Below are 56,632 nucleotides of genomic sequence, written 5' to 3' on the forward strand. Positions count from 1 at the left end.
CAACCGCGCCTCAGCGCCGCCGGTGAAGGGGGTTCTAGTACCACCACCCAAAACCCGCAAGCAGTTTTTTGAAGAAATCAAAAGATTTCTGAAAATCTCAAAATTACATATATATTTCAATAGCTTACACGCCAACTTCCCATGAATTTTGGCCCAAAGCACCGCGACAGCCAAGAAGCGACGAGAGAATCTGGCACAATCCCTCCCACGGCACCGAAACGAAACCAGTGGTCAAATTTCGGCGTTGGAAGCCTTGGCCTAGGCCCCGAACACCACATGTAGCAGTTGGGACGCTTTTGAGCGCAGATTATGCCCTGATCCGTCTCAGGACTCTATACGTACTTCGGCCTTCGCCCAGACCGTCATTGGGATGAATCGGGCGATTCCATGATCAATAGCTCGAAGGTCACGCAGACCGGCGACAATCCGGGGAGCAGGCTGCCACTGAATTGACCGTCCTTGGGGTCAACGCAGTACATCGGCAAGCTCAATGCACCGTCCCATTGCGCCCCGGGCAGGATCAGCACCTCTGAGATCGGCGAGGCCATCGGCTCCCCCGTCTCGAACTGCGCGCCGATCAGGCTGCCGATCCCGACCACTATGGCGCGGCTGAATGCGGCCTGCGCAATCATTGCACTGATGGCGTCCGAGATATCGTGATGCGGGTTCACCTTGGCGATCAGCGCATTACCCCCATCCGCACCGCCTGTTGGATGGAAGATCGGAAACTGTGTCTCGGGGTTCATCGATACATCGAACAGTCCGCCGTCAAAGGCGTAAAGCGTCACCTCGGCATCCTTTGGCAAAGTCACATCGTCCGGCAGAAGGTGCCCGCATTTCGATTTGCCATCTTCGTCCCACACTGCATGACAGTGCAGCCACCACGCCCCTTCGCGCCGCCCCACAATGGCGCTGCCGTGACGAATACGGCCGAGGCTGCCGCTGTGGGTCTTGCTGTACCACGCCGCGTGAATGCCGTCGTGTGACGGTCCCGGCATGACATAATCATAGGGGCCGATCGTCAGACCATCCAAGGTCATCACGCCGCTGTCGCATCCGGCTTTGTCCATGGCTCCGGCAACCGCCTGCATCAGCGACTGACCGCCGCCAAGCACCACCCGAACCCGGCGCGCCTGTCCCCGCGCCATTTGGAACGGGTGTTCCGCTGCAGGTCCGGGGTGGCGAATGATCTCGCAGGTCATGCGCCTTCTCCCGGCCAGAGGCCGCGCGCCTCGAGCTCCTCGCGCACCAGTTTCTTGGTGATTTTGCCGTAACCGGTCTTGGGCATTTCATCGAGAAAGATATAGCGGTGAGGCAGCTTGTATTTCGCCAGCTTCGCCTCCAGCATCTGCGCCAGTTCCGCAGGCTCAACGCTTTGACCCGGCTCGCAGGTGCAAACGGCGATGCCGACCTCGCCCCAACGCGGATGCGGCGCGCCGAGAATGGCCACCTCGGACAGCGCCGGATGGGTCAGCATCAGCTCTTCTATCTCGCGCGGGTACACGTTGGAGCCACCCGAGATGTACATGTCCGAAGACCGCCCCGTAATATAAAGGTATCTCTGCGCATCCAGATGGCCCAGATCGCCGGTGCGGAACCAGCCATCGCGGAACGCCTTTTCGTTCGCCCCGTCGTCCATATAATAGCCCGCGCAAACCGCAGGGCCCGCAACGCAGATCTCGCCCGTCTGATCCGGGCCAAGCTCGTTGCCCGCATCGTCCTGAATCGAGACATGCAGCCCGGTGCGCTCAATCCCGCAGGTTCCGATACGTGCCTCTGGTCCGTCGTCAATGTGGTGATCCTGAGGCGGCAGATAGGTGATGCATCCCGTTACTTCGCCCAAACCAAAATACTGCACCAGAACCGGCCCGAGCTTGCGCAGTGCGTGTTTCTGATCCTCTCGGTACATCGGGGCGCCCGCGTAGATCACATAGCGCAGGCTGGAATGGTCGTAATCATCCACCGCCGGATGTTCCGTCAGCATTTTGACGATGGTCGGCACAGTGAACATGTTCGTCACGCGATAGCGCTGCACCAGTTCCCAAGCCTGCGCCGGATCGAACTTGCCGGACGGCAGCAGCACCGAACAAACCCCACCCGCGATCATCATCAGTTGGTGCATGCCCGCGCCGTGGCTCAGCGGCGCGACGACAAGGCTCATGTCGTCCGGCGTGGTGCCGGGCGTCAGATCATGCAGATGGTTGAGCGCGGTAAAGGTCAGCTGGCCGTGGGTCAGAACAACCGCCTTGGGCCGCCCGGTCGACCCTGACGTGAAGAACAGCCAGCACGGAGCATCCCGATCCACCGCAACGTTGGGAACCTGCGTGCCCATATACCGCGCGATCAGGTCATTATAGGCCGTGCCGAACCCCCGCCCGATACATATCACCTGCGAAAGCTTTGGCGCAGCCTCGACGCAGGCACTTGCATGCTCGGGGAAGCCATCTTCGCAGAACATCAGCGACACGTCGGACTTTTCGGCCAGATAGGCGACCTCGTCAGGGCGCTGGCGAAAATTCGACGGCACCCAGACCGCGCCGATGCGCCAGCAGGCCAGCATGATTTCAGTGATTTGGTTGTTGTTCGGGCTTTGCACCAGCACCCGGTCGCCGGGCATAACACCATAGTCACCCTGCATCGCAGCCGCCAGCGCACTGACCCGCGCATCCAGATCGCGCCATGTCAGGGTCTGCTCGCCCCAGATGATCGCAGGCCGGTCGCCCAAGCGCGCCGCGTTCTTTGTCAGGAAATGCGCCAGGTTATGGCTGCGCGTTGACCAAGGCAGTTTCGGGTCGCGGTTTGCGATCATTTCACGCGCTCCAGAATCGAGACGTAATTGGCCACCGCCGCCCCGCCCATATTGAAGACACCCGCGATCTGCACGTCGGGCAGTTGCATCTCGCCTGCCTCGCCTGCCAGTTGCATCGCCGCCATCACATGTTGCGAAACACCCGTCGCGCCCAGCGGGTGGCCGCGCGATTTCAGCCCGCCCGAAGGGTTCACCGGCAGCTTGCCGTCGCGGGTGGTGATGCCTTCGCGGATCACCCGGCCGCCCTGTCCGCGTTCAGCCAGCCCCATGGCCTCGTATTCCAAAAGCTCGGCGATGGTGAAACAGTCATGGGTTTCCACCATGTCCAGATCGTCCAGCGTCAGACCAGCCTGCGCCAGCGACTTGGCCCAGACCGCCCGTGGCCCGGCGAATTCCGTCGGATCGCGCCGCGACAGGGCAAGAATGTCGTTGACCTGATTGCGGGCCCGGAAAGCGATCGCGCGCTTAAGATCAGCGGCTACATCCGGATGCGCGATCACCAGCGCCGCGGCCCCATCCGAGACAAGCGAACAATCGGTGCGCCGCAAGGGCCCGGCGACCAAGGGGTTCTTGTCCGTGACAGTGTTGCAGAACTCAGCAGTGAACGGTTTGCGCATATGCGCATAGGGGTTCAGCATCCCGTGGGCGTGGTTCTTGGCTGCAATCATCGCCAGTTCCATCGAATGATCACCGTGTTTCTGGAAATAGCTGTTCGCGATCTGGCCAAAGACCCCGGCAAAGCCGCCCTCGCCTTCGCCTTCTTCGGCGCGATACGATGCCGTCAACAGGATATCTCCGATCTGCGCGCCCGGTGTCGCCGTCATCTTTTCCGCACCGACCACAAGCGCCACCTTGCCACGGCCCGCGGCGATGAAATCCATCGCGGCATAAAGCGCGGCAGACCCGGTGGCGCAGGCATTCTCAAGATGGGTCGCGGGCACATGCGCCAGTTCCGGAACTGCCATACCGACAAGCGCGCCCTCGAAGGCCTGTTTGGAAAACCCGTTGTTGTAGACGCCAACGAAAATCCCATCGACGGCCTCGGCGCCGACCCCGGCATGGTCCAAGGCATCGGGCACCACGCTACCGATCAGCTCGATCAGGGTTTCTTCGGGCGCCTTGCCAAACTTGGAGTGAGCCCAGCCCACGATTTGCGGTTGTTCGACCATCTGTTTTCCTCCCTACAGTCCCGGATCAGGCCGGGTGCATTCTTTTGCTCAGGCGCGCTTCGACCTGCGCCACCTCGCGCCGCAACATCGCGGCCAATTCCAATTGTCGGGTTTCCTGCATCCGGGTGTCGATCGCGGCGATCGACAGGGCGCCAAGCACCTCTCCATCCGGGCCGTGTATCGCCATGCCGATGGCCCATGAATTCGGCAGGTACAGCCCCGGGTTCAACGCCCACCCCCTGTCTTGCGACCGCGCGATGCTGTGCGCGACCACCTCGGGCGTGTAGCCGGGATAGCCCTGCGCCAGCAGCGGCGTGATCGTTTCGAGCACCTCTGCGCGTTCAGGTTCCGGCAGTGCGGCGAGCATCGCCATGGCCCCCGCCCCCACGCCAAGGGGATGACAGTCGCCGGTGCGCAGCGCCTGGCTTCGGATCGGGTAAGTACCCTCTTCGCGATGCGCGCAGACCGCGTAAGATCCGCGCCGCACTGACAGATAGGTGTTGTCTTCACTCTCCGCCGCCAGTCGCAAAAGGCTATCAGAGGCCGCCTCGAGAACATCGACCCGCTTGCGCGCCATCAGGCCCAGCAAATAGATCTCGGGTCCCAGCACATAATGGCGGCTGCTGGCATCTTGTTCGACCATGCCAGCCCGCATCAGCGCCAGCATCAGGCGTCGCACGGTTGGACGACTCAGCCCCGTGGCATCAGTCAATGCCGTCATCGACACTGGCCTTCCGCCGCCCTGCCCGACAAGCGACAGCAAAGACAACGCGCGATCAACGCTTTGCGCGCCTCCGGCCTCTTTGCTCTCAGCGCCACCAGACATGTCCATATTATGGATACCTTTTCGCAGATTTTCCTCCATGCTGCTTCAAACTTTGCCATCAAACAAGGAAAATGCGAAAGCTATTTACACATCCGCCTTATGGCGCTTAGTCTGACGGTGATTTGATGTCCACATTATGAACCGCATCGCCACGGAGGAGGTCTCGTGGCGGGGCATCGACAACCCGGGAGGAAACCAAATGAAAACACTCACCACAGTCGTGGCGGCTGCAACGCTTGTCGCCGGTGCCGCGCAGGCGGAAACGCTGGTCATGCAGTCGATCTATCCGTCGTCACTGCCGCTTTTGGGCGACAGCGGGGTTCGTCTGACCGAACAGGTCAGCAAACTGACCGGCGGCGAACTGGAAATCGAGTTCAACGAACCCGGCGCCATCGTCGGCGGCAATGAGATGTGGGATGCCATCTCGACCGGGGCGGTGGACGCTGGCTGGTATTCGCCGGGCTTCGCGCAGGGGATCATACCCTCGGCCGCGATCTTCACCGCCGTGCCCTTTGGTCCCGACGTACGTGAGTATACCGCATGGTGGTACGAAGGCGGCGGCAAGGAAATCTGGGCCGACATCACCAAGCCCTATAACATCCACACCGAACTTTGCACGATCCTCGTCCCCGAGGCCTCGGGCTGGTTCGCCAAGGAAATCAACACGCCGTCCGACCTTGATGGCGTCAAGATGCGGATCTTTGGGCTGGGCGCATCGGTCATGCAAAAGCTGGGCGTCGAAGCGCAGTCCATGCCCGTTGCCGACACGCTGACCGGCCTGCGCCTTGGCACCATCGACGCCGCCGAGGTGTCCTTCCCGCTGATCGACAAAGCGGTGTCGATGAACGACTACGCCAGCAACTATTACTTCCCCGGCTGGCACCAGCAGACCTCGCTGATCACATTCATCATCAACCAGGACGCATGGGACGGACTGAGCGATCAGCAGCGTTTCTCGATCGAGACAGCCTGCGCCGCCAACGTCGCCTATACCTCGGCTGAAGGCGAGGCCAAGCAGCTTCAACCGCTGGCCGACCTTGAGGCGGCGGGCGTCACTGTCCACAAATGGAACGATGAAATGATGGCCGCCTTCCGCGGTGCCTGGAACGACGTGGTGACCGAACAAAGCGCTGCCGATCCCGACTTCAAGCGCGCTTGGGAAAGCCTTTCCAACTTCCGCGCCGATTTTGCCAAGTGGTCCGATCTGGCCTACCTCAAGTAACCCACTCCGGGTGGCGGAATATCCTTCCGCCGCCCGCTTTCCCGAAGGTATCCCATGGACTCCCTGCTGATCTGGTCGAACAGGCTGGCTCTGCCATGCCGTGCGGTGGCCAAGCTATGCGGCTGGCTGCTGCTGATCCTGATGGCCGTCATCCTTTATGACGTGGTTGGACGCCGATTCTTTTCCACCGGATCGTTCAAGCTGCAAGAGCTTGAGTGGCATCTGCATGGCGCGATTGCGGTGCTTTGCTTTGGGTATGCCTACATCGAAAACGCCCATGTGCGCATTGATCTCGTCTCACAGCACCTGCGGCGCAACACCCGGCTTTGGATCGAGATTTTTGCGATCCTCGCTTTCCTAATCCCTTTCATGCTTTTGCTGAGCTGGTACGGCTTTGACTTTACCCTGCGATCCTTCCAACGCGGCGAAGGCAGCTCCGGCGGGATCGGCCTGCCAAATCGCTGGATCATCAAATCAGCCATCCCGCTGGGCGCATTGCTGACCATCATCGGCGGGCTTTCCGTGCTGCTGCGCTCGGTCGTTGCCCTCAAACGACCTGATCTGGCAGAGGAAAACCTATGATCGAGATGATCTCAGCCGCCCTGCCCGGCACGATGTTTCTGGCTCTGGTGGTGGCGCTGTTCTCTGGTGCGCCCGTGGCCATCATGCTGATGGGGATCAGCCTTGTCTTTGGTCTGCTGGCGGTCTGGACCGGCGACATGCGGCTGGTCCATGCGACCCTGCTGCCCAATCGGATCTTTACCGGCACCATCGACAACGCAGTTCTGGTGGCGGCCCCCATGTTCATCTTCATGGGTCTGATCATGGAAAAGACCCGCATCGCCGAAGACCTTCTGGTCACTCTGCAACGCCTGATGCGCGTGATCCCGGGCGGGCTGGCGCTGGCCGTTGTGCTGATGGGCACCATTCTGGCCGCCGCCACCGGAATCATCGGCGCCTCGGTCGTGATGCTGACCATGCTGGCGGTGCCAACGATGATCGACCGCGGTTATAACAAAGGGCTTGCGGCCGGAACGGTTGCCAGCGCGGGTACGCTGGGCATTCTGATCCCGCCTTCGGTGATGCTGGTCTTCATGGGCGACCTGCTGAGCATTTCTCTGGGGCATCTCTTTGTCGCCGCGTTGCTTCCCGGGCTACTGCTGGCCCTGTCCTATGTCGTCTATATCGTCGTGCGCAGCGCGCTCCAGCCGTCGATTGCGCCCAAAGCACCACCGCCCAGCGAAGAGGAGCGCCGCGGCCTTTGGCTTGAGACCCTGAAATCCGTTCTGGCGCCACTGGTCATGATCATCGCCGTTCTCGGCTCGATCCTTGGCGGCATTGCCACCCCGACCGAGGCCTCAGGCGTTGGCGTTTTCGCCGCGCTGCTGCTGGGCGCCTTGCGCGGCCGTCTGACCCGCACAACCCTGAACGAAAGCATGGATGGCTCGGTCAAGACGCTGGGCATGCTGTTCTTTATCTTTGTTGGCGCGACGGCCTTTTCCTACATCTTCCGCAAGGTTGGTGGCGAGCATTTCATCATCGACAGCGCCAATGCCCTGCCCTTTGGCAACTGGGGGCTTTTGATGGCGATCATGGCGATGATCTTTGTCATGGGTTTCTTCTTCGACTGGATCGAGATTACTCTGATCATGCTGCCGATCTTTGCGCCCATCGTGCAAGCCATGGACCTCGGGGACCATGTGGCGCGCAGCGAAATGATCTACTGGTTCGCCATTCTCGTGTCCCTGAACCTGCAAACGTCCTTTCTCACACCACCCTTCGGCTTTGCGCTGTTCTACCTCAAGGGCGCGGCGGGCAACCTGCTGTCGATGCGTGACATTTATCTGGGGATCATTCCCTTTGTCCTTTTGCAACTGCTGGTGCTGGGTCTGGCCATTGTGTTTCCGGATGTCGCCCTGTGGTTGCCGCGAAAGGTCTTTGATTGATGGGTCGGGTCGCGGGAAAACGGGTTGCCGTCATCGGTGCGGGCTCGGTCGGGGAAGGCTGGGGGAATGGCAAGGCGGCGGCGGTTCTATACGCGCGCGAAGGCGCTTCGGTGCTCTGCGTCGATCGCAACAGCGACGCCGCCGAGCAAACGGCGCAGATCATCCGGCGCGAAGGTGGAACGGCGCATGTCATGGCCGGGGACATGACCGACCCGCAGGCCGCCAATGCGATGGCTGACGCCGCGCGCGCCCAACTGGGCGGGTTGGACATCTTGCATTTCAACATCGGGATCAGCACACCGGGCGGCGTTGAAATCACCGCTTTCAGCGACTGGCAAAAGGTCTTTGCCGTCAATCTCGACGCCGCGTTTCACTGCACGCAGGCCGCCCTGCCCTTGCTGGAACAGGACAGCGGCGGCGCGATCGTCTATATCTCCAGCCTCGCGGGCGAAAGCAACGGGCCTTACCGATACGTCGGCTACGAGGCGTCCAAGGCTGCGCTGCAACGCCTGTCAAAAAGCGTGGCCATCGAATACGCCGCGCGCGGCGTGCGGGCCAATTGCGTTCTGCCCGGCATGATCGACACCCCCCACGCGCAAAGTTTCATCGGGCCGGATACGGACCACGACGCTCTCGCACGGGCCCGCGCCAGCAAGGTCCCGATGAAACGGCAGGGCACAGCTTGGGACGTTGCCGAAGCCGCGCTGTTTCTGGCCTCGGATGCCGCCGGTTTTGTGACCGGGGTCGAGCTGCGCGTCGATGGCGGTATGGGCACCCAGTTCGGCAGCGCCTGAAACCTGCCGGGATGGCAAACCCCGGTCAGGCCCGGAAGGCTTCTGGCGGGCTATCGCTCGGCTCAAGCATGCCTGCATCCTCCAGCATCTCCCGGTCCGGCAGATCACGCAGGCTTTCCAGACCAAAGGCGACAAGGAAGGCGTCAGTTGTCACAAAGGTATAAGGCGCCCCCCGGCGAGGGCTGCGCGGCCCCGTCGCGATCAGGTTTTGGGCATGCAATCGCCCGATCAGATCGCGGCTGATCTCCTTGCCAAAGATGTCCTTGAGCCCATCGCGGGTGATCGGCTGGTGATAGGCAATCCCCGCCAGAACGGCCGTGTCGAACGCACTCAGATCAAGCGACTGTTCCCCCACTTCAGCCGCCGCACGGATCACCGGCCCATAGGCGGGGCGGGTGCGCAACATCCATCCCCCCGCGACCGAAGCCACCTCATAGGGTCGCCCCTCCAGATCGCCCGCAAGGTCTTCGATCAACAGCTCGACCGAAACACCCTGCCCTACAACTCGGCCCAGATCCTCGCGCGGAACAGGCGAGGCGCTGGCGAACAGCACGGCCTCGAGCCGCCGCATCCATTCGCGCCAACGCAGCTCGGGCGGCAGGTCTTCGAGTTCTCGGTCAAGGTCTTCGCTCACCGTCAGACCCCGTAAAGCCGGAAACTCGCCCGGCCCGTCAATTCGCGCACCGCGCCGAGATCCACCAGACGGTCACACAGCCGACGCGCCGCGCGATCCGACATGAGATCGGTGAGGGCAAGCGATGGTGACAGCGCGTCTTTGTTAAGGAACATGTCAACGGCCAACCCGGCGCCTTTGGCGCGTAATTTCGGAGCCACCGCGCGCAACCGTGCCGCCCGCCCTGAAAGGTCGGACGCCATGCGCAGCGCCTCCCCCACCGAGCTGACAATCGCGTGGTGGCAAGCGCGGCGAAGGTCATCACCGCGCAACCGCAGATCGCGGGGCTTCAACCCAAATGCCAGAAGTGGAACAAGATGTCGCCAGCCCAAAGCGCGTGCCAAAACAGCATCCGCCAGGATCAAGGCGACCGCCTCGGCGCGCGGAAGATCCGCCAGAACCGCCTCCAACACTGCCGAACATTGCGCCACCGGGCAGCCCTTGCCAGTCGCCAGCCAAACCGGGATATGCGCGGCCAAGTCGTCGGGCAACGCGCCTTGCAACGCCTCGGCCTTGACCGGCCGGGCAACCGCCCGGCGCCATTGAACAAAGATCGCGCCCGCCGGGCCGGGCAAATCACCAAGCCGCAAAAGATGCACCTCGTCGCGCAGGTCTGGTGCCCGCTCGGGCCGCCCCGTGATCACCACGCAGGATTCGGCGGCACGCAGCGCCAGCCTTTCACGCAGCAAGCCCCCGGGAACCTCGGGATGGCAGACCACACCATCGAGAACCGCCAACGCCGCACCGGATTTAAAGGCCAGATCCTCAATGGATTCACCGCGCGCGGAGCTGATCCACCCCGGCAAAAGCGGCAATCTGGCTGACAGGTCAGACGGGTTGGGAGCGGCAATGTTCATGCCGCCAGAGTAATCCAGCGCGGCGCTTCAATCCAGAAAATAACGGATGAACCGCCGCCAAATTTGGGCCGACGATGGCTGATGAAAACTGCCCGCGGTCTGCCTTTGCAAGCCCGTCAAGCTGCCAAAGGCAGGATCCTCTGGTCGGTCTCGTCAAAATGGAACGCCTTTTCAGGATCGAACCCAAGCCGAACATGTGCGCCCACCGCAGTGTCATTCTGGCCGAAAAGGCGGACAGTCAGGGTTTCGCCTTGCTCGGTTTTGACCAGTAGGTTGGTATCCCCGCCAAGTCGTTCGACATGAGTCACTTCGCCACTGATCTGCCCATCGGCGCGCAGGCCAAGGTGTTCCGGGCGAATGCCAATGGTCTGCCCCGCAGGCTGACCGGGCACCGAGCGTTCGAGGAAGTTCATCGACGGTGAGCCAAGAAAGCCCGCCACAAACCGATTGGCCGGGTTGTTGTACAGCTCCATCGGGCTGCCAACCTGTTCAATCCGGCCATCACGCAGTACCACGATCTTATCGGCGAGGGTCATCGCCTCGATCTGGTCGTGGGTCACATAAATCATAGAAGCCGACAGCGTGCGGTGCAGCGCCGCAATCTCGACCCGGGTGTTCATGCGCAAAGCGGCGTCGAGGTTCGACAGCGGCTCGTCGAAAAGGAACAGTTTCGGGTCACGCACGATGGCCCGGCCAATGGCGACGCGCTGACGTTGTCCGCCGGACAGCTCGGCCGGGCGGCGGGCCAGATAATCGTCGAGGTCCAGCATCTTGCTAGCCTTGCTCACACGCTCTTCAACTACGGATTTCGGCCGGCCTTCCTGCTTCAGACCCAGCCCCATGTTGTCCTTGACGGTCAGATGCGGGTACAGCGCATAGGACTGGAAAACCATGGCGATACCGCGTTTGGCCGGCGGCACATCGTTCACCACATCATCGGCGATCATCACCGTGCCGCTGCTGGCCGTTTCCAACCCGGCGATCACGCGCAGCAAGGTGGACTTTCCGCAGCCCGAGGGGCCAACGAAGACAACAAATTCGCCGTCCTCCACGGTCAGGTTGATATCTTTCAGCACATGGACCGAGCCAAAGGATTTGTTGACGTTTTCGAGTTTCAGCGCGGTCATGCGGTTTCTCCCAGTTGGATGGTTTGGCCTGTGCGAATGCTTTCATCGGCCGCAAGGCAGATGCGCAGCGATTGCACGGCGTCAGTCATATGGCGGCTCAGGTCCATATCGTTCAGGATGGCATCAACCATCCAGGCTTGCTCGGCATCGCACAGTGCCTGATGGCCCGGTTCGTCCGGCAGGTCTATCAGCTGGTCGTTACCTGGTCGGTGGACCAGCAAACCGCCAACGCGGGTATGGCCATCCACGTCGTCCGAGGCACCCTTGTTCGCATCGGTGATCGACACGGCGCCATTCGGGCTGACCACGTCTTTGACAAAGAAAGCGGTCTCGGACATCATCGGGCCCCAGCCGGCCTCGTACCAACCGACCGAGCCATCGTCGAAGATCACCTGAAACTGGCCGTAGTTGTACATATCGGGGGCGATTTCATCAGACAGCCGTAGACCCATGCCGTTTACCCGCAAAGGCATTGCATCGGTGATCTGGCACATGACATCGACATAATGAACGCCGCAGTCGACCAAAGGCGATGTGGTTGCCATCAACGCCTTGTGCGTTTCCCACGTCGGGCCGCTGGACTGCTGGTTCAGGTTCAGCCGGAACACGTAAGGCCCGCCAAGGCCGCGGGCCTCCGCGATCAGGCGTTGCCAACTGGGATGATGGCGAAGGATATAGCCGACACCCAGCTTGCGGTTCCGGCGCTTGGCGGCCTCAACTACACGCGCCGCATCCGCGACATTGCCCGCCAAAGGCTTTTCGACAAAGACATGCGCCCCAGCCTCCATCGCGGCGATGGCATAACCCGCATGGGTATCGGTGTAGGTGGCCACCACGACAAGATCGGGTTTTGTCTGAGCAAGGGCCGCTTCGAAATCGTCGAACAGCGGGTAGTCCGCAAGCGCATCCGGCAAGTCGACGGTCGAGCGGTTGACCAGCCCGACAATCTGCGACCGCGGGTCAGCATGATGGGCCAAGGCGTGGCTGCGCCCCATATTCCCCAGACCGGCAATCAACACTCTCATTTGACGGCTCCCGATGTGATGCCGCGGATCAACTGACGCGAGAAGATGACGTAAAGGATCATCACCGGCAGGATCGCCATGGACAACGCCGAAAGGACCGCGTTCCAGTCCGTCACGAATTGCCCGATAAAGACCTGGCTGCCCAGCGTCAGGGTTTTGACCTCTTCAGCGGGGGCAAGGATCAGCGGGAACCACAGATCGTTCCAGATCGGGATCATGTTGAACACCGCCACTGTCGCCATGGCAGGGCGCACAAGCGGCAGCACCAGCCGGAAGAAGATCTTGTATTCACTCAGCCCGTCGATGCGCCCGGCGTTCTTGAGGTCATCACTGACGCCCTTCATGAACTCGGAGAGGATAAAGACCGCCAAGGGCAAGCCCTGCGCCGTATAGACAAGGATCAGCGCGGCGAGGGTATTCACCAACCCGGTCGAGACCATCATCTCGAGAATGGCCACCGTGCCGATGCGGATCGGGATCATGATCCCAAGCGCCAGATAGAGACCCATCAGCGTATTACCCTTGAACCGGTATTCGGCCAGCGCAAAGGCCGCCATTGCGCCGAACAAGAGGATCAGGGTCAAGGAAACCACGGTCACGATCATCGAGTTCTGGAAATACAGAAAGAAGTCCCCCTGTTTGAACACGGTCTCGTACCCAATCAGGGAAAAACTGTCGGCGGTCGGCAGGGCCAGCGGCTCGCGGAAAATCGCTTTGCGGGTCTTGAAGCTGTTGATCAGGATGACGAAAACCGGGAACAGCGCGATGATCGTATAGGTGATCAGGACGGCATGTGCGGCGATACTGGTGCCGGTTGTGTTGCGAACCTTGCTCATATCCTTGCCCCTCAGAACTGATAGCTGCGCAAACGGCGCTGAATACCGAAGAGGTAGATACAGACCCCCACCAGAATGATCCCGAACATGGCCGAGGCGATGGCCGAACCCATGTGCGGATCGCCCAATTGCAGCTGAAAGCCAAAGAAGGTGCGATACATGAAGGTGCCCAGAATATCCGTGCTGAAGTCCGGCCCCGCCAGTGCACCCTGAGCGGCATAGATCAGGTCGAACGCGTTGAAGTTCGCCACGAATGTCAGGATAGAGATGATCCCGATCGACGGCAGGATCAGCGGAAGCTTGATCTTGAAAAAGGCGCTCATGCCGGTGATGCCGTCACACTCGCCGGCCTCTAGGATCTCGTCCGGGATCGACAGGAGCGCCGCGTAGATCAGCATCATCGGAATGCCGACATACTGCCAGACCGACACAAGGCTCAGCGTGGTCAGGGCGTATTCTTCCTTGCCCAACCATGGCGTGTAAAGGAATTTCAAACCAATGGCGTCCAGCATCCCTGGCGCGATGCCCCAGATCGGCGAAAGGATCAGCTTCCACGCAAAGCCTACGATAACAAAGGACAGGATGGTCGGGATAAAGATCGCCGACCGGTAGAAGGCGGAAAAGCGCAACCGCGGCGAGGACAGGATCGCGGCAAGCGCCACGCCAATGGGATTCTGCACCAGCATATGGATCATGAAGAACCATGTGTTGTTGGCCAGCGCGTTCCAGAATTGATCCGACCAGATGGCATCGCCAAACAAGGTCCGGAAGTTTTGCAGACCAACCCAGATGCGCTCTTGGTCAACTTCGCTGAACAATGACAACCGAAGGGTGTTGAACAGCGGATAGATCATCACGGCCGTATAGACGAGGACGGCGGGTGCCAGAAAAACGGCGATGTGGACTCTGGGTTTCTGTTTGGCAGGCGAAGCCATCTCGCGCCTCCTGTGCAATGTCAGCGACGTTCGGGGGCCCGGGCGGCACAAACCGCCCGGGATATGTGGGAAAACAGGCTTACTGCTGCGGTGCGTACCAGCTGGCCAACCCGTCCTGCAGACGCTTGCCTGCGTCTTCGGGGCTTTCCTTGCCTTTGATTACAGCGGCGCTGGCGTTCCAGGTTTCGTTCTCAAGGTTCGGCGTGCCGCGCGACAGGATCTGGTAGGTCGAGCGGATCGAGCTTTCGCACTTGTCGCGCCAGGAAATGAATTCCTGCGCCAGCGGATCCTCAAGCGTGACCTCGGCGTTGGACAGTGGGAAGAACCCCGGCAGCGCGTTGGCGAAGATGGTCGAGAATTCGGAGGAGGCCACCCAATTGAGGAAGGTCTTGGCCGCTTCCGGGTTTTCCGTCGCCGCGTTCATCCCGATGCCGATGTCGGTATGGTCGGAGATATAGCAGGTGTCGCCCGCGTTCTGGACCGGCGGGTTGAATGCGCCCATTTCGAAATCGGCCTGCGTGTTGAAGCCCGAGATCTCCCAGGACCCGGCCGGGTAAATCGCGGCGCGGCCAAGGGTAAAGATGTTCTGGCTGTCGGGATAGGTCTGCGCCTCGAACCCGTCACCCAGATAGTCACCCCATTTGGCCAACTGCCGATAGGGCGCGACCCATGCTTCATCCGTCAGCTTTTGCTCACCGGCGATCAGCGCGTTGCGGCCTTCTTCGCCCTTCCAGTAGTTCGGGCCAATGTTGTTATAGCCCATCGTGGCGGCTTCCCACTGGTCGTTGGTGCCCATCGCCATCGGGATATAGCTGCCGTCTTCCTTGATCGCGTCCAGCGCGGCAAAGAACTCGGCCTCGGTGGTCGGCACCTCCAGCCCCAGCTCGGCAAAGGCGTCTTTGTTGTAGATAAAGCCATGGATCACCGAGGCCATCGGCACGCAATACGTCACGCTGCCGTCGTCGGTGGACCAGCCCGCTTTGGCGACATCCGAAAAGCTCGACATGCCGTCCAGATCGCTCAGGTCAGCCAGATGGCCCGCATCATACAGCGCAAGCGAGGCGTCGAACGGGCGGCAGGTGATGATGTCGCCTGCAGAGCCTGCGTCCAGCTTCGAGTTCAGGACAGCGTTGTATTCAGCCGGGGCGGACGGCGTGAACTTGATCTTGATGCCGGGGTGCTCGGCTTCGAAGGCCGGAATGATCTTGTCCTGCCAGATGGCCAGATCATCATTGCGCCAGCTCTCGATGGTCAGCGTTGCGTCTTGTGCAGAGGCTGCGGCTGCGGCCAGCAGCGTCGTTGCCAGCAGCGCGCCTTTCATTGAGGTGTGTGTCATTGTTAACTCCCTTGGTTCGTTGGTTCGTTGGACAAGTTGGTTTTGGTTGTTGTTTGCGGCAGACAATCCCTGAGCCGCCCGCCCGCTTGTGCCAGTCGGCCCCGCGCGGTTTCGATATCAAGTCCCGTGGCAATCAAAACCGCAAGCTTTGTATCGTTCCCGGCCCGCTCAAGCGCGCGCTCCGCTTTGGCTTCGTGCACGGCGGCGATCCCTGCCACGATCCTCCGGGCCCGGTGACGCAGCTTGATGTTGTCAGGCACCAGGTTGACCATCTGCCCGCCATGCACATGCCCCAGCAAAATGCCCGCTTGGGTCGACATCATGTTGAGCGCAACCTTTTGTGCTGTCCCGGCCCCCAGCCGCGTTGAACCGTCGACCACCTCGGCGGCGGTCACAAGGGCAATGGCAACATCAGCAAGCCCAAGCAGTGGCGAGTCCGCGACATTCGCAATCGCAACAACGCGCGCGCCCTGCGCCTTGGCCGCCTTGGCAAACGCGATGGCAAAAGGCGTCGTGCCGCTGGCGCTGACAACGATGGCAAGGTCTTGGGGCTGCATGGATTGCGCGGCTTTTGCAGCCTCATCCGTGCCGTCTTCGGTATCGCCCGGCATGACGCCATCGACGGGAACACCGCCCGCCATGCAAATACGAATCTGTTGCGCAGGAACGCCAAAGGTGCCCGGCAATTCGCTGGCGTCAGCAAGGGCCATCAAGCCCGAGCTGCCCGCCGCCGCGTAAAACAACGTCGCCCCCGCCGCGACGGCCGAAGCAACATGGCTCGCGGCCGCATCGATACTGCCTTGCGCATCAGACACCGCGGAAACCGCGGCCAAATGCGAAGCCAGCATCTCGGACAGGGCATCTCCACGCGTCAGCGCGTCAATGGGCAGCCCTACCCCCTCCCCTTTTTCAGCGTGATGCATAGCGAATCCCCCAGATTTCCCTAAACAATACCTATTAAATACCTTTTGTCTACGATTTTCTTTTCCTCCTGTAATTTCGGCCTACAGGAGAAAAAAGTAACGCCTATTTCGCTAATATAGCTTCTATATCTCTTAAAGGTATGTCATAGGTATTACATGATGAGCGGAATCACATACCACATCTGCGCGATCGACGGCGGCGGCACTGGCTGCCGCGCCGCTATTGCGCACCCTGATGGAACCGTCCTTGCCCGGGCCTCGGGCGGCCCGGCCAACTACACGACCAATCCCGCTCAGGCATGTGCAAACGTGCTGAATGCGGTCAGCCAAGCCGTCGAACAGCTCGGCAAAGACGCCCCGCCGCTTGAGGCCATGGTAGCGCACATCGGACTGGCTGGGATCATGAACGCGCAGGACGCCAAAACGATGGCGGCCAACCTGCCTTTCAAGTCCTGCACCGTTTCCGATGACCGCCTCACCTCGGCCATTGGGGCGTTAGGCCGCCGTGATGGTGTGCTTCTTGCCATCGGCACAGGGTCATTCGCGGCCGTACGGCGCAGCGAGGACATCCGCTTTTTCGGCGGATGGGGTCTTAGTGTTGGCGATCAGGCCTCGGGTGCATGGCTGGGCCGCGCAGTTCTGGAACACAGCTTGCTGGCCGAGGAAGGCCTTGTAGCGGCCAGCGATTTGACCCGGCTGATCATGGCGCGCTTTGATGACCTGCCCGCAAATGTCGCCTCTTTTGCTGGCCGCGCCTCTCCGGCGGAATTTGCCACGTTTGCGCCCTTTGTCATTTCTGCCGCCAAAGACGGGGATGTTGTCGGTGTCACGCTGATGACGCGCGGCACTGCATACTTGAATGCAGTTCTTAAGGCCGCGAACATCCGCGATACCGCGCCAATTTGCCTGATCGGCGGCGTCGGCCCGCATTATGAAGCCTTTCTCGCGCCCGAGCATCGCGCCCGGATTCAAGCGCCCGAGGGAACCGCACTGGACGGCGCCTTGCAGCTTGCCCGGAAGACCCTGAAAGATCTGGAGGCCCAGTCATGAACATCGCGGACTTCCTTGCCCCATCAGCTTGGTTTCAACCTGATGCTGGTCCGCGCTACATCCAGCTTCGGCAACGTTTGGCTGACGGGGTCGCGCAGGGCATCCTTGCGCCGGGCAGCCCGCTACCTGCCGAACGTGAGATCGCCGTGATCACTGATTTCTCGCGCGTGACCGTTCGCAAGGCCATCAAATCGCTCGCCGACGAAGGCACGATCATTCAAAAGCAAGGCTCAGGGTCGTTCATATCCTCGAAACCCGCGCGCATCGAACAAAAGCTGTCTCGCCTGACCTCGTTCTCCGAGGATATGGAGCGGCGCGGAAAACATGTCTCTTCCAGATGGCTCGAACGCGGATTGTTCATGCCTTCCGCTGATGAAATGGTCGCGCTGGCCCTATCGCCCGAGGATTCGGTCGCGCGTATCGCCCGTCTGCGGATGGCTGATGGCGAACCCTTGGCGATTGAGCGGGCCTCGTTACCTGCCGACATTCTGCCCAATCCGTTGATCGTAGAAACCTCGCTTTACGAGGTTCTGGAACGCGACGGGCATCGTCCGGTGCGAGCGCTGCAAAAAATCTCGGCAATCAATCTGGCCGAACCCGAGGCCGATCTGCTGGCCGTTCATGCGGGGGACGCGGGTCTGCGGATCGAACGCACCTCCTATCTGGAAAGCGGCCGTGTCGCCGAATTCACGCAATCCCTGTATCGCGGCGACGCCTATAATTTCGTCGCCGAACTCAGCCTTTCGAAGGAGTGACCATGTCATCCACAACCCACATGCGCCGCGAAGTCCTTGAGATTCCGTCTGCGGTCGATGCCCTTTTAACGGGCGGACAATCCGCCATGACCGCAGCTGCGGCCGCCTTGGCCGAGCGCGACCCGGCTTTCATGATCTCGGTTGCGCGCGGGTCTTCGGACCATGCGGCGACCTATTTCAAATACGCGAGCGAGCTGATCGCGGGTGTTCCCGTGGCCTCGGTCGGGCCGTCGGTGGCATCGATTTACGGGCGCCGCTTGAAACTTGCGGGCAGCGCCTGCATCGCCGTTTCGCAATCCGGCAAAAGCCCCGACATTGTCAGCATGGCGGATATGGCCGGGCAAGAAGGCGCGCTGACCTTTGCCCTGACAAATCACACCGAAAGCGATCTGGCGCGGGTCAGCGAACATACCCTTGATCTGCATGCAGGCGAGGAACTCAGCGTCGCTGCCACAAAAACCTTTGTCACCTCGATTGTTTCAGCGGTCTGGCTTCTGGCCGAATGGCAAAAAGACGCCGCGCTGTTGGCTGCAATCCATGCCCTGCCCGAGGTTTTGGCCAAAGCCGCCCAAACCGATTGGGGCGCGCTGGGTGAAAAACTGGCCTCGGCACAGTCCATTTACTGTCTCGGTCGCGGCCCGTCCTTTGCCATTTCGAACGAGGCGGCGCTCAAGTTCAAAGAGACCTGCCAGTTGCACGCTGAATCCTACTCTTCAGCCGAAGTGCTTCACGGACCGGTGTCGATCGTGGGCGCCGGCTTTCCGGTGATTGCGCTCACCGCAGCGGATCAGGCCGAAGACTCGCTGCTTGGCGTGACCGAGCAAATCGCGGCAAAGGGCGCCAGCGTCTTTGTGACTTCGGACAGGGCCACAACAGCGACCCGGCTGCCAACTGCCCGCACGGCGCACCCGCTGACCGACCCGATTTCGCTGATCGTCTCGTTCTACGCGATGGTCGAACAAGCGGCCCGCGCGCGCGGCATAAATCCGGACGAGCCGCGCCACCTGAAGAAAGTGACGGAAACCGTATGAGCACGCGCGCATATCTTGGCGCCGACATCTTTGACGGCAAAGCTCTGCGCAAGGGCAAGGCGCTGATCCTGGACGACGGCCGCTTTGCCGGACTGGCCGAGCCAGACGCCTTGCCAGATGGCGCGGAGATCCAACACCTTGCGGACGGTACGCTGATGCCAGGCTTTGTTGACCTTCAGGTCAATGGCGGCGGCGGCGTGATGTTCAATGACGAAACCACGCCCGAAGGCGTGGCCACGATCGCCCGGGCACATGCCACCACTGGTACGCGCGCCCTGCTGCCAACCCTGATCACCGACACCCCGGACAAGACCCGCGCCGCCGTTGACGCCGTTGAGGCGGCGATTGAAAGTGGCGTGCCGGGTATCCTTGGGGTGCACCTTGAAGGACCGCATTTGTCGATTGCACGCAAAGGCGCGCATGACCCGGCCTTGATCCGGCGCATGGAGGATGAGGACGAAGCCTTTTTGTGCGAAGCCGCCGCCCGCTTGCCAAATGTGATGGTCACGGTGGCCCCCGAAAACGTCACGAATACTCAGATTTCACGGCTTGCCAAGGCGGGCATCATCGTTTCGCTTGGTCACACTGACTGCAGTCTGGCGCAGGCTCAAGCCGCCTTTGCCGCTGGCGCGCGCTGCGTCACACATCTGTTCAACGCGATGAGCCAGATGGGCAACCGCGAACCGGGACTGGTGGGCGCCGCCTTGAACGCGCCGGGTATCTCTGCCGGGTTGATCGCCGACAATATCCATGTCCACGCAACCAGCATGCGCATCGCGCTGGCATCGAAACAGCCGCCCGGCAATATCTTTCTAGTCACCGACGCGATGTCCACCGTAGGGTCGGACATCACCGAATTCCTTCTCAACGGGCGCAAGGTTCTGCGCCGCGACGGGCGCTTGATGCTTGAGAACGGCACCCTTGCCGGTGCGGATCTCGACCTTCCCACAGCCATGTCGGTTCTGATCGACAAGGTCGGAGTGCCCCTAGCCCAGACCTACGGCATGGCGACATCAGCGCCAGCCAAGGTCCTTCGGGACGCGAAAGGGTTTGGTCAATTCACCCAAGGCAGGCCCTGGAACGGGGTTTACCTGGACGGATCCGGCAAATTAGGCAGAATCGATCCCGACTGAACGATAGACACGTCCAACGTGCGGGCCCTTGGTGTCACACCTGGGGCATATCACCGAAAAGCGGCTCTCCCGCTGCGGCATACCAGCCGACAATGCGGTCGCGGATTTCATCGGCCGTCTCGGCATAGCTGAACAGATGCTCATCTTCCGGGTCTATCACGCCTTCCTCCACGAGAAACGGCACATCAACGGCCCTTTCCCAGAACGAACGCCCGACCAGAACAATCGGCAAAGGCGCGATCTTGCGGGTCTGGACCAGCGTCAGAGTCTCGAACAGCTCATCCATCGTGCCGTAGCCACCGGGAAAGGCGACAAGAGCACGGGCCCGGTGCAGAAAATGCATCTTTCGAAGCGCAAAATAGTGAAATTGGAAACACAAACCGGGCGTAAGATAGGGGTTGGGGAACTGTTCATGCGGCAGGGAAATGTTGAGACCGACGGACTTGGCCCCGATATCAAAGGCGCCGCGGTTCGCCGCCTCCATCAACCCCGGTCCGCCGCCGGTCATCATGGCGATCGTTCCACCGTCCTGAGCATCCAAAGACCCGCCCACGCAGGCCGCAAACTTTCGCGCCACAGTGTAGTACCGGCTCTTGTCGACGATCCGTTTCGCGACCGCATGGGCCTGCCGGAGCTTTGGGTTGTCCGGATCGTCCGCCAACCGTTTTCGCGCGATTTCGGCGCGGGCTCGGGCGGCTGAGGGTTCCGGGATACGGGTGCTGCCAAATACAACGATGGTGTGGCGAATGTCGTGCCGCTTCAAACCTTGTTCAGCCTTGAGGAAATCCAGTTCAAGACGCACGGCGCGAAGCGAATCCGAGCGCAGAAACGACAAATCCTCATCCGCCTTCTTGTATTCCGGACTTTCCAGAATGGCCTTGATCCTGCCAGCTGCTTCCGGGTCTTCGACAATCGGCTTCGGGGTTTGCCACGGCAAAGGCATCTCTCGTGGCGGCGCACTCGGGAGACGCACGGCATCGTCGGATGGCGGGTCGGCTGCATCTTCGTCCATTGGTCTCTCCCGATCAAAGCCTTTGCCTGTCCGAGTGTTGATGCAGGAGCATGCAAATTCAACATGCGCTATGATGCGCCCCGCGCAGGTCCCGCCCTCAATATATCGCGTATTCGATGCCTATCTTGGGCGGCCCTTCAAGGCGTTGACCCAAATCAATCCGCGTAACCCGGGGATTTGGGCAGGCAATGGCTTCGGAGTCGGGCCGATTCTGTCGTCCACGGCCCTTCCGCCTTCGTGGTTATGTAATCTGTTGACGCGTCCGCCGGGGCCGGCAGAAAATGGCCCCTTATTTGGGCGCCGGACCTAAAATTCCTAAGCAGTATTCTGCCAACGCGAAACCTCTTCAGGTTGCACTGTGCGACCGCCTTCCAATTAAGGCTTTTCGCCCGGGCCGCCTACGATCACGGGCAAACGGCGCCTGATTTTTCAGCGAAATCCCGCGTATAACTTTCGTTATAAACTTCTAAGCAGCGACTTAGGCGGCGCCGTGTAAACCGTAGACCAATAGATCATTTTCGATGTTGGTCCGTAAGTCCGAGCCGTGACCTGCATGTTGCAGGCACCTCATTCACATGGAGTACCCCCCGATGAAAAAAATCATGATCGCCGCCCTGCTTGCCACTGCCGCAGCCCCGGTTTTCGCCGAACCGTCCTGCAATCCCGGCACCGAGCTGAAGCCGATCTGGGAATCGATGAAGGCGTTCGAGGACGAAGGCGGCGAAGTCATCTCTTTCAAGATCAACAGCGGCGGCTGCTACGAGATCTACGGCAAGGTCGACGGCACCAACATGGAAATCTTCTTTGACCCGAACACCGGCGAAGAGCTGGACCGTATCGAAGCCTGATTGAATTGAAGGAGGCGCATCATGACGCTTTATGACACTACACAATCGTCCGAGCGTGTCCGGGTCTGGGACCTTGGGGTGCGCCTCTTTCACTGGTCCCTGGTGACCATGGTCGCGCTGACCTACATCTTTGATGAGCCGCGCAAACTGCATCGCACCATGGGATATGTGGTGATCGGCCTGATCGCCTTTCGCCTTGTCTGGGGGCTGATCGGCACGCGGCACGCCCGTTTTGTCGACTTCATCCCCGGCCCGATGCAGTTGCTCAGCTACCTGCGCGACATGCTGCGAGGCCGCGAGGACCGCTACCTTGGACACAACCCTGCTGGGGCCGCGATGATCCTGGCGTTGCTGACGACCTTGGCGGCCGTCGGTGTGACAGGGTACATGATGGGCATGGACGCATATTTCGGACAGGATTGGGTGGAAGACACCCACAAAACTCTGGTAAACCTGCTTCTGACATTGGTTGTCTGCCACGTTGGCGGGGTCATCTTTTCAAGTTGGCGCCACCGGGAAAACCTCGTGAAGTCAATGATTACCGGAGAAAAAGAGCTGAATGGCGCAGACGAGTATGACGGGTAAAAACAACCGGTCGTTGCGGCAGAAGATGTTTCTGGCCGCAGCGATCCTACAGGTCGGCTGCGGTCTGGTTTTCACATCTGATGTGATCATCGAACTCAATGAATTCACCCGCCACACATGGATCGAACTTCTGGGCGTGGTCGCTTTGGCCATTGGGGCGGCTGTCACACTCAGGCAGTATCGCCAGTTGTTGCGCCGCAATTCCAAGATCGAAAGCGAGCTGGACGCGGCAAGCGGCGCTTTTCAGAAGGTGATCGAAGACCATTTCCGCCAATGGAACCTGACCGAAGCCGAGCGTGACGTGGCGCTTTTGTCGATCAAGGGCATCCCAGTGGCCGATATTGCCGCCATGCGCCAGACCCGCACCGGTACGATCAAGGCGCAATGCACGGCAATCTACCGAAAATCCGGCGTGTCCAGCCGGGCCGAGCTGGTTTCAGTGGTGATCGAAGAGCTGATTGCCGGGCTGGACCTGACCGCGCAACCGGACACACCAAAGGACGACATCCGCTATTCCCGCGCCTCCTGAAGAGCGCCCGGATATCGCGCATTGCCGCAGCGGGCCATGAACAGCCCAGGCAGTTTTCCCCGAGACCCATTGCAGCCCGCGGCTTCGAGTGTAAAACTTAGCCGGCTTGCAATTGTGGCGTCACAGCGCGCTGTAGATTTTACTCTGCCAAGGTTTCCCGCGTGCCCAAACGACTGCGCCCAATTCCGGATCCGCGATGATCAAGATTCTGCATACGGCTGACATTCACCTCGATTCCCCTTTGAAAACACTGGCATTGCGCGACGAGGCACTGCGGGATCGGGTGCAGACAGCCACCAGAACGGCCCTGATCCGCATCGTGGACACCGCCTTGGCCGAGAATGTGGCCGCGCTGCTGATCGCCGGCGATCTGTTCGACGGCGCCGAACGCAGCGCCAAAACGGCCGCCTTTCTGACTGGCCAGCTTGACCGGCTGCGCGCGGCCGATATCCCGGTGTTTTACATCAAGGGCAATCACGACGCCGAAAACCCGATTACCGGAGAGGTCAGCCTCCCGGACAACGTTCATATCTTCGACGGGCGCGGCGGCAAAGTGCAGATCGAAGGGGCCGACATCTGGATACATGGCGTCAGCTTCAATTCCCGCCATGCGCCCGAAAGCCTGCTGGGCAAATTCACGGCCCCCGTCCCCGGCGCCGTGAACATCGCCATGCTGCACAGCTCGCTCGCCGGGGCGCAGGGGCATGACACCTATGCCCCCTGTTCAGTGGCGGAGCTATCGACCATGGGCTTTGACTACTGGGCGCTTGGCCATATCCATAAACGGCAGATCCATTCCGAAGCCCCGTGGATCGTCATGCCCGGCATCCCGCAGGGCCGCGACATCGGCGAGGCCGGACCAAAAACCGCCACCATGTTGCGGATCGAAGATCAGCGGATCTCGATTTACGAAGTGCCAACTTCGGCCGCTGAATTCCTTGATCTGCGTTTCGACGTCACGGCTTTGGATCACGATGATGATCTGCGGGCGAAACTGCGCGCCACCCTGCGCGATCTGGCATCGGAATTGAGCTCGGACACCGGCCTGCTGCGCCTTACGCTGACAGGCGCCAACGCGCGAACCTGGCAGATCCTGCGCGATCAGGACATGTGGGAAGAAACTGCGAACCAAATGGCCCGCGAAACCGGCACGCTCTGGCTCGAAAAGCTGCGTTTTGATCTGACGCCGCCCACAAGCGCGCCCAACGCCGCCTCGGCGCTGGACGAACTGGCGCGTCTGATGGCGGACATTCAGGAGGAACCCGGGTTTGCAGCCTCACTGACTTCCAGTCTTGACGCCCTTCTTTCAGAACTGCCGACACACCGCCGCGCGCAACTGGTTCCCGACGAAGCCGCCTCCACCGCTTTGCGCCGCGACCTCGCGAGCGCCGGCGCCGCCCAGCTTTTGGCCGCCATGAAGGGGGCGTCGGAATGATCCGGCTGCGGCGGTTTTCGCTCGACCTCTTTGGGCACTTTTCCGGCAAAGGCTTTGACTTTGGCGAAACGCGCGACGATCAGCCTGATTTCCACGTCGTCTATGGCCCAAACGAGGCGGGAAAAACCACGACGATGGAGGGCCTGCTGCGGCTGCTTTATGGCTTTCCGCACCGCGATCCTTACGACTTTCTGCACCAGCGCAAGAACCTCAAAGTCTCGGGGGTGCTTGAGATTGATGGCCAGCCGCACGCCCTGACACGCCTGCCCACGCGCACCGGATCGCTTTTGGATGGCAATGGCACCGCTCTGCCCGAAGCGATCTTGCAGGCCCATCTGGGCGGGCTGTCGGAACCGGACTATCGCCAGCTTCTGTGTCTTGATGACGAAACAATTGAGCGCGGCGGCGAAGAAATTGCCAGCAGCAAGGGCGACATCGGACGTCTGCTGTTTTCAGCGGCCGCCGGGGTAAGCGATTTGACCGAGGTTCTGGATCAGTTGCGCGCCAAGGCCGACAGCCTCTATCGCAAGCGCGCCAGCACCACCGAAATGGCGCGACTCAAAAAAGAGCTTGCCGAGGTCGAAAAACACATCAAGGAACAGGACATCCCGGCCAGCGCCTACCGCAAACTGAAACACGTGCTGGAAACGGCGCAGGCTGACGAAGCTTCGGTTCGGGCGGAAAGGGCGGCGCTGCATCTGCAAAAAGCCGAGATCGACAGCCTGCAATCGGCCCTGCCCAAACTGGCTGCGATTGATGATCTCGACCGCGGCTTGGCGCCGTTTGCCGATTATCCCAAACGGCTGGATTTCAATCCCGAGGATCTGGTCGGCCTGCTGTCACGTCAAACTCAGTTGCACGCAGATGAAACACGGCTTGAGGATGAGATTGTCCGCCTTGAAGGCCAGTTGACCCAGATAAACCGGCACCCGGATTACCTGCCGATTCTGGATGACCTTGACCGCCTTGATGAGTTGAAAAGCCGCTATGCCACCGCCGAACTTGACCTTGGCAAACGCCGCAAAACGCTGCTGGACATACAGGACGACATGACGCGCGCGGCAGCCGATCTTGAGGTGCCCGAGGGCACAGATCTGCACACACTGGTTCTGTCACAGGCTCAGATCGGGCAACTCGAAAGCGCGCGCGACGAGTTGCGCACAGCGACCCGCGAGGCCAGCAGTCAGGAACTTGAGCTGCTGGCTGCAACAACCCGCCTGAAAGAAGCCGAGGCGCAGCTTTCACGGATCGAAGCGCCCAAGGCCCTCATCGGCCCGATCTTGCAGCGCTTTTCGGTGGACGACCTGGCGCCCCGCTTCGCTTCGGCAAGTCAGGCGATCAAAGGCGCCTCAGATCGCCTGTCCAACGCACTGGCTGAACTGAACCTGAAGGGTCAGGTGTTTGACGCGCCTCCAACGCCCACTTTTTCTGCGGACGAGGCTGACGATCTTGCCGAACGGCACAGGGCCGCGCGCGACCGGCTTGAACAGGCAAAGGAAGAACAGGACTCGCGCCTGCTAAAGATTGAAATCCTGATGCAAAAGATCGCGCATCTGAAAGAAGCGACCGGCCTGATCGACGACGATCAAAGCAAGGCCGAAATGGCTGAGCGTGATCTGCTTTGGGAGCATCACAAGGCCAGCTTGTCCGCATCGACCGCTGCCGATTTCGAACAGGCGATGCACACCGTTGACGGAACCGCCGCCGCGCGGCTTACGCAGGCCAGAGAGCTTGGGCAATTGCGCCACGAAGAACAAGCCTTGGTCGAACTGCAAACCCAGCTGACGTTTGACGCTCGAACGATCACCGATCTGCGTCAAGAGATCGCCAATATCGAAGGTACCGTCAGCGATCAGGCTAAAGCTGCTGGCCTGATGGCCGAAATCACGCCCGCCAGCTTTGCCACATGGGTCCAACGCTGCGATGTGGCCTCGCAGGCCAGCCTGACACTGGAACGGGCCAAACAGGAGCACGGCAAGATTCTGGACGCCGCGAGCCGGCTGATTGACGAGTTGCGCAGCCAGCTTGCGCTGGACACGGACGATTTCGAAACCGTCGTGACGCAAGCGCGCAAACGCGAGGCCGACGAGCGGGCAACTGCGGACACGTTCAAAGCGGCCCTGAAGTCCAGAGACGACCAACAGACCGAAGTTGAGCGGCGCGAAGAACGGCTGCTTGCCCTACAGAAAACCGCACAGTCCCGCCGCGAGCACTGGGAAACGCTGGTAGCCGACCTGTTTTCCGAGGCCCTTGATCCGGACATGGTGTTGCTATCGCTTGACCCGCTCAGAATCCTCCGGGAACTGGATGTTCGCCGGCTCAGCGCCGAACGACAGGTCAACGCAATGGCGGACGATCAAGAGGATTTTGGAAGGCAAGTTGCCGCGCTGGCCAAGACCTACAACGCCGAAACCAAACCCGCCCCGCTGGAAACCTTCAAATCCCTGAGCGATCTTGGAAAGGCCGCGCAAGAGGCCGAAACCCAGTTCGAAACCTTGTCGGCTGCCCTGTCTGTGGCCCGCGATAATTTGAAAACCGCGCAGGGCGCTTTGAAAGAAATTGAGCTGCGCGTCTCGAATCTGGCCGCAGTGTTTCCGGCCAATGTTCCTACGCAAACGCTGGTCGAGTTGCGCAGTGCCGTGCGCGATGCTCAGGACGTGATCGAAAAACGCACCCAACGGGCGCAGCTTGGCACCGCAGTCTGCACCGACCTGAACGTGCCGGATCTGGACGAGGCCCGCGCGCGGTTAAGCGGCGCAGCGGCTTCTGATCTGGCGGCGCAGGCCATGACATTGCAGGACGATCTGGACACCGTCGAGAAACGCCTCGAGACCGCCATCGAAGAACGCACATCGGCTCAAAAGGACCTGAACGCCGTGACCGCTGATGCGGATGTCGCCGCCCTGACGGAACGCAGGGCAACGCTGGAGGCGCAGATCGAAGACACGGCGCTGCGCTACCTTCAGACGGATTTTGGGCTTCGCCTGGCCGAAGAAGCGATCCGCCGCTATCGCGACAGCCATCGCAGCAACATGATGGAGGCCACCGAAAAGGCCTTTGCCGAACTGACAAACGGCGCCTACACGCGGCTGACCACCCAACAGTCAGATGTCCTTGTGGCGCTGGATGCGGCGGGCATGGCCAAGCAGGCCCAAGACATGTCAAAGGGCACCCGTTTCCAACTGTATCTGGCCCTTCGCGCCGCCGCTTACGAGCAATTGGCCGGTCAGGGCGTTTGCCTGCCGTTCTTTTGCGACGACATCTTTGAGACTTTCGATGAAGATCGCACAAGGTCCGCCTGCCGGGTTCTTGAACGGATCGGGAAAACCGGGCAGGCGATTTATCTGACACACCATCGACATGTGGTCGAGATCGCACAAGAGGTCTGCCCCAACGGCGTTATGGTGCACGAAATATGAGACCCGTTCACTGGCCTCCAATCAACGCCATGGCCACTTGAGGCATCCGATGGACAACCCCATTCCCAATGTTCGATCTGATATCCCGGTTGTGCAGAATCTGGTGGTTCTGGCCCTGTTCTGGGTGATGGCCGACCTTGCCTATTACTTTGCGCTGCCCGCACTGGGCTACGGTGCCGATTACAACGATTACCCCGTCGAGATCAGCATCTTTTACCTGTTCTGGGTTGGGCTGGCCGGCATCTATTTCTGGCCGCTTTATGCGCGCTGGCCTGAATTTGCGCGTTGGCCGACGCTCTCTGATCGGCGCATAGCGACTGCGCTCTGGACCATCATGTTTGCGGCGGCGATCATTTACATCCGCACTGTCATTCCGAACATGTCCCCCAGCACTTGGCCCGAAGGAAATATCGCCGACGCCCCTGACATCATTGTCGCCACAGCTGACTATTTTCTGCCCAAGTCTATCGAGATTCTGTTCCAGCAACTGTTGGTCCTGGCGTTGGTTCTGACCCTTTCAGCCGCGGGACGACCCTTGTTGCAAGTGGTCATCACCTGCTCTGCCCTGTTTGGGGTCATGCATCTTCTGATGATCCTTGGCGGCACGCCCCTGCGCGGGGTTCTGGTTTTTTCGATTTCGGCGACTGTCTTTGGCGCGCTCATGCCCATGCTGATCCTGCGCGTCCGCTATGGCCTGGCCCTGTCGGTCGTCATGCACTGGAGCTTTTATGCCGTGATCGTGCAAATCGCTCGCACCGCACCGCATCCCGGACTGAATTGACGCGCCACGCAGGCAAGGACATGCCAGCGTGAAAATGGGGCTGAGACAAGCACCGCGCTGCGCGATAGCATAGACCCAAGGTGATTTGTTTGGATGAGGCCCCCATGACGTTGCGCGCCCTTTTGCTTGTGTTGCTTGTTTGCTTGCCGGGACTGAGTTTCGCGCAGGATCGCGGCGCAGTGGAGCGGCAATTTCGGAGCTGGCTGGAACAAGTCGTCTGGCCGCGCGCCAAATCCAAAGGAGTCACCCGCCGCGTCTTTGACGGAGCCTTCAAGGGCGTCACACTGAATTGGGATCTGCCAGATCTTGTGCCCCCCGGCTCCAAACCAACCACGCCGCGCCGTCAGCGACAGGCCGAGTTCGGCTCGCCCGGGAAATATTTCAACCGCGGCTCGATCGACGGGGCCACTCGGGTCGGGCGCCAAATGGCCAAACGCCATGCCAGCGCGCTGGCCGCAACCGAAAAGGCGACCGGTGTTCCCGGGCGCATCATTCTGGGCATTTGGGGGCGCGAAAGCGGCTATGGTCAGGTACCGATCCGCAACAATGTCTTCGAAGTGCTTGGCACCAAGGGGTTCATGAGCACCCGCGCGCCCTATTTCACCGATGAACTGATCGCCGTGCTGCAAATCGCGCAGGCGGGCCATGCGCCGGAAAGCGCCATGAAAAGCAGCTGGGCCGGCGCCTTGGGGCAACCGCAGTTCATGCCGTCGAATTTCCTGAAATACGCCCGTGACGGCAACGGTGACGGCCATGCGGATATCTGGCGCTCGGAGGCGGACACAATTGCCTCGATCGGCAATTATCTGGCAAAACACGGCTGGCAAAACGGGCGCGATTGGGGGTTCGAAATTGTGGTGCCCGCCTCTGTGTCCTGCACCCTTGAAGGGCCGGATCAGGGCAAGCGGATCAGCGATTGGCAGGCCATGGGGATCAACCGCATCAGCGGCAAACCCTTCCCTGCCCACGAGTTGCCGGGTCAGGGTTTTTTGCTGATGCCCGCCGGGCGCCACGGACCAGCCTTTGTTGTCACGCCAAATTTCTACGTGCTGAAAGATTATAACATGAGCGATCTATATGCGCTTTTCGTGGGGCACGTCGGGGACCGAATTCAATACGGCATTGGCGATTTTCAGGCCAATTGGGGCAAGGTCGGCGGGCTTTTGCGGTCAGACGTGGCTGTGATGCAGCGCGCGCTTGAAAGGATGGGCCATGATGTGGGCGGTGCTGACGGATTGCCGGGCTTCAAGACCCGGCGCTCGATCGGCCGCTGGCAAGAGGCCAACGGTCGCGCCGCCACCTGCTTTCCCGAGGCCGGTATGAAAACGGTTCTTCGCTAAGCATTCAAAGCAGCTCGCGTTCTTCCAGCACCTTACGCGCCACGCGAAAGCATTCCAGCGCCTGTGGAACACCGCAGTAAATCCCTACGGCATGAATGATCGCGCGAATTTCCTCTTTGCTGACGCCATTGTTCAGTGCGCCTTTGCAGTGCAGTTCCCATTCGTGCATTTTACCAAGCGCACCGATCATCGACAGGTTCATCATCGAACGGGTCTTGGCATCAATCGCCTCATCGCCCCAGCCAAACCCCCAGCACCATGCGGTCATCGCCTCCTGAAATGGGCGGGTAAAATCATCTGCAGCAGCAAGGTTCTTTTCCACATAGTCCGCCCCCAAGGTGGACTTGCGCTGTTCCAATCCCTTCAGAAAAAGGTCTTCGTCAAACGTGGTCATGTCTGCCCTCCGGTCATGGCGGCGAAAACGCACCGCGTCGGGCATTCTTGATACGCGCCACGGCGCCGCGCAATCACAAAAACCGAGCCGCGCCCGAGGCCGCCGCCCGTAAGCGCAATCGCTGCGCAAACCGGGCGGCGGCAAATTGGCGGGCTAGAAGTCGTTCCAAAGTGCGTCACCACCTCCGGCGACTTTCAGCGGCCGCACCTCTGGCGGTGCGACATCCCACCCATCAGCTTTTACAGCAACCTCCGGCGCCGGTTCCGTGACCTCTGCAAAAGTGGACACCAAAGGCGCAGGCGCGACCGAGCCATCCGTTTTGAACTGCCCGACGATACCCGACAGCTTGGCCGCATTGCCCTGCAATACCCGGCTGGCGGCCGTAGTTTCCTGCACCATCGCCGCGTTTTGCTGGGTCACGCGATCAAGTTGCGCCATTCCAGTGTTGATCTGATCCAAGCCAGTTGATTGCTCAACCGCGACCTGGGCAATCTCGGTCACCAGTTTCGAGATTTGCCCGATCCGATCCAGAATGGCATGCAGCGCAGTTCCCGCCTTGCCGACCAAATCGACCCCGCGCTCCACCTGGAAAGAACTCTTTTCAATCAGGGATTTGATCTCCATCGCGGAATCCGACGATCTTTGCGCCAGCGCCCGCACTTCCGAGGCGACAACAGCAAACCCTTTGCCAGCGTCCCCCGCGCGCGCGGCTTCAACCCCCGCGTTCAAGGCCAGCAGGTTGGTCTGGAAGGCAATGTCGTCAATGACGTTGACGATCTTGGAAATCTCGCTGGAGCTGCCCTCAATCTCGGTCATGGCTTCGACGGCGTTCTTCACAACGCCTTCGCTTGTCTCGGCCTCTTCCTTGGCTTCTTGCACGGTCGTTTCGACATTTCGCGCCCCATCGGCCGCCGTCCGGACACTAGAGGTCAATTCATCCAATGCGGCTGCGGTTTCTTCCAGAGTCGCCGCCTGATTTTCTGTCCTCTGGGACAGATCTTCGGCCGCTTGGCTGATTCCATTGGACCCGTCCGTGATGCTGGAAGTCGCCTGAACAAGTTCAGCCATCGTCGCCGTCAGTGTTTCCAGCGTTGCGTTGAAATCATCGCGCAGCATGGCATAACCTTCGCTCATCTCTGCGTTGATATTTGCCGTCAGATCGCCCTGAGACAATTTCGCGAGTCCCTGACCAAGCGCGGAGACAGCTTTTTCCTGCTCGGCCATACGGGCGCTTCGCTCGGCCTCCACTGTCTTCGAGATTTCCTCTTTCTCGACAAGCCCATCCCGGAAAATAGCCAACGATGTTGCAATGCGGAAAATCTCATCACTTGCGCCGTTAAAGCCTGTGACCGGGCGCAAATCGCCTTTGGCCAAACGCTCCGTAGTGGCGCTGACGGCGCGCAGCGGGTTCAGAATAAAGACTTTGGTCAGCAGCAGAGCGATCAAAAAGACGCCGCCAGTTGCCATCAAGAGAATTTGCATCTGTTGTGCGGAGTCAAACACTTTGGCAGCAATTGATCGCGCCATTGACCCAATTTCCGCCCGGTTGTCTGCCCCTAGGGACCCAGCGTTTTCTGCGATCGCGAGAACGGCATCGGCGGTTTTCCTGGATGCCTCCGAAGCAGCGGAATTGGCCTGCAACGATGCGATCTTAAAGGAGGGCAGACCTGCCTCGGGATCGGCAAGCGCAATCATGTCAGTCAATGTCTGAGACAAGGCGCCATCATCGAAACCAAGATAGGCCCCCATTGCTTCGGCCGATTTCGACAGCGGAACAGCGGCTGTTTTGGTTTCGTCGATGCCCGTGGCAACGACAACTTCCAGTGCAGCAACCTGAAAATTACTGATCCAACTGTTGATCTCAAGCAGGGTGTTGAGGAAGCCAACCTCGTTGTCCATCAGATTCTGGATCGCCTGACCGTTGTCCGTACTGGCCTCATCTGCGGCAATGGTCAGAGTAAACACCATGTCGTCAACTGCCGAGGCCAAGACCATGTCCGCGCCCAAACGTGCTTTCAACACCCCTTGGCGGGTGCCATCCGATTGAATGCGACCAAGGCTGAGCGCATCGGAAAAGACCACAGCGGCGCGCTTTATAGGCGCAACATCAATGACAATTTGGTCACTGGTTTCCAGCGCTCCGACGATCTCGGTCAAATGCCCCTCCGAGGCTTTGGCGAGGTCCGTAAGAATTGACAACATCGAGGGGTCGCTTGTCGTTCCGATGGCCATAGTCAGCCCAGAAAGCAGGTTGATCTCGGAGCGGGCTTCGAGCAGCAGTTGCAGCGAGGCGAATTGTTGCTCGACCAATGTGGTCAGCGTGCCGTCAATTCTCGAAATCGTATCTTCCCCACCGATCACAAGGTTGAAATATGCGGTATCGGCCTTCTCGATCAGCGTCTCTTGAAGACGCCCGCTCAGTTCTTGAAGCTGATTGGTTTGCTCTTTGATCCAAGCCGCGTTTTTGAACGCACTGTTGCGGGCCGCGACCAGCTCGGCCAGTGTCTCTGAAACATGCGCGGCGTTGGCCCGAAATTCGCCCCGGCTGCGTTCAGGAAGCTGGCTGGCAAGCTCGCTCAACCGCGCCGTGGATTGGTCGACCATTCCCTTGCTGACAGCCAAGGCCTCGGCGTTTTCGGCCAGCAAGGCCGATGTCATCGCGTCCTTGGTCCCGTTGGCGGCCTGGATCAAATCGCTGCTGATTTCCAGTTGCGGCAGCTTGTCCTGTGTCAGGTTCTCCATTTCCCGTTCGACACCCTGAAAAACCATGGTGACCATGATGCCGCCGAACGCCGACATTGCGCCCATGGCCATGAGGATCAAAGTGATTTTCGCGCCAATGCTGGAAAACGGGTAGCGTTGGCGCTTTGGTTGAGTGGATTTTTCTACCGGCATTTGAACACCCAGACTGCTCTTTCATGGATAAGTGGAGGCAGCCCGCACAGCGGACTGACCGTAGGCCCTGCAATGGAGCCATTCAACTTCTCAGGATTCCCCACCAGGCGTGACAGGTTGGAATGTTCCATCCTTGGTGATGCGGGTAAGAAAGACATCATCCATGCCCTGATTGTCACCGGGCCCAAAGCTCATGCTGACGCCGCCAAAATCCACCTCGCGCAGACTGGCCAATGCGGCAAGGAAACTGTCACGCGTCAGTGCTTGCCCCGCGTCCTCAAGCGCCTTGATTGCCAAACGACCGGTCAAGTACCCTTCAAGGGTGACAAATCCGAAATCTGCATTTGCATCGACGGCTTTCAGCGCGGCCTGATATTGCGCGACAACGGGGCGCGCGGCATCCCATGGGAAGGGAACAACCTGACTTATGATGACACCCTCGCCGGCATCCCCCAGTTCATGCGCGAGCGCGTCCGAACCGACGAACGAGATGTTCACAAAGGTCGGGTTGAACTTAAGCTTGCGCGACAGCTTGATGAATTCGGCCACCGGTTTGTAGGCCCCAACCATGACCACGGCGTCAGGCTCGGCCTTCCGAATGCCCAGAAGCGCCTTTTTCACGGCAATCGTGTTGCGGGTATAGGTGCCTTCAGCGGAAAGGGTCATACCGCGTTTTTCCAAAGCCGCCGTGACGCCCGCCAAACCGACTCGCCCAAAGCCATCGTCCTGATAAAGCAATGCAATCGACTTCATACCCAGATCATCCACCAGATAGGCAATCCAGGCTTCGGTTTCGGCAAAATAGGTGGCACGGACGTTAAAGATATTGCCGTGGCTGGCGTCCCGAAGGAACCCGGCGCCGGTAAACGGGCCGACAAAAGGCACATGCGCTTCGGTAGCCACCGGCTGGGTTGCCGCCGCGGTTGGCGTGCCAACGGCACCAATGAGACCCAGATGGGCATCCTTTGCGATGACGTTTTTGACATGCGCGACGGAACGGTCAGGTTCATAGCCGTCGTCGAAACTGTCCAGAACGATCTGGCGACCATGCACACCGCCATTGGCGTTCACTTCTTCGAAGGCCGCCAAAAGACCAAGCCGCATCCCTTGACCAAGCGCCCCTGCCGGGCCTTCCAGTGCGGCTACCTGCGCAAAGGTAACCTGAGAGTCCGTAACCCCCTGACCTGCGGATAGGGCGGCGGGCAGAAACGCCATCGCGGCGACCGCCAGAATATTCGTGCCAAACTTCATTCATGCTCTCCATTTACGTCGGATGTTCCGACAAACTGGAGCGCGCCGGTAAACAAGGGGTGTTTCGCCAAACCCCAAATATCGAAGAATCTATTAAACCCCTCCCGGAACCCGCGCCGCCGCCGCTGTTTTTCGCGGCTTCGGGATGACATGCGGCAGGTCGGGGGCTAGGTATCGCAGGACAACGATCAAAGGTATCTTCGTGTCCGAGCCCAGTCCAAATGCGCAGCGCGTCATCATCGTCAGCCATGGTCAGCCTTCCGAGCCAGACATCGGCGAAGTGGAAATCCGGGCGCTGGCCGAGGCGATCGAGCAGGCCTTGCCTGACTGGGACGTGCGCGGCGCGACGTTGGCCGCCCAAGGAGCATTGGAGGCTGCCTTGGCGGGCTCGGAGGGTGCCTTGGTCTATCCCTTCTTCATGGCCGATGGCTGGTTCACCCGTCAGGTGCTGCCGAAACGGCTGACGGACCATGCGGCCCTGCAATTGCCCCCCTTCGGCTTGGACCCCGACCTGCCAGAGTTTACCGGTGCATGGCTCCGCCGGGTGTTGAACGACCAAGGCTGGCAGGCCGAGGAAACCACCTTGTTTCTGGCCGCGCATGGGTCTGGCAAAAGCACAAAACCCGCCGCGGTGACGCGCGCGTTTGCCGAAGCTTTGGGAAAACACATGGCATTCAAGGAAATTCGCTGCGGGTTCGTCGAAGAGCCGCCTTTTCTGGCGCAAGCCGCACAAAATTTGGGCGAGCAGGCGATTTGCCTGCCGTTCTTTGCCTTCAAACGCGGCCATGTACTGGAAGACTTGCCGCAGGCACTGGACGAAGTCGGTTTTGCCGGTGTTCGGCTGGAGCCGTTTGGCTGCCAGCCCGAACTGCCCGCCTTCATCGCCAAACGGCTAAAGCTGTCTTAGTCCAACCGCCGCCCCGGCGCCAACAGCGCCCGGTCCTGGACAACTTCTATCAGGTTGACGCCGCCTCGCGCACGCGCGTCGGCAAGAGCGGTTTTAAAGCTGCCCAGATCCTCGGCCCGGGCGGCCCCTGCCCCAAAGGATTTGGCGAAGGCGACAAAATCCGGGTTGATCATCTCGGTTCCCGACACCCGCCCCGGGAATTCGCGTTCCTGATGCACCCGGATCGTGCCATAACGAGCATTGTTCACCACGATCACCGTCAGGCGCAGATCATGATGCACCGCGGTGGCAAGCTCCTGACAGGTCATCATGAAACAGCCGTCTCCCGCCAGAGCGTATACCTCGCGGTCGGGCGTCGCGACAGCGGCACCGATGGCGGCAGGCAAGCCATAGCCCATCGACCCGGAGGTCGGCGCCAACTGGCCGCCAGGGTGGCGATAGCGGTGGAACCGGTGCAGCCAAGCGGCATAATTGCCCGCCCCATTGGTCATGATCGCATCATCCGGCACGGTTTCGGACAAATGTTTGTAGATCGGCGCCAGCATGTCATTGTTGACCGACGAAACCGCGTTGAAGGCCTCGTATGAGCCGCGCAACGACGCGCGGCGATCGGCAAAGCGCTCTGGCGCGATCGGCGCCCAATCTGCCACCGCTTTGCAAAAGCTCTCAGTATCCGCGATCAGTGTAATCTCGGGCTCATAAACGCGGCCCGGTTCCTCGGGTGCAGGGAACACGTGGGCAAGGCTCTGTTTGGGAACGGGCGGTTCGGGGTTGGTGTAGCCCAGCGTCGTCATTTCACCCAGACGCGGGCCGATGGCGATAAGCAGGTCGGTGTCCTCAAGCGCCTCGGCAAGGTAGGGGGTTTTGCCAACGGCAAAGTGACCGACATAATTGGGGTGGTTGTTGTTCATCAGGGCCTGGCAGCGCAGGCTGACCGAGATCGGAAGCCCCTGAACCTCGGCAAATCGCTGGAGCGCTGCAATCCCTTCCGCGGTCCAGTTGCCGCCGCCGGCCATGACCAAAGGCCGCTCGGCCTTGGCGATCGCGCCCCTCAGCGCCTCAAGCGCATCCGGCGCCGGTTGATAGCGCGGCGCGACAACGCGGCGCGGCGCGGGAGGCACCTCAACCATGTCGTAGAGCATGTCCTCGGGCAAAGCGATGACCACCGGGCCGGGGCGCCCGGACATGGCGACACGGTAGGCCCGGCTGATGTATTCCTGCATCCGCGAGGCATCGTCAATCTGGGTAACCCATTTTGCCATTTGGCCAAACATCCGGCGATAGTCGATCTCCTGAAAGGCTTCGCGTTCGATCATGTCGCGGGCAACCTGCCCGATGAACAGGATCATCGGCGTCGAATCCTGATAGGCCACATGCACCCCGGCGCTGGCATTCGTCGCGCCCGGGCCGCGCGTCACCATGCAGATGCCGGGCCGTCCGGTCATGCGGGCATGGGCATCGGCGGCCATCGCCGCACCGCCCTCTTGCCGGCAAGTGACAAAGCTGATCCCGTCCCGGCCGTGCAACGCATCCAGAACCGGCAGATAGCTTTCACCCGGCACGCCAAAGATATGGCTCGTGCCCTGAGCTTGCAGCAGATCGACAAGATGGTCGGCGGCGCGGCGCATTGTTTCAGGCATGGAATCCTCGTTCAAATTTGCATGACAACATGGGTACGGCGAAAGCGATGCGGCGTCCAGCAGCCCCCTAGCGCCGCACCAAAGCCGAGGTCCATTCATCCAGAAACCTGGCCTTTTTCAGCGGATCCACGTAAATCAACAGCCCGGGATCCAGCCGGATCGGGCGCAGATGCGACGCCGCCGCCAAAGCGGCCTCATCGATGCGGGAAAAGCCGGTCCTTTCGGCGATCAACGCCTGCCCGGTGTCAGAGATCAGGAAATCCAGAAAGCCGCGCCCCAGATCCGGACGCGGCGCGGTGACCGGCACAAAGGCGGTACGAAGCAATACCTGCGTAAAATCGCGCAATTCGACCATCTCGCCGTCGGGCCAGGTCTTGAGCCGATCCGCGAGGTAAGAGCCCAGAACGTTGTAGGCCATGATCAATTTGCCCGATTGCAGATCATCCAGCATGGCCCCGGTCGAACTGTAAAGCCGGGGCGACAGACCGCCCATGACCTCGGACATGCGCCAAAAGGTGTCCGACTGGCGCGCATCCTGCGAGGCAAACAGATACCCGGCCCCGGATTTGGCCGGGTCATAGGTGCCGATCCTGCCGTCGAAGACTTCGGGGTAATCGCGCATCAGGCGGATCAATTCCTGCCGAGTGCGCGGAGTGGCCACGCCCCCCAGCGCCTTGCGCGACAGGGCCATGACCACCGGCTCTTGGGTAAACCCGAACAGCTGGTCACGCCAATGCGCCCAAGCGGGCAGGCGGCGTGTCGCGTCAGACTCGTGAGGCAGGGCCAAGCCGTCATTGGCCAGTTTCATCTGCAGGTCCATCGCCGAGGAAATGACAAGATCGAATGTTGCCTGTTCATCCGCGATGGCATGGAACAGTTCTTGCGTATTGGTGACGACGTAGAACACCGAAACGCCCGGGTTGCGCGCCTGATACGCCTCGATCAGGGGGGCAAACACCTGCGTGTCAGTCGAGGACAGAATACGCAGGTCTCTACCCTCTTCGTTTCCGGGAAAACGCCGCTGCTCCTCCACCTCGAAGGCCTGCGCGGTCAGGGCGTACAGCATCAGGCCAATGGCAATGAGAAACACGCGCATGCGCCGCCTCCTTCACGATCCGTCAAGTCCAAGGTGCCGCCATAGGCCTGTGCCACCTCCGAGACAATCGACAGCCCCAGCCCGGATCCGATCACGTCCCGCACGTTGCCACCTCGTTCAAACCGTTTGCCCAAGGCACCAAGTTCAAGCCCGCCAAGCCCACGCCCCCGGTCCATAACCTCGATCCGCGCTTGGCCATCCAGAGCATTCAGGCGGATGTCCACTTTGCCCAGTTCGTCCGAGTATTTGATGGCATTGTCGATCAGGTTGCGGATCACCGTTTCAATCAAAAGCCTGTCGGCGGCAATGGTCACCGGGCCGGACGGGCGGTGATAGCTCAAGTCGATGTCACGCAACTCGGCCGAGGGGCGAAAGGCCTCGACGATGTCGGCGATCAATTGATCCAACGCGATTTCTTCGTCGCTGCGTTGGTCGGTGCGATAGATCACGGCGGCATGATCCAAAAGTTGACTGGCCGACCGCGCGGTATTGTCTGCAAGGCGGATGATCTTGCGCAGTTGCTCTTTGGTCTCGTCATTTTCAGTCTGGCGCAGGGCAATTTCGGACTGCGCGCGCAGGGTGGCCAAAGGGGTCCGGATGTAATGGGCGGCCTCGGCGATAAAGGTCTCGGTCCGGGAAAGCGCGCCAGATAGACGACCGATAAAGCCGTTCAACGCAGAAACCAACGGACCCAACTCCTCGGGCACCTGGCGTTTTACCGGGCGCAGGTCTTGCGGGCCGCGCCGTGTCACCGCGCCCGCCAGATCGTTGACCGGTTGCAGAACGGACCGCGCCATCGCCACTGCCATCAAGGCCGCCAGCGCGAAAAAGCCCACCCCCAGTATCAACGCCCGATTGGTCAAACCCGCCACAATGCTTTCCTGAACCGAGCGCGTCTGCGCTACGACAATCAGCACCGGCACGGGTTTGGAGGCCACCAGAACCGACCGGCTGACCGCCGCCACGCGCACCGCGTATCCCAGATGCCGCGCGTCATAGAACTCTGGGTCCAGCCCCGAAGGGATCGCCTGCGGCAAAGGCAGATCGGCGTATCCGGTCGCCAGCTCTCCGTTCACTTCGATTCGGTAAAAGATGCGGTCATTTCCCAAGGCCCCCAGCATGGAAAAGGCAGAATAGGGGATGTCGATGTCGATGCCGTCTTCGCCGCCGCGCAGTTCTTCGGCGATGGCAAGGGTCGCGGCGCCAAGAATACGGTCCTGGGTCTGTTCGACAGCGGCATCAGCCACGGTACGGATAGAATAGAACAGCAGAGCGGCCAGCAAAGCTGCCACCACCAAGAGTTGCCATGTCAGACGCCGCCGGATGGAAAAGCTGTGATGGCTGCGCGTCATCCGCATGTCAGCCTGTAACCGACACCGCGCACCGTTTCGATCCGGGCCTTGCTGCCGTCCAACTTTTTGCGAACGCGGCCGACATAGACCTCGATCGCGTTGTCGCTGACGGATTCGCTGACCGAAAACAGCCGGTCATAAAGCTGGGACTTGGAAAAGATCCGGTCCGGCGCCGAGATCAGGATTTCAAACAGCCGCAATTCGCGATTGCGCAACTCGCGCGTTTCGCCATTGAAGCTGATCGAGGCCTGAAGCGGGTTAAAGGTCAGGTCGGCAAAGCTTTGGGTATTCTCGGCCTGCCCGCTTTGACGGCGGAGCACCGCGCGGACCCGCGCCGAAAGTTCAAGGAAATCGAATGGTTTGGTGATGTAATCGTCGGCACCGCTGTCCAGCATCGCCACCCGGTCGGATACCGCCGAGCGGGCGGTCATCACGATGACCGGGGTGCCGCGTTGCGCCCGCCGGTGCGCCGCCAGAAATTCGCGACCGTCACCATCGGGCAGCATGATGTCGAGCAAAATCAGGTCATACTCGGCCACCGCCAAATGATCCTCGGCCTCGGCCAGCGTGCCAGCCCAATCGACCGCATGGCCGTCCATCGACAGGCGCGTTTGCACCGTTTCGGCCAGATCGGCGCTGTCCTCCACCAGCAAAAAACGCATTTCCACCCCTTTTCCGCTGTCAGTGACAGGTTGCTGTCAGGTTGTCCCTCAAATCTGCGCGATGCAAGGCGTCCGAACGACTGGGCGCCCGCGAATTTTGGGAGGACTATCATGAAAACCACTGTGAAGGCGCTTGTTGCAAGCGTCGCATTTACCCTTGTCGGCACCGCGTCTTTCGCGACCGAATGCATCGCCCCCGCGAACCCGGGCGGTGGTTGGGACTTTACCTGCCGCCAGATCGGCAAGATCCTGTACGACATCGGTCAGGTCGACGCCCCTGTGCAGGTCACCAACATGGCTGGCGGCGGCGGCGGTCTGGCTTATAGCCACGTCGTCAACGAACGCGCGGACGATGCAGACCTGATCGTTGCGGCTTCTTCGGCCACGACCACGCGTCTGGCACAGAACGCCTTTGCTGGCATGACCGCGGATCAGGTCCGCTTTGTCGGTGCCATCGGTGCCGATCCCGGCGTGATCGTCGTTGCCGCTGACAGCCCCTTCCAGTCGCTGAACGACATGGTCGAAGCGATCAAGGCCGACCCCGGTTCCGTCGCCTTTGCAGGCGGTTCGGCAGCTGGCGGCTTTGATCACCTCAAGGTTCTGCAAGTGCTGAAAGCCGCTGGCTTCGACGACATCACCAAGGTCAAGTACATCGGTGTTGACGGCGGCGCGGACGCGATCACCCAGACCGTTGGCGGCTTTACCCAAGGCATGACCGGCGACATGTCCGAGGTTGTCGGTTTTATCAAGTCCGGCGAAGTGCGGGCGCTTGCCGTCCTCACCGAAGAGCGCGTTCCGGGCTTTGACGACATCCCCACCGCCATGGAGCAGGGCATCGACGTGGTCGCGGTGAACTGGCGTGGCCTTTACGTGCCGAAGAACATCAGCGATGCTGACTTCGAGGCATGGGGCGCCAAGCTGAAGGCGGTTGCTGACAGTGACGAATGGAAAGCTGCGATGGAGGCCAATGGCCTTGCGCCTTTCACCAAAGTCGGCGGCGATTTCCAGTCCTGGGTTGACGGCGTTGTTGCCTCGACCAAGGAGCTCTCCAAAGAAATCGGTGTGATCCAGTGATGAAAAGCGACCGCGTCTTCGGACTGGTCGTGATCCTTGGGGCGCTCGCGTATATCGCGGGCGCCTTCCAGATACAGACCAGTTTCATGGCCGACCCCGTTGGCTCAAAAACCTTCCCGATCATGCTTGGCGTTGTTGCGATCCTTTGCGGAGCGGTTTTGTTGATACGCCCCGACGAGGAGCCGGACTGGCCTGACTTCAAGACACTTGTGAACATCGCCATCGCGGCTTTGGTCATGGTTGGCTATGCCTATACGCTGAAACCCGGCGGCTTCCTTGTTCCGACCGCCATCTGCGCGGCGATCCTGAGCTATCAGATCAACCCGCGGCCAAAAGCGGCGGCACTGACCGGGATCAGCCTGTCCATCGGGCTGTTCATCATCTTCAAATACGTCCTAGGCCTTGGGCTGATGCCCCTGCCCAAAGCATTGATGGGATAAGACCATGGAATTGCTTTCAAACCTCGCCCTCGGTTTCTCGGTGGCGCTGTCTCCGTTTACCTTGATGCTGGCCGTGATCGGCTGCTTTCTGGGCACCATCATCGGCGCGCTGCCGGGCCTTGGCCCGTCGAACGGCGTTGCGATCCTGATCCCTCTGGCGTTTTCGCTGGGCCTTGATGCCACTGCCGCGCTGGTGCTGATGACGTCGGTCTATTACGGCGCGATGTATGGCGGGCGGATTTCCTCGATCCTGCTGAACATCCCCGGTGACGAACCGGCACTGATGACCACGCTTGACGGCTATCCAATGGCCAAGGCGGGCAAAGCCGGCGAAGCGCTGGTGCTGTCCGGCTTTGCGTCCTTCTTTGGCGCGCTGTTTGCCACCATCGGATTGATGCTGCTTGCGCCATTGCTGAGCCGCGTCGCCTATCAATTCGGTCCCGCTGAATACTTTGCCCTCTACCTGCTGGCCTTTTCGACCCTTGGCGGCATCGCGTCGAACAATCAGGCCAAGGCGGCGCTTGCCTCTTGCATCGGGTTGGGCATCGCGATGATCGGGCTCGACAACACCAGTGGCATGCCGCGCTTTACCGGCGGGAACATGCACCTGATGGACGGTGTCGACTTCCTTGTCGCCATCGTCGGTCTGTTTGCCGTATCCGAGGTCTTTGTGTTTATCGAAAGCCACGGGCGCGGGTCGTCGATCGGCGTGAAACTCGAAAAGGTCGCCGTTCCCGTCAAGGAGCTGATTGCCGGGACCGGAACGATGTTTCGCGCATCGACCATTGGCTTTGTCGCAGGCATCCTGCCCGGCGCTGGGGCCTCGTTGGGATCATTCCTTGCCTATATGGCGGAAAAGAGCGTGCAAGGCGAGAAAGGCGGCTTTGGCAAGGGCGCGCCCAAGGGCGTCATGGCCCCCGAGGCTGGCAACAACGCCGCCGCGGGCGGTGCGCTGGTTCCCATGCTGACGCTGGGCGTGCCTGGATCGGGGACAACTGCGGTCTTGTTGGCGTTGTTGATGACGCTGAACATCACCCCCGGCCCGACGCTGTTCACGGATCGACCCGATGTCGTCTGGGGACTCATCGCGTCGCTGCTGATCGCCAACTTTGTGCTGCTGGCGTTGAACGTGCCTATGGTGAAAATCTTTGTCCGCATCCTAAGCGTGCCTGCCTGGGTTCTTTTGCCGGGCGTCATGATGATTTCATTCGTCGGCATCTACTCGCTCTCGGGCAGTTACTTTGACCTGTTGCTGATGATCGTCTTTGGCTTGATTGGCTGGGTGTTCCGCAAGATGGACATCCCGACAGTACCGATCATCCTTGGCATCCTGCTGGGCAACCACATGGAGGACGCACTGCGCCGCGCCATGGTTCTGTCGGACGGCGATTGGACGTATCTCTTCTCCTCGCCCATCGCCATCGGCTTCTGGCTGTTCGCGATTGCGGGTTTCGTCGCGCCAATGTTCCTGCGAAAAGTCATGAAGAAACCACAGGCGATAACTGACTGATGTCCACCCGTATCCTGATCCCCTCCGGCGTCCTTGGCCTTGGCTTCGATGAAGAGGCCGTCTGGAGGGGCGTGGACATGGCACCGGACCTTATTGCAATCGACGGAGGCTCGACCGACAGCGGCCCGGCCTCCCTCGGCTCTGGCACCTCCAAGTACTCACGGGGGGCCATCAAGGCAGAGTGGCGCGTACTGATGCAGGCCCGCGCCAAGGCGGGTGTGCCCTTGGTCATCGGCACCTGCGGCACGGCGGGGGCTGACCCGCATGTGGACTGGATGTACCAGATCACGCTGGAGCTGGCCGCGGAACTGGGACAGTCGCTGCGCATCGCGCGGCTTTATTCCGAACAGAATGGCGAACGGCTGGCAAAGGACTATGCCGCAGGCCGCATAACGCCTCTGGAACCTGCACCCGAACTTGATGCCGGGGCGATTACTCAGATGTCCCATATCGTGGCGCTTGCCGGTGCCGAGCAAATTCAGGCGGCGTTGAGCAGCGGCGCCGATATCGTGCTTGCAGGCCGCACCACCGACACAGCCATCATCGCGGCCTTGCCACTGGCACGCGGCGAACACCCCGGCGCTTGCTGGCACGGCGCCAAGATCGGCGAATGCGGCGCCCTGTGCAGCACCAACCCGACCAGCGGCGTGATCGTCGTCGATTTCGACGAGTCCGGTTTTGAAGTCACCCCGCTGGCCAAAGGCGCACGCTGCACCCCGCATTCGGTCTGCGCGCATATGCTGTACGAAAACTCGGACCCCTATATTCTGTATGAGCCCGGCGGCCATCTGGACGTGACCGAGGCGCGCTATAGCGCGTTGAACGACAGGTCGGTTCGTGTCGAAGGCGCGCGCTGGGTCGAAGGGCCTTACCGCGTCAAACTCGAAGCCGCCCGCGTGGCGGGGTATCAGACCACGCTGATGGCTACCCTGCGCAATCGCCGCTATGTGGAAAACGCGCGCGCTTGGGCGGACAGGCTTCTGGCGTTTCTCGACGCGAAAATCACAGCGGGAATGGACCTGCCACGCGACGCCTATACCGTAGATCTGCGCCTGATCGGCATCGACAGCGCCCTTGGCGCGCTTGAGGCCCATAACGGCACCCCGACCGAGGTCGGCGCCTTTGTCATCGTCACCGCCCCCACGCAGGAAGACGCGACCGAAATCGCCAAGTTGATCAACCCCTTCCTGCTGCACTACCCGCTGACCGACGACGAAGAACTGCCGACCTTCGCCTTTCCCTATTCGCCCGCCCATTCCGAACGCGGCGCGCTTTTTGAATTTGCCATGAACCACGTACTTGCGCTGGAGGCCCCGATGCAGGCCTTCCGCCTTGTGGTCGAGGATCTGTGACATGACCATGCTCGGCGATAAAGTCACCAAGATACGCTCAAAGAACGCAGGCCCTTTCTGGGTGACCATCGATATATTCTGCGGTGATCCCGAAAGGTTTGACTGGCTTTGCCAGCGGCTGACTACCGAAGCCGTGGCAAACCTCTATCGGCTCGCCCCGGATCAGATCAAACGCTTTGACATCGCCAATCTGAACGTCATCAAGTTCAGCTTCCCCCGGCCAGTGCCGCAGGGCGCACCGTTGGATCGCGATCAGCACGGCGCGCAATACTCGGTGCTGCTCGAGGAACTGAGGCTTGCCTGACCCCCGAAGACGTATCTCCCTGACGCTGGGGATCGCGGCGCTTGGGGCGGCTGGCTTTGTGCTGGGCGGTCTGCCACTGCCCCTGCTTCTGGGTCCGATGATTGCCTGTCTGGCAGCGGCCCTTTTGGGCGCTCCGCTGCGGGGCATGGGCACTTTTGGCGTATTCATGCGCACCTTTCTTGGGGTGGCGGTGGGCTCCTCTGTGACCCCGGCCGTGGTCATGCAAATTCCCGGCTATCTGGACACCCTGCTTTTCGTGCCGTTGTTCATTCTCATGATCGGCGCGCTTGGCTATCCTTTGTTGCGCAAGTTCTTTGGGATGGACCACGCGACAGCCTACTACGGCGCCATGCCCGGCGGTCTGCAAGACATGCTGATTTTCGGCGAGGAAGCGGGCGGCGACGTGCGCGCCATGTCACTTTTGCACGCCACGCGCGTGCTGGTCATCGTGACCATCGCACCGATCCTCATGCATTTGTTCTGGGGCGTCGATCTGACCGCCCCGCCCGGCCAATCCGCCGCCGACACCGATCCGGTTGAGCTGGCCCTGATGGTTCTGGCCGGGATCATTGGCTGGAAGGTCGCAGAGCGGGTTGGTCTGTTCGGTGCCTCCCTGCTGGGCCCCCTGATCCTGACCGCGATCCTGTCGCTGACAGGCTTGATCAACACCCGTCCCCCGGCCGAAGTCATCTGGGCCGCGCAGTTCTTTATCGGCATAGGGATCGGGGTGAAATATGTCGGTATCACCGGGCGCGAATTGCGCCATTTTGTCGTGGCGGGACTGGCCTTTTCAACACTTCTGGCGCTGATCAGCCTTGGCTTCATCGAGGCTTTGCACATGCTGCATCTGGCCGACCCGATGGATATCTTCCTGTCTTTTCTGCCCGGCGGTCAAGGCGAGATGGTCGTGATCGCTATCGTCGCCGGTGCGGATCTCTCCTTTGTGGTCACGCATCATCTGTTCCGGCTGATCCTTGTCATTGCCCTTGCCCCGGTGGTCGCCAAGCTCATGGCGCTGCGCAAGACCTGATCACATGCGCCGCCCCATGCGCAGCGCATCGTGTATCGCCGCGTGGATATTGCGCGAGGTCACCGCATCCCCGATCCGGTAGATGTCAAAGGCACCCTGCGGGTTTCGATGCGGCAGGATGGCGCCATCACCGTCCAGAAGTGCCGGGTAATCCACCTGCCCCAGATTGCGTGACAGGGGTTTGAGGTCAAAATACAACTGGTCCAAGGGCACGATGCCCTGATTGACCACCACCATGTCATACAGCCCGCGCGTTTCCTCCGGCACATAGTCCGAGCCGATGCGCGCCTCGATCCGGTTGCCTTGCCGCGCCAAACCCTTGAGCAGGCGACCAATAGTCATTTTCACGCCCGCAGGCTGCAAAGCCCGCATATAGGGCACAAAGTTCATCCCCATAACCTCGGGCGAAATTGTCCGATCACGGGACATCAGTTCAACCTCGGCGCCCGCCGCCAGACAGGCTTCGGCGGTCTGCAACGCCACATGATCGCCGACGTCGTCGTAGATCAGGACCGTGCCAGATGGCGTGGCGTCCCCCGACAGGATGTCCCAGCCACTCACAGCCAGATCGGCGCCTTCGTCCAGAATATTGACCTCGGGCATCCCGCCCGTGGCGATCACGACCATATCCGGAGAAAGGGCAATGACGTCTTCCGACTCGGCGTAGGTATTGAAGTGAAAGGCAACGTCATGGGCCGCACATTGCGCCATGCGCCAATCAATGACCCCGATCATCTCGCGTCTGCGCGGACTTTGCGCGCAAAGCCGGACTTGCCCGCCGGGATCGGGCGCGGCTTCAAGAACGGTGACCCTGTGACCACGCAGCGCCGCGACCCGCGCCGCCTCGAGCCCGCCGGGACCAGCACCGACGACAACCACCTGCTTTGAGATCTCGGCCCGGCTGATCTGATGCGGCAGGCTCAATTCGCGCCCGGTCGAGGGGTTGTGGACACACAGCGCCGCGCCACCGGCATAGATGCGATCAAGGCAGTACGTGGCGCCGACGCAGGGGCGAATGTCGTCTTCTCGCCCCTCCATAATCTTCTGCACGATGTGCGGGTCGGCAATGTGCGCACGGGTCATGCCGACCATGTCCAGCTTGCCTTCGGCCACCGCATGGCGGGCTGTTGCCACGTCGGGAATGCGCGCAGCGTGAAAAGTCGGCAGGCCAACCTCGGCCCTGATGCGGCCCGCAAAATCCAGATGCGGAGCGCTTTTCATCCCCTGCACGGGGATCACATCCGTCAGGGTCGCGTCGGTGTCTACCCGCCCCCGGATCACGTTCAGGAAATCAACCATGCCACTGTCTTTCAGAGCATGGCCGATGGCCAAACCGTCCTGAGCGGTAATCCCGCCGGGCTGGTGATCATCAGCGGTATATCGAACGCCGACGATAAAGTCTTTGCCCACGCGTTTGCGGATCGCGCTCAGAACCTCAAGCGAAAAGCGCATACGATTTTCGAGTGGACCGCCAAAAGGCGCGTCGAGCTGGTTCAGATGCCCTGACCAGAAGGCGTCGATCAGGTGGCCATAGGCTTCGAGTTCGATCCCGTCCAACCCCGCCGCCTGCATCCGCTCGGCCGCATCGGCATAGTCCTGAATGACACGCTGGATGTCCCAGTCTTCCATGACTTTGGGAAAAGCGCGGTGCGCCGGTTCACGGTGTCCGCCCGGCGCCAGCGTGGGCAGCCAATCGCCCCAGTCCCAGCGCGACCGCCAGCCAAGATGCGTCAACTGGATCATCACGGCGCACCCGTGGGCATGACAGGCCTCGGCGATCTTGGCCATCCAAGGCACAACCTCGTCCTTGTAGGCCATGACGTTGTTGAACGCAGGCGGGCTATCGCGTGAAACCAGCGCCGAACCTGCTGTCATGGTCAATGCGATGCCGCCCTTGGCACGTTCTTCGTGATACGCACGGTAACGGTCTTTGGGCATGCCGTCTTCGGGATAGGCCGGCTCGTGACTGGTGGTCATGATCCGGTTCTTCAGCGTCAGATGTTTCAGCTGATAGGGCTGGAGCAAGGGATCGCGGCTCATGTCATGTCTCCGGTAGGCTTTGCCGCAGCTTGCGATGGACAAATCACCCCGCGCAAGGCCAAAGCCGCCGGGAAACGGCCCAACCGCGACGCCACTCAGACCGGGATGACGGTGCCCGCATCACCCATAATCTTGGCCACATGGGTGGCAATCGCGGTGTCTTGAGCGCCAGTCCCCGTCAGATCACAGATGGTGATTGCTGACGGCCCGAGGCGGCCCTTGACCTGCCCGGTGATGATCTGACCCAATTCGGGCGGGGTTCTCAGCATCAGGCCCGCAGCCCGCGCGGCCTCCAACTCGCCACTGGTCTCGCACTGGCTGACGCGGTCACAGACATACAGATCGGCGGCTGCCAGCGCCTTGGGGTCGATCTCGTTCTTGCCGGACTGGTCCGACCCAATGGCCGTGATATGCAAGCCGGGATGCAGCCAGTCGGCCATGATCAGCGGCGCGCGCGCCGGGGTCGTTGTCACCACAAGCTGACTGTTTCGCACCAATGTTTCGGAATCGGCGCAAACCTCGACCTCAATCCCCAGCGTCGCACGCAGGTCTGCGGCGCAGGCCTCGGCCTTGGCAGGATCGCGCCCGTTGACCAAAAGCCGCGAGAATGGCCGGACCAGATGCGCCGCCTGCATCTGCAATCGTGCCTGCACACCCGTGCCGATCACTCCGGCAGTCTCCACTACAGCGGGGGCCAGATGCCACGCCGCAACGGCCCCGGCGGCGGCGGTGCGGATATCCGTCAGATAGCCATTGTCCAGAAAGACGGCCTCGACCAGCCCGGTCCTGGCCGAAAACAGCATCATCAACCCGTTCAGGCTGGGCAGGCCAAGCGTCGGGTTGTCGAAAAACCCCGGGCTGACCTTGATCGCAAAGCCGTCAAAGCCGGGGATATAGGCGGTTTTGACATCGACCTCGCCATTGGCTTGCGGCAGGTCCATCGAGAGGATCGGCGGCATGACGACCTCGCCGCCAGCCAAGGCCGCAAAGGCCTCTTCTATGACGTCGACCGCCGTAAGATCCAACTGGATGGCCTCGCGCAACTGGGCTTCGGTCACGATCCGGATGTCATGTGCCATAGCGGCGTCCTTTCACGATCGTCTGACCCAGCGTAATATCTTCGCCCGCCATGATGCGGTGAAACAGGGTCATGTCCAGATTGCGCCCAGTGATGATGGTGCCGACAGGCCCCTTTGGCGGGGGCAGTTTGCTTGCCAACATCGCCGCAAGACCAACCACGCAGGCGCCTTCGGCTACGATGCGGTCCTCGTAAAACAGCACTTGCATGGCGTGATAGATTTCCTCTTCGGTGACCAGAAGGCTATCGTCCAGAAGTTCGCGGCAGATCGGATAGCTAAGCCGGTTGTCCATGCCGATGCCGCCGCCAAGGCTGTCAGCAAGGCTTGGCACTTCTTCCACTTCAACCGGGCGACCGGCGGCAATGGACAGGTGCATCGCGGCGCCCCGGTCCATACTGATACCAATCACCTTGATATCGGGTTTGATGGCTTTGGCCGCCACCGCCACGCCTGCGGCCAAACCGCCACCCGACAATGGCACCAGAAGCGTGTCCAGATCGGGCCGGGCTTCGAGCATTTCAAGCCCAATGGTGCCCTGCCCCGCAATCACATAAGGATCGTCAAAAGGCGAGATTTCCACCAGCCCTTCGGCCTGCACCAGACGCTGGCTTTCGGCCAGGGCTTCGTCCTGCGAGGTGCCGCAAATGACCACCTCGGCCCCCAGCGCTTTGATGCCGTCGACCTTGGCCTGTGGCACCAGAGAAGACATGCAGACCACCGCCCGCATTCCGCGTTGCGCTGCCGCCCAGGCCACGCCGCGCCCATGGTTGCCGGTCGAACAACAGGTCACGCCAGCGGTTCCTTCCGGCAGGTTCGCCACCGCGTTCAACGCGCCGCGCAGTTTGAAGGCGCCGATAGGCTGCATGTTTTCAAGCTTGAGCAGGAAGTCCTGCCCGCAGCGCTCGGACATGAAGGGCGAGGGTACAAACGGCGTTGCATCCGCCACGCCGCGCAATGCTCGGCGCGCTGCCAGAATGTCAGCCAGAGTCACGCCTTTGTCCGCCTGCTGCATTCCATTGCCTCCCAACTGTCTTTGTCCAAGACAAATCACCAATTTGCCTTTTCCGAAACCCCTTGCAACATGACGCGCAATTGGCACCCTTGCGACACATCAAGAGGAGAGACCCCATTGAGCATCCATGCCCGGATCGTTGACGACCTGATCGCCAACGACATCCGTTTCATGACAACCGTTCCTTGCAAGCAACTGGCCGGGGTCATCGAGGAAATCGAAAACCGGCCTGACATCATGCACGTTCCCGCCAATAAAGAGGACGAAGGCATGGGGCTGTGCGCTGGCGCATGGATGGGCGGCAAACGCAGCGCCATCATCATGCAGAACACCGCGCTGGGGGTGACGATCAACACGCTGGCGACATTGATCCAGTTCTACCGGATGCCGCTGCCGATGCTGATCAGCTATCGCGGAGAGCTGCGCGAACCGGTGGCCTGTCAGGTTGAAATGGCGGTGCACACAAAGGCGCTTTTGGCGCAGATGCATATCCCGACCTACCACTTTCACCACCAGTCCGACGTGGAAGAACTGGACGCGATCCTGAAGTACACTTTCATGTGCAACAAACCCGTGGCCATCCTGACCGATGCCAATTTCTGGGGAGGCTATGGCGACCAATGATCCGCTCTGAAATCCTGCGCGAGATCGCGCCCATTCTTCGTGACCACCTGGTGGTTTGTAACATCGGCATTCCCTCACAGGAACTGCACGCCATCGACGACCAGCCCAGCAATTTCTACATGCTGGGGACCATGGGGCTTGCTTCGTCCATCGGGCTGGGGCTGGCACTGGCGCAGCCGAAACCGGTGGTGGTGATCGACGGCGACGGCTCGGTTCTGACGAACCTTGGCACCCTGCCGACCATCGCCAACAACGTGGCCGACAACTATATCCTGATGATCATCGATAACGGATCTTACGGCTCGACCGGGGATCAGCCGACCTATACGGGCAAGAAAACCTCGCTGGCCGGTATGGCGCGCGCGGCGGGCTGCGAGAACGTGGTCGAAGTCAGGGACGTCGACACCGGCAAAGCCCTTCACGCGGCGCTGGACAGCGGCAAGATGACTGTGATGGTCGTGAAATGCGACAGCGGTAACGCCAAGATGCCGGTGATCACCATGGACCCCGTAACGATCCGTGATCGTTTCATGGGGGCGGTCAGGGCCTGAGCCTCAACTCCGCTCGGTGAAGGGATCAGGCGGGGTGTTCAACCGCATGTGCCGCATAAAGGCGCGGGCAATACGCGGCACCGGGCGCGAGTCGGACAGAACGAAATAGCTTTGATACCGGATCGGAGATTTAAACGGCACAAAGGCCAGTTCTTCGGACCGGTATTGATAAATCGGAAAGGGATTGATCACCGCGATCCCCAACCCCTCGCGCGCCAGGTCCGCCGCGGCGAACGAGGTCGACACCTCGACCGTTACACGCGGTTCGCTGCGTGCCTCCTGCAAGAGCAGGTCCATCTGGCGGCGTCGCGCGTGGCGGCGGGTCAGGGTGATAAAGTCCTGTTCGTGCAGGTCTTTCGGAGAAATTTCCGGGCGTCCGGCCAGTGGATGATCGCGCGGCATGACCGCCACTGCCTGCGAACGGCGATAGGGCTCCAGTTTGACACCAGCGCGGCTTTGTTCAGTGCCGGAAATGCCCAGATCAAAGCGATCCTCCACAATCCCGCGAATGACCTCGTCCGAGGTGCTGACGTCAAAGCTGATCTGTTGGTGCGGATTGGCCTTGAGAAAACTGCCCATGACGGAAATCAGAAAGCGATGCGCAAAGGTCGGCGGCGCAATGAGACGCAGGGTTTCCTGAACCGGCTCGCCTACCCCGTCCAACCGGTCCAGCGCCAGAAACAAGGGGTCCAACCGGCGGTTGAAACGCACGGCTTCTTGTGTGGGGCGCAGGCGCCCGGCCTCGCGTTCAAACAGGGACAGACCCAAACGTGCCTCTAAATTAGCCACCGCTCGGCTGACCGCAGACTGCGAAAGCCCCAGTCTATGGGCCGCGGCTGTGGTGGTTCCGGCCTGCATCATTGCCCGGAAGGCATTGTATTCAGGGATAGAATGCCAGGTTTTCGCTTTTGCCATCTATTCAGAAACATCCGCTTTCTATGACTTGAACGCATAACATTTCCTCTAAACAATGCAAATCACTTGTGTCTAGGCTAAGCGCACCGGACCGAGGGGGATTTCCGTGAGCATCACAACACCAGCCGTGTTTGACGGCCATAACGACGTTTTGCTGCAACTCTACCGTGCTGGCGGGGTGTCCAAGGCGGATGTGTTCCTGACCGGACGCAAAGGCGCGCTGGATGCGGAAAAGGCAAAACAAGGCGGCTTTGGCGGCGGTTTCTTTGCGGTCTACGTCCCCTCGCCCGTCGATCTCGAGTTCAAGTTCGAAGAAATGACCAAACCGGCCTACGATCTGCCCCTGCCCGAGCCGATCGACTGGGAAGACGCGCTGCCGGTGGCGATGACACAAGTTGCGATCCTGCTGGAACTGGAGCGCAAGGGTGCGCTGAAGGTCTGTCGCAGCGCAGCCGATATCCGCGCCTGTCTGGACAGCGGCAAGATGGCCGCGATTTTCCACATCGAAGGCGCCGAGGCGATTGACCCGGATCTGCACACGTTGGACGTGCTGCATGCCGCCGGTCTTCGGTCCATCGGCCCGGTCTGGAGCCGCTCGACGATCTTTGGTCATGGGGTGCCATTCCGCTACCCTTCGAGCCCCGACATCGGCGACGGCCTGACAGATCAGGGACTGCGTCTGGTCAAGCGCTGCAATGAACTGCGCATCATGCTGGACCTGTCGCACCTGAACGAAAAGGGCTTTTGGGATGTCGCGCGGCATTCCGATGCGCCGCTCGTCGCGACCCATTCCAATGCCCATGCCATCTGCCCTCATTCCCGTAACCTGACGGACGATCAGCTAAAGGCCATCGCCGAATCGGATGGTATGGTAGGGTTGAATTTCGCCGTCGCGTTTCTGCGCGAAGACGGTAAGATGCTGGCCGATGTGCCGCTGACGCAAATGCTGCGCCATCTTGACCACCTGATCGGAATTCTCGGAGAGGACCGCGTCGGGCTGGGATCGGACTATGACGGCGCTGTTGTTCCCGAGGAAGTCACCACAGTGGCAGGCCTTCCCCGGCTAAGAGAGGCCATGATCCAACATGGCTATACAGAACAGCTGGTCAAAAAGCTGTGCCACGAAAATTGGCTTCGCGTGCTGGAGAAAACCTGGGGCGCGTAAGCCAATCATCCAAACGACAGAGAGGACACTATGAACGCATTTTCAAAACTGATGACAGGTGCCGCACTGGGCTTGGCCCTTGCTGCCTCATCCGGGGCGGCATTTGCCGAAACGCCCGCCAACATGTTGGTTATCGCGCACCGCATTGACGACATCACCACGCTGGACCCGGCCGAAAGCTTTGAGTTCGCGGGTTCGGACGTGTCGCGCAACGTCTATCAAAAGCTGGTCAACTTTGACCCCGCCAATCTGGATGCAGGCTATCAGCCCGAGGTTGCCGAAAGCTGGACCGTTTCCGACGATGGCAAGACCATCACCTTTACGATCCGTGACGGGCTGACATTCCATTCCGGCAATCCGGTGACGGCAGCGGACGTGGAATTCTCGCTGCGTCGCGCGGTTGTGCTGAACAAGACACCTTCGTTCATCCTGACTCAGTTCGGGTTCACGGCGGATAATGTGGCCGAGACCATCGTCGCCGATGGCAACACCGTCACAATCACCACCGACCAGCCCTATGCGACCTCTTTCGTGCTGAACTGCCTGACCGCGACGATTGGCGGCATCGTCGACATGAAGACGGTTATGGAGAACGAAAAAGACGGCGACATGGGCAACGAGTGGCTCAAAACCAACTCGGCCGGGTCCGGCGCCTACAAGGTTGTCAGCTGGAAGCCGAATGAAAGCGTCACGCTGCAATCCAACCCGGATTTCTATCTTGGTGCCCCGGCGATGGAGCGCGTAATCGTGCGCCACGTGCAGGAAAGCGCCTCTCAGCGGCTGTTGCTGGAGCGCGGCGACATCGACATCGCCCGCAACCTCAACCCCGAGGATGTCAAAGGCGCGATAGCTGCGGATGGCGTGAAGATCGAGGAAGAGCTGAAAGGCCGCCTCATGTATGTCTCGCTGAACCAGAAGCACCCCGAACTGTCCAAGCCGCAGGTGCGTCAGGCGTTCAAGTATCTGGTCGATTATGAAGGCATGCGCGACAGCTTCCTTAATGGTCAGTACACCATCCAGCAGAACTTCCTGCCGCAGACCTATCTGGGCGCATCCTCCGAAGCCCCGTTCTCTCTGAATGTCGAAAAGGCCAAGGAACTGCTGGCCGAGGCAGGCATTCCCGAAGGTCTGGAAATCAACGTCGGCGTGCGCGAAGCGCAGGACCGCATGGAGATCGCCCAGTCGCTGCAAAACACGCTGGCGCAGGCCGGGATCACGCTGAACATCACCGTCGGCACCGCCAAGCAGATCCTTGGCGAATATCGTGCGCGGACGCTGGATGTCTATCTTGGCGCTTGGGGTCCGGATTATCCCGATCCGCACACCAACGCAGGCACCTTTGCCTATAACCCCGACAACTCCGACGAAGCGAACGCCACCGGCCTTCTGGCATGGCGCAACGCATGGGACACCGGCGGTTTGACCGAAAAGGTGGCTGCCGCGGTGGTCGAAAATGACCGCGACGTGCGCGCCGAGATGTATCAGGGCATTCAGGCCGAGTTCCGCGAAACTTCGCCCTTCGTGATCATGTTCCAGCAGATCGAGCAATCAGCCCTGCGCGACAACGTGGCGAACTTCTCGACCGGTCAGGCGATCACCTCTGCCTCCTACTGGCCCGTCACCAAGTAATGGCGAGCACAGACAACATCTTCGAAAGGCGCCGTCGCGCGCCTTTCGCCCCTTGGTTCAAAGGGACGCTGAATACAGTTGGCTCCATTGCGGTTACGATGCTGGGCCTGCTGTTCATCACCTTCGTTATTGGCCGTGTGATGCCAATCGACCCCGTGCTTGCCATCGTGGGCGAACGCGCGTCTCAGTCGACCTATGACGAGGTCTATCAACAACTTGGGCTCGACAAACCGCTGATCGTGCAGTTCTTCTATTACATCTGGGATGTGTTGCACGGCGATTTCGGCACCTCATTGCTGAATGCGCGCCCGGTGTCAGAGGATATCGCACGCGTCTTCCCCGCGACGATGGAGCTTGCCACGCTGGGTGTGATCATGGGGATCGTGCTGGGCGTGCCACTGGGTGTCATGGCGGCGGTCAAACGCGGGTCCTGGATCGATCAGATCGCGCGCGTTGTCGCGCTTGTCGGGTACTCCATGCCGATCTTCTGGCTGGGCCTGATGGGGCTGTTGATCTTCTACGGCATTCTGGGATGGGTTGGCGGTCCGGGGCGACTGGACATTTTCTATACCGATATTGTGCCCACCCGCACCGGGCTGATCCTTGTGGACAGCGCCATCGCCGGGGATTGGACCGTGTTCCGCAACGCCCTGTCGCACCTGGTTCTGCCTGCCTCGCTGCTGGGCTATTACTCGCTGGCCTATATCAGCCGGATGACCCGCAGCTTCATGCTGGAACAGCTGTCATCCGAATATGTCACCACCGCCCGCGTCAAAGGCATGTCGGAATGGAAGGTGATCTGGGGTCATGCCTTCAAGAACATCCGCGTGCAGCTGATCACCGTGATCGCGCTGAGCTATGCCAACCTTCTTGAAGGGTCGGTTCTGACCGAGATCATCTTTTCCTGGCCGGGGATCGGCAGCTATATCACCACCGCGCTTCTGAGCGCGGATATGAACGCCGTTCTGGGCGGGACCGTGGTGGTTGGCCTGATCTTCATCTGTCTCAACATCTTTTCCGACCTTCTCTACAAGGTCTTTGACCCGAGGTCGAAATGACGGAACAGACTATGCGGCAATGGCTGCTGACCGATGCGCCGACGTCGCGCAGACACGCGCGGATGGCAAACCTGTACCAAGGCTGGCTGACGCTGAAAGCCAACCACATGGCCATGTTCGGCCTCGCGATCATCCTGGCTTTGGTCCTAATGGCGCTGTTCGCGCCGTGGATTTCGCCGCTTGATCCCTTTGTGCAGGACCTCGGCAATCGCCTTCAGCCTCTGGGCACCGATGGGCATCTTCTGGGCACCGACAG

Annotated in this window: 52 protein-coding genes (1 of these 52 cut by a window edge); 28 read left to right on the forward strand and 24 right to left on the reverse strand. The window is 60.5% G+C overall.

Going from position 1 to position 56,632, the window contains the following annotated elements; translation table 11 throughout:
• Window positions 1-362 precede the first annotated feature (362 nt).
• Genes ACOYQJ_RS16010 through ACOYQJ_RS16025 form a run of 4 tightly spaced genes read right to left on the reverse strand, consistent with a single transcriptional unit; the run spans window position 363 to window position 4,810 of the window.
• A complete protein-coding gene (locus tag ACOYQJ_RS16010) occupies window positions 363-1,202 on the reverse strand; it encodes a PPC domain-containing DNA-binding protein (protein ID WP_422907048.1) in 840 nt (279 codons plus the stop codon).
• Window positions 1,199-2,809 (reverse strand): acyl-CoA synthetase, encoded by a 1,611-nt coding sequence (locus ACOYQJ_RS16015; protein WP_422907049.1) that lies wholly within the window; start codon window positions 2,807-2,809, stop codon window positions 1,199-1,201. Before ACOYQJ_RS16015 ends, ACOYQJ_RS16010 begins: the two co-directional genes overlap by 4 nt.
• Entirely contained in the window at window positions 2,806-3,978 is a 1,173-nt protein-coding gene (locus ACOYQJ_RS16020; protein ID WP_422907050.1) for an acetyl-CoA acetyltransferase, read from the reverse strand. The genes ACOYQJ_RS16015 and ACOYQJ_RS16020 overlap by 4 nt, the downstream gene beginning before the upstream one ends.
• Window positions 3,979-4,003: 25 nt before the next feature.
• Window positions 4,004-4,810, reverse strand: a complete 807-nt coding sequence (locus ACOYQJ_RS16025; protein ID WP_422907051.1) for an IclR family transcriptional regulator — start codon at window positions 4,808-4,810, stop codon at window positions 4,004-4,006.
• Between the two features lie 193 nt (window positions 4,811-5,003).
• Between ACOYQJ_RS16025 and ACOYQJ_RS16030 the strand changes: the two genes are divergently transcribed.
• Genes ACOYQJ_RS16030 through ACOYQJ_RS16045 form a run of 4 tightly spaced genes read left to right on the forward strand, consistent with a single transcriptional unit; the run spans window position 5,004 to window position 8,766 of the window.
• Window positions 5,004-6,026: a TRAP transporter substrate-binding protein gene (locus ACOYQJ_RS16030; protein ID WP_422907052.1), complete on the forward strand. Its 1,023-nt coding sequence runs from the start codon at window positions 5,004-5,006 to the stop codon at window positions 6,024-6,026.
• Window positions 6,027-6,080: 54 nt separating this feature from the next.
• A complete protein-coding gene (locus ACOYQJ_RS16035) occupies window positions 6,081-6,608 on the forward strand; it encodes a TRAP transporter small permease subunit (RefSeq protein ID WP_422907053.1) in 528 nt (175 codons plus the stop codon).
• Window positions 6,605-7,972: a TRAP transporter large permease gene (locus tag ACOYQJ_RS16040; RefSeq protein WP_422907054.1), complete on the forward strand. Its 1,368-nt coding sequence runs from the start codon at window positions 6,605-6,607 to the stop codon at window positions 7,970-7,972. The genes ACOYQJ_RS16035 and ACOYQJ_RS16040 overlap by 4 nt, the downstream gene beginning before the upstream one ends.
• Entirely contained in the window at window positions 7,972-8,766 is a 795-nt protein-coding gene (locus ACOYQJ_RS16045; RefSeq protein ID WP_422907055.1) for an SDR family NAD(P)-dependent oxidoreductase, read from the forward strand. Before ACOYQJ_RS16040 ends, ACOYQJ_RS16045 begins: the two co-directional genes overlap by 1 nt.
• 25 nt (window positions 8,767-8,791) lie before the next feature.
• On the opposite strand, the gene scpB is transcribed toward ACOYQJ_RS16045, so the two are convergent.
• The 8 genes from scpB to ACOYQJ_RS16085 form a co-directional block, all read right to left on the reverse strand.
• Window positions 8,792-9,337, reverse strand: coding sequence for an SMC-Scp complex subunit ScpB (scpB, locus tag ACOYQJ_RS16050; protein WP_422907144.1), 546 nt, complete (start codon window positions 9,335-9,337; stop codon window positions 8,792-8,794).
• A 65-nt stretch (window positions 9,338-9,402) separates the two neighbouring features.
• Window positions 9,403-10,296, reverse strand: coding sequence for a DUF1403 family protein (locus ACOYQJ_RS16055; protein WP_422907056.1), 894 nt, complete (start codon window positions 10,294-10,296; stop codon window positions 9,403-9,405).
• A 116-nt stretch (window positions 10,297-10,412) separates the two neighbouring features.
• Window positions 10,413-11,423 carry an ABC transporter ATP-binding protein gene (locus ACOYQJ_RS16060; protein WP_422907057.1) on the reverse strand — a complete coding sequence of 337 codons (1,011 nt, stop codon included), beginning with the start codon at window positions 11,421-11,423 and terminating at the stop codon, window positions 10,413-10,415.
• Window positions 11,420-12,448 (reverse strand): Gfo/Idh/MocA family protein, encoded by a 1,029-nt coding sequence (locus ACOYQJ_RS16065; RefSeq protein ID WP_422907058.1) that lies wholly within the window; start codon window positions 12,446-12,448, stop codon window positions 11,420-11,422. The genes ACOYQJ_RS16060 and ACOYQJ_RS16065 overlap by 4 nt, the downstream gene beginning before the upstream one ends.
• Complete coding sequence (locus ACOYQJ_RS16070) at window positions 12,445-13,284, reverse strand: carbohydrate ABC transporter permease (RefSeq protein ID WP_422907059.1); 840 nt, start codon at window positions 13,282-13,284, stop codon at window positions 12,445-12,447. The genes ACOYQJ_RS16065 and ACOYQJ_RS16070 overlap by 4 nt, the downstream gene beginning before the upstream one ends.
• Before the next feature lie 11 nt (window positions 13,285-13,295).
• Complete coding sequence (locus tag ACOYQJ_RS16075) at window positions 13,296-14,219, reverse strand: carbohydrate ABC transporter permease (RefSeq protein ID WP_422907060.1); 924 nt, start codon at window positions 14,217-14,219, stop codon at window positions 13,296-13,298.
• 79 nt (window positions 14,220-14,298) lie between these two features.
• A complete protein-coding gene (locus ACOYQJ_RS16080) occupies window positions 14,299-15,555 on the reverse strand; it encodes an ABC transporter substrate-binding protein (RefSeq protein ID WP_422907061.1) in 1,257 nt (418 codons plus the stop codon).
• Window positions 15,556-15,557: 2 nt separating this feature from the next.
• A complete protein-coding gene (locus ACOYQJ_RS16085) occupies window positions 15,558-16,478 on the reverse strand; it encodes an N-acetylmuramic acid 6-phosphate etherase (protein WP_422907062.1) in 921 nt (306 codons plus the stop codon).
• Window positions 16,479-16,637: 159 nt separating this feature from the next.
• Here ACOYQJ_RS16085 and ACOYQJ_RS16090 point away from each other — a divergent pair, with 159 nt between their 5' ends.
• Genes ACOYQJ_RS16090 through nagA form a run of 4 tightly spaced genes read left to right on the forward strand, consistent with a single transcriptional unit; the run spans window position 16,638 to window position 20,447 of the window.
• Window positions 16,638-17,528, forward strand: coding sequence for a glucosamine kinase nucleotide-binding domain-containing protein (locus ACOYQJ_RS16090; protein ID WP_422907063.1), 891 nt, complete (start codon window positions 16,638-16,640; stop codon window positions 17,526-17,528).
• Window positions 17,525-18,283, forward strand: a complete 759-nt coding sequence (locus tag ACOYQJ_RS16095) for a GntR family transcriptional regulator (protein ID WP_422907064.1) — start codon at window positions 17,525-17,527, stop codon at window positions 18,281-18,283. The genes ACOYQJ_RS16090 and ACOYQJ_RS16095 overlap by 4 nt, the downstream gene beginning before the upstream one ends.
• 2 nt (window positions 18,284-18,285) lie before the next feature.
• The gene (locus ACOYQJ_RS16100) at window positions 18,286-19,314 is read left to right on the forward strand and encodes an SIS domain-containing protein (RefSeq protein ID WP_422907065.1); all 1,029 of its coding nucleotides are present in this window, start codon (window positions 18,286-18,288) and stop codon (window positions 19,312-19,314) included.
• Window positions 19,311-20,447, forward strand: coding sequence for an N-acetylglucosamine-6-phosphate deacetylase (gene nagA, locus ACOYQJ_RS16105; RefSeq protein ID WP_422907066.1), 1,137 nt, complete (start codon window positions 19,311-19,313; stop codon window positions 20,445-20,447). Before ACOYQJ_RS16100 ends, nagA begins: the two co-directional genes overlap by 4 nt.
• Window positions 20,448-20,481: 34 nt before the next feature.
• On the opposite strand, the gene ACOYQJ_RS16110 is transcribed toward nagA, so the two are convergent.
• Entirely contained in the window at window positions 20,482-21,459 is a 978-nt protein-coding gene (locus ACOYQJ_RS16110) for an LOG family protein (RefSeq protein ID WP_422907067.1), read from the reverse strand.
• A 590-nt stretch (window positions 21,460-22,049) separates the two neighbouring features.
• Here ACOYQJ_RS16110 and ACOYQJ_RS16115 point away from each other — a divergent pair.
• From ACOYQJ_RS16115 to ACOYQJ_RS16145, 7 genes are all read left to right on the forward strand, one after another.
• Window positions 22,050-22,307, forward strand: a complete 258-nt coding sequence (locus ACOYQJ_RS16115; protein ID WP_422907068.1) for a PepSY domain-containing protein — start codon at window positions 22,050-22,052, stop codon at window positions 22,305-22,307.
• Between the two features lie 21 nt (window positions 22,308-22,328).
• Window positions 22,329-22,892 carry a cytochrome b/b6 domain-containing protein gene (locus ACOYQJ_RS16120; protein WP_422907069.1) on the forward strand — a complete coding sequence of 188 codons (564 nt, stop codon included), beginning with the start codon at window positions 22,329-22,331 and terminating at the stop codon, window positions 22,890-22,892.
• A complete protein-coding gene (locus ACOYQJ_RS16125) occupies window positions 22,882-23,421 on the forward strand; it encodes a helix-turn-helix transcriptional regulator (RefSeq protein ID WP_422907070.1) in 540 nt (179 codons plus the stop codon). Before ACOYQJ_RS16120 ends, ACOYQJ_RS16125 begins: the two co-directional genes overlap by 11 nt.
• A gap of 196 nt (window positions 23,422-23,617) precedes the next feature.
• A complete protein-coding gene (locus ACOYQJ_RS16130) occupies window positions 23,618-24,856 on the forward strand; it encodes a metallophosphoesterase family protein (protein WP_422907071.1) in 1,239 nt (412 codons plus the stop codon).
• Window positions 24,853-28,275: an AAA family ATPase gene (locus ACOYQJ_RS16135; protein ID WP_422907072.1), complete on the forward strand. Its 3,423-nt coding sequence runs from the start codon at window positions 24,853-24,855 to the stop codon at window positions 28,273-28,275. Before ACOYQJ_RS16130 ends, ACOYQJ_RS16135 begins: the two co-directional genes overlap by 4 nt.
• A gap of 49 nt (window positions 28,276-28,324) precedes the next feature.
• Window positions 28,325-29,056 (forward strand): hypothetical protein, encoded by a 732-nt coding sequence (locus tag ACOYQJ_RS16140; RefSeq protein ID WP_422907073.1) that lies wholly within the window; start codon window positions 28,325-28,327, stop codon window positions 29,054-29,056.
• 104 nt (window positions 29,057-29,160) lie between these two features.
• On the forward strand, window positions 29,161-30,396 hold the full coding sequence (locus ACOYQJ_RS16145) for a lytic murein transglycosylase (RefSeq protein ID WP_422907074.1): 1,236 nt from the start codon (window positions 29,161-29,163) through the stop codon (window positions 30,394-30,396).
• A 4-nt stretch (window positions 30,397-30,400) separates the two neighbouring features.
• On the opposite strand, the gene ACOYQJ_RS16150 is transcribed toward ACOYQJ_RS16145, so the two are convergent.
• The 3 genes from ACOYQJ_RS16150 to ACOYQJ_RS16160 all read right to left on the reverse strand — a co-directional run bounded on the left by ACOYQJ_RS16150 (window position 30,401) and on the right by ACOYQJ_RS16160 (window position 34,936).
• A complete protein-coding gene (locus tag ACOYQJ_RS16150; protein ID WP_422907075.1) occupies window positions 30,401-30,790 on the reverse strand; it encodes a carboxymuconolactone decarboxylase family protein in 390 nt (129 codons plus the stop codon).
• Window positions 30,791-30,943: 153 nt separating this feature from the next.
• Window positions 30,944-33,685 carry a methyl-accepting chemotaxis protein gene (locus tag ACOYQJ_RS16155; RefSeq protein ID WP_422907076.1) on the reverse strand — a complete coding sequence of 914 codons (2,742 nt, stop codon included), beginning with the start codon at window positions 33,683-33,685 and terminating at the stop codon, window positions 30,944-30,946.
• Window positions 33,686-33,775: 90 nt separating this feature from the next.
• On the reverse strand, window positions 33,776-34,936 hold the full coding sequence (locus tag ACOYQJ_RS16160; protein WP_422907077.1) for an ABC transporter substrate-binding protein: 1,161 nt from the start codon (window positions 34,934-34,936) through the stop codon (window positions 33,776-33,778).
• Between the two features lie 202 nt (window positions 34,937-35,138).
• Here ACOYQJ_RS16160 and ACOYQJ_RS16165 point away from each other — a divergent pair, with 202 nt between their 5' ends.
• Window positions 35,139-35,843 carry a CbiX/SirB N-terminal domain-containing protein gene (locus ACOYQJ_RS16165; protein ID WP_422907078.1) on the forward strand — a complete coding sequence of 235 codons (705 nt, stop codon included), beginning with the start codon at window positions 35,139-35,141 and terminating at the stop codon, window positions 35,841-35,843.
• On the opposite strand, the gene ACOYQJ_RS16170 is transcribed toward ACOYQJ_RS16165, so the two are convergent.
• From ACOYQJ_RS16170 to ACOYQJ_RS16185, 4 genes are all read right to left on the reverse strand, one after another.
• Window positions 35,840-37,483, reverse strand: coding sequence for a thiamine pyrophosphate-dependent enzyme (locus ACOYQJ_RS16170; RefSeq protein WP_422907079.1), 1,644 nt, complete (start codon window positions 37,481-37,483; stop codon window positions 35,840-35,842). The genes ACOYQJ_RS16165 and ACOYQJ_RS16170 overlap by 4 nt on opposite strands.
• 67 nt (window positions 37,484-37,550) lie before the next feature.
• Complete coding sequence (locus tag ACOYQJ_RS16175) at window positions 37,551-38,579, reverse strand: ABC transporter substrate-binding protein (protein WP_422907080.1); 1,029 nt, start codon at window positions 38,577-38,579, stop codon at window positions 37,551-37,553.
• The gene (locus tag ACOYQJ_RS16180; protein ID WP_422907081.1) at window positions 38,549-39,931 is read right to left on the reverse strand and encodes a sensor histidine kinase N-terminal domain-containing protein; all 1,383 of its coding nucleotides are present in this window, start codon (window positions 39,929-39,931) and stop codon (window positions 38,549-38,551) included. The genes ACOYQJ_RS16175 and ACOYQJ_RS16180 overlap by 31 nt, the downstream gene beginning before the upstream one ends.
• Complete coding sequence (locus ACOYQJ_RS16185; protein ID WP_422907082.1) at window positions 39,928-40,593, reverse strand: response regulator transcription factor; 666 nt, start codon at window positions 40,591-40,593, stop codon at window positions 39,928-39,930. Before ACOYQJ_RS16185 ends, ACOYQJ_RS16180 begins: the two co-directional genes overlap by 4 nt.
• A gap of 111 nt (window positions 40,594-40,704) precedes the next feature.
• Between ACOYQJ_RS16185 and ACOYQJ_RS16190 the strand changes: the two genes are divergently transcribed.
• From ACOYQJ_RS16190 to ACOYQJ_RS16215, 6 genes are read left to right on the forward strand one after another with little or no spacing between them, the layout of a single operon-like run.
• A complete protein-coding gene (locus ACOYQJ_RS16190; protein ID WP_422907083.1) occupies window positions 40,705-41,667 on the forward strand; it encodes a Bug family tripartite tricarboxylate transporter substrate binding protein in 963 nt (320 codons plus the stop codon).
• Window positions 41,667-42,107: a tripartite tricarboxylate transporter TctB family protein gene (locus tag ACOYQJ_RS16195; RefSeq protein ID WP_422907084.1), complete on the forward strand. Its 441-nt coding sequence runs from the start codon at window positions 41,667-41,669 to the stop codon at window positions 42,105-42,107. Before ACOYQJ_RS16190 ends, ACOYQJ_RS16195 begins: the two co-directional genes overlap by 1 nt.
• 4 nt (window positions 42,108-42,111) lie before the next feature.
• Window positions 42,112-43,617 carry a tripartite tricarboxylate transporter permease gene (locus ACOYQJ_RS16200; RefSeq protein ID WP_422907085.1) on the forward strand — a complete coding sequence of 502 codons (1,506 nt, stop codon included), beginning with the start codon at window positions 42,112-42,114 and terminating at the stop codon, window positions 43,615-43,617.
• Window positions 43,617-44,969 (forward strand): acyclic terpene utilization AtuA family protein, encoded by a 1,353-nt coding sequence (locus ACOYQJ_RS16205; protein WP_422907086.1) that lies wholly within the window; start codon window positions 43,617-43,619, stop codon window positions 44,967-44,969. Before ACOYQJ_RS16200 ends, ACOYQJ_RS16205 begins: the two co-directional genes overlap by 1 nt.
• Window position 44,970: 1 nt before the next feature.
• Entirely contained in the window at window positions 44,971-45,273 is a 303-nt protein-coding gene (locus ACOYQJ_RS16210) for a DUF4387 family protein (protein WP_422907087.1), read from the forward strand.
• Window positions 45,266-46,303 carry an AbrB family transcriptional regulator gene (locus tag ACOYQJ_RS16215; protein WP_422907088.1) on the forward strand — a complete coding sequence of 346 codons (1,038 nt, stop codon included), beginning with the start codon at window positions 45,266-45,268 and terminating at the stop codon, window positions 46,301-46,303. Before ACOYQJ_RS16210 ends, ACOYQJ_RS16215 begins: the two co-directional genes overlap by 8 nt.
• Here ACOYQJ_RS16215 and ACOYQJ_RS16220 read toward each other — a convergent pair whose 3' ends face one another.
• From ACOYQJ_RS16220 to eutB, 3 genes are all read right to left on the reverse strand, one after another.
• Window positions 46,304-48,343, reverse strand: a complete 2,040-nt coding sequence (locus ACOYQJ_RS16220; protein WP_422907089.1) for an oxidoreductase — start codon at window positions 48,341-48,343, stop codon at window positions 46,304-46,306.
• A gap of 95 nt (window positions 48,344-48,438) precedes the next feature.
• Complete coding sequence (locus ACOYQJ_RS16225; RefSeq protein WP_422907090.1) at window positions 48,439-49,422, reverse strand: cyclodeaminase; 984 nt, start codon at window positions 49,420-49,422, stop codon at window positions 48,439-48,441.
• Window positions 49,412-50,434, reverse strand: a complete 1,023-nt coding sequence (gene eutB / locus ACOYQJ_RS16230) for a hydroxyectoine utilization dehydratase EutB (protein WP_422907091.1) — start codon at window positions 50,432-50,434, stop codon at window positions 49,412-49,414. The genes ACOYQJ_RS16225 and eutB overlap by 11 nt, the downstream gene beginning before the upstream one ends.
• 117 nt (window positions 50,435-50,551) lie before the next feature.
• On the opposite strand from eutB, the gene comD reads away from it, so the two are divergent.
• Both comD and comE read left to right on the forward strand, forming a co-directional pair.
• Complete coding sequence (gene comD / locus ACOYQJ_RS16235) at window positions 50,552-51,058, forward strand: sulfopyruvate decarboxylase subunit alpha (RefSeq protein ID WP_422907092.1); 507 nt, start codon at window positions 50,552-50,554, stop codon at window positions 51,056-51,058.
• Complete coding sequence (gene comE, locus ACOYQJ_RS16240; protein ID WP_422907093.1) at window positions 51,055-51,609, forward strand: sulfopyruvate decarboxylase subunit beta; 555 nt, start codon at window positions 51,055-51,057, stop codon at window positions 51,607-51,609. Before comD ends, comE begins: the two co-directional genes overlap by 4 nt.
• A gap of 3 nt (window positions 51,610-51,612) precedes the next feature.
• On the opposite strand, the gene ACOYQJ_RS16245 is transcribed toward comE, so the two are convergent.
• Window positions 51,613-52,524, reverse strand: coding sequence for a LysR family transcriptional regulator (locus ACOYQJ_RS16245; RefSeq protein WP_422907094.1), 912 nt, complete (start codon window positions 52,522-52,524; stop codon window positions 51,613-51,615).
• Between the two features lie 112 nt (window positions 52,525-52,636).
• On the opposite strand from ACOYQJ_RS16245, the gene ACOYQJ_RS16250 reads away from it, so the two are divergent.
• The 4 genes in view from ACOYQJ_RS16250 to ACOYQJ_RS16265 are tightly spaced (at most 30 nt apart) and all read left to right on the forward strand, a layout consistent with a single transcriptional unit that may run on beyond the window.
• Window positions 52,637-53,689, forward strand: a complete 1,053-nt coding sequence (locus ACOYQJ_RS16250) for a dipeptidase (protein ID WP_422907145.1) — start codon at window positions 52,637-52,639, stop codon at window positions 53,687-53,689.
• Window positions 53,690-53,719: 30 nt separating this feature from the next.
• Window positions 53,720-55,318, forward strand: coding sequence for an ABC transporter substrate-binding protein (locus ACOYQJ_RS16255; RefSeq protein ID WP_422907095.1), 1,599 nt, complete (start codon window positions 53,720-53,722; stop codon window positions 55,316-55,318).
• The gene (locus ACOYQJ_RS16260; protein ID WP_422907096.1) at window positions 55,318-56,376 is read left to right on the forward strand and encodes an ABC transporter permease; all 1,059 of its coding nucleotides are present in this window, start codon (window positions 55,318-55,320) and stop codon (window positions 56,374-56,376) included. Before ACOYQJ_RS16255 ends, ACOYQJ_RS16260 begins: the two co-directional genes overlap by 1 nt.
• A protein-coding gene (locus ACOYQJ_RS16265) for an ABC transporter permease (RefSeq protein WP_422907097.1) crosses the window boundary here: on the forward strand, window positions 56,373-56,632 show its start. Its footprint extends 652 nt past the window's final position; 260 of the gene's 912 nt are visible here — the first part of the coding sequence; the start codon lies at window positions 56,373-56,375; the stop codon falls past the right edge of the window. Before ACOYQJ_RS16260 ends, ACOYQJ_RS16265 begins: the two co-directional genes overlap by 4 nt.

It is taken from the genome of Pacificoceanicola algae (assembly GCF_049341065.1).
Classification (GTDB): domain Bacteria; phylum Pseudomonadota; class Alphaproteobacteria; order Rhodobacterales; family Rhodobacteraceae; genus Pacificoceanicola.

Bases quoted from the DNA above. Each gene is read 5' to 3' on its own strand.
- ACOYQJ_RS16010 (WP_422907048.1), bottom strand. From the start codon at position 1,202: ATGACCTGCGAGATCATTCGCCACCCCGGACCTGCAGCGGAACACCCG.
- ACOYQJ_RS16015 (WP_422907049.1), bottom strand. From the start codon at position 2,809: ATGATCGCAAACCGCGACCCGAAACTGCCTTGGTCAACGCGCAGCCAT.
- ACOYQJ_RS16020 (WP_422907050.1), bottom strand. From the start codon at position 3,978: ATGGTCGAACAACCGCAAATCGTGGGCTGGGCTCACTCCAAGTTTGGC.
- ACOYQJ_RS16025 (WP_422907051.1), bottom strand. From the start codon at position 4,810: ATGGACATGTCTGGTGGCGCTGAGAGCAAAGAGGCCGGAGGCGCGCAA.
- ACOYQJ_RS16030 (WP_422907052.1), top strand. From the start codon at position 5,004: ATGAAAACACTCACCACAGTCGTGGCGGCTGCAACGCTTGTCGCCGGT.
- ACOYQJ_RS16035 (WP_422907053.1), top strand. From the start codon at position 6,081: ATGGACTCCCTGCTGATCTGGTCGAACAGGCTGGCTCTGCCATGCCGT.
- ACOYQJ_RS16040 (WP_422907054.1), top strand. From the start codon at position 6,605: ATGATCGAGATGATCTCAGCCGCCCTGCCCGGCACGATGTTTCTGGCT.
- ACOYQJ_RS16045 (WP_422907055.1), top strand. From the start codon at position 7,972: ATGGGTCGGGTCGCGGGAAAACGGGTTGCCGTCATCGGTGCGGGCTCG.
- scpB (WP_422907144.1), bottom strand. From the start codon at position 9,337: ATGCGGCGGCTCGAGGCCGTGCTGTTCGCCAGCGCCTCGCCTGTTCCG.
- ACOYQJ_RS16055 (WP_422907056.1), bottom strand. From the start codon at position 10,296: ATGAACATTGCCGCTCCCAACCCGTCTGACCTGTCAGCCAGATTGCCG.
- ACOYQJ_RS16060 (WP_422907057.1), bottom strand. From the start codon at position 11,423: ATGACCGCGCTGAAACTCGAAAACGTCAACAAATCCTTTGGCTCGGTC.
- ACOYQJ_RS16065 (WP_422907058.1), bottom strand. From the start codon at position 12,448: ATGAGAGTGTTGATTGCCGGTCTGGGGAATATGGGGCGCAGCCACGCC.
- ACOYQJ_RS16070 (WP_422907059.1), bottom strand. From the start codon at position 13,284: ATGAGCAAGGTTCGCAACACAACCGGCACCAGTATCGCCGCACATGCC.
- ACOYQJ_RS16075 (WP_422907060.1), bottom strand. From the start codon at position 14,219: ATGGCTTCGCCTGCCAAACAGAAACCCAGAGTCCACATCGCCGTTTTT.
- ACOYQJ_RS16080 (WP_422907061.1), bottom strand. From the start codon at position 15,555: ATGACACACACCTCAATGAAAGGCGCGCTGCTGGCAACGACGCTGCTG.
- ACOYQJ_RS16085 (WP_422907062.1), bottom strand. From the start codon at position 16,478: ATGCATCACGCTGAAAAAGGGGAGGGGGTAGGGCTGCCCATTGACGCG.
- ACOYQJ_RS16090 (WP_422907063.1), top strand. From the start codon at position 16,638: ATGAGCGGAATCACATACCACATCTGCGCGATCGACGGCGGCGGCACT.
- ACOYQJ_RS16095 (WP_422907064.1), top strand. From the start codon at position 17,525: ATGAACATCGCGGACTTCCTTGCCCCATCAGCTTGGTTTCAACCTGAT.
- ACOYQJ_RS16100 (WP_422907065.1), top strand. From the start codon at position 18,286: ATGTCATCCACAACCCACATGCGCCGCGAAGTCCTTGAGATTCCGTCT.
- nagA (WP_422907066.1), top strand. From the start codon at position 19,311: ATGAGCACGCGCGCATATCTTGGCGCCGACATCTTTGACGGCAAAGCT.
- ACOYQJ_RS16110 (WP_422907067.1), bottom strand. From the start codon at position 21,459: ATGGACGAAGATGCAGCCGACCCGCCATCCGACGATGCCGTGCGTCTC.
- ACOYQJ_RS16115 (WP_422907068.1), top strand. From the start codon at position 22,050: ATGAAAAAAATCATGATCGCCGCCCTGCTTGCCACTGCCGCAGCCCCG.
- ACOYQJ_RS16120 (WP_422907069.1), top strand. From the start codon at position 22,329: ATGACGCTTTATGACACTACACAATCGTCCGAGCGTGTCCGGGTCTGG.
- ACOYQJ_RS16125 (WP_422907070.1), top strand. From the start codon at position 22,882: ATGACGGGTAAAAACAACCGGTCGTTGCGGCAGAAGATGTTTCTGGCC.
- ACOYQJ_RS16130 (WP_422907071.1), top strand. From the start codon at position 23,618: ATGATCAAGATTCTGCATACGGCTGACATTCACCTCGATTCCCCTTTG.
- ACOYQJ_RS16135 (WP_422907072.1), top strand. From the start codon at position 24,853: ATGATCCGGCTGCGGCGGTTTTCGCTCGACCTCTTTGGGCACTTTTCC.
- ACOYQJ_RS16140 (WP_422907073.1), top strand. From the start codon at position 28,325: ATGGACAACCCCATTCCCAATGTTCGATCTGATATCCCGGTTGTGCAG.
- ACOYQJ_RS16145 (WP_422907074.1), top strand. From the start codon at position 29,161: ATGACGTTGCGCGCCCTTTTGCTTGTGTTGCTTGTTTGCTTGCCGGGA.
- ACOYQJ_RS16150 (WP_422907075.1), bottom strand. From the start codon at position 30,790: ATGACCACGTTTGACGAAGACCTTTTTCTGAAGGGATTGGAACAGCGC.
- ACOYQJ_RS16155 (WP_422907076.1), bottom strand. From the start codon at position 33,685: ATGCCGGTAGAAAAATCCACTCAACCAAAGCGCCAACGCTACCCGTTT.
- ACOYQJ_RS16160 (WP_422907077.1), bottom strand. From the start codon at position 34,936: ATGAAGTTTGGCACGAATATTCTGGCGGTCGCCGCGATGGCGTTTCTG.
- ACOYQJ_RS16170 (WP_422907079.1), bottom strand. From the start codon at position 37,483: ATGCCTGAAACAATGCGCCGCGCCGCCGACCATCTTGTCGATCTGCTG.
- ACOYQJ_RS16175 (WP_422907080.1), bottom strand. From the start codon at position 38,579: ATGCGCGTGTTTCTCATTGCCATTGGCCTGATGCTGTACGCCCTGACC.
- ACOYQJ_RS16180 (WP_422907081.1), bottom strand. From the start codon at position 39,931: ATGACGCGCAGCCATCACAGCTTTTCCATCCGGCGGCGTCTGACATGG.
- ACOYQJ_RS16185 (WP_422907082.1), bottom strand. From the start codon at position 40,593: ATGCGTTTTTTGCTGGTGGAGGACAGCGCCGATCTGGCCGAAACGGTG.
- ACOYQJ_RS16190 (WP_422907083.1), top strand. From the start codon at position 40,705: ATGAAAACCACTGTGAAGGCGCTTGTTGCAAGCGTCGCATTTACCCTT.
- ACOYQJ_RS16195 (WP_422907084.1), top strand. From the start codon at position 41,667: ATGAAAAGCGACCGCGTCTTCGGACTGGTCGTGATCCTTGGGGCGCTC.
- ACOYQJ_RS16200 (WP_422907085.1), top strand. From the start codon at position 42,112: ATGGAATTGCTTTCAAACCTCGCCCTCGGTTTCTCGGTGGCGCTGTCT.
- ACOYQJ_RS16205 (WP_422907086.1), top strand. From the start codon at position 43,617: ATGTCCACCCGTATCCTGATCCCCTCCGGCGTCCTTGGCCTTGGCTTC.
- ACOYQJ_RS16210 (WP_422907087.1), top strand. From the start codon at position 44,971: ATGACCATGCTCGGCGATAAAGTCACCAAGATACGCTCAAAGAACGCA.
- ACOYQJ_RS16220 (WP_422907089.1), bottom strand. From the start codon at position 48,343: ATGAGCCGCGATCCCTTGCTCCAGCCCTATCAGCTGAAACATCTGACG.
- ACOYQJ_RS16225 (WP_422907090.1), bottom strand. From the start codon at position 49,422: ATGGCACATGACATCCGGATCGTGACCGAAGCCCAGTTGCGCGAGGCC.
- eutB (WP_422907091.1), bottom strand. From the start codon at position 50,434: ATGCAGCAGGCGGACAAAGGCGTGACTCTGGCTGACATTCTGGCAGCG.
- comE (WP_422907093.1), top strand. From the start codon at position 51,055: ATGATCCGCTCTGAAATCCTGCGCGAGATCGCGCCCATTCTTCGTGAC.
- ACOYQJ_RS16245 (WP_422907094.1), bottom strand. From the start codon at position 52,524: ATGGCAAAAGCGAAAACCTGGCATTCTATCCCTGAATACAATGCCTTC.
- ACOYQJ_RS16255 (WP_422907095.1), top strand. From the start codon at position 53,720: ATGAACGCATTTTCAAAACTGATGACAGGTGCCGCACTGGGCTTGGCC.
- ACOYQJ_RS16260 (WP_422907096.1), top strand. From the start codon at position 55,318: ATGGCGAGCACAGACAACATCTTCGAAAGGCGCCGTCGCGCGCCTTTC.